A 57,671-nucleotide genomic window follows, 5' to 3' on the forward strand; every position below is an offset into this window, starting at 1 on the left:
CTGCTTCAGATCGCCGACCACCTCGTGAACGGCGCAGGATTCGTGGAGCGTCTGGCGGCTCAGGGGAGTGGTGGCCGACCGCTGGTCGCGGAGCTCGTCTCATCCATCGTTCGCGACGAAAGCCGGTACCCGCTTTCGGAGCTGTTGCGGAAGGACGCACACCAGAACCACCCGACCGAGTGCGATCAGGCCTGCTACCGCTGCCTGCAGCGGTACAGCAACCAGTCGTACCACGGTCTGTTGGACTGGCGGCTCGGCCTCGCCTTCCTGCAGCTGCTCGACGACCCGGAGTGGAGGTGCGGCCTCGATGGCGACTTCTCGAGCCCCGCACTGCGTGATTGGACCGCGCTCGCGCGCCGGTACGTCGAGGATCTCGCGCGGTTCTCCCCTGTGGAGCAGCGCGACGCTGCCGGGCTCGTCGCGTTCCGGATTCAGGGCGTGGGGGACTGGGCGGTGGTCGTGCACCCGCTCTGGGATACCGACGCGCTCGAGGGCATTGTCGGGAAGGCGGTCGACGAGATCGAACGCACCAGCGGGAGCGTGCCCGTGTTCGTCGACACCTTCGAACTCGCCCGCCGGCTGGTCTCGGTGCGCCAGGACCTGCTCAACCCCAGGCCGGCGTGACGCCTCTGCCCGAGCCGCTCGTACAGTGCCGAGTGCCTGCGACGTTCTCCCCATCGCAGCTCGCGTTCGGGGAGCAGTGTCTGCTGCGAGCCGTGCTAGGATCCACGCGCGACCTTCCGACTCTAACGGCACACCCGGCAGCCGCCCTCGGTAGCGTCTTTCACAAGCTGCTAGAATTGGCGGTGCGCGGAGAGATCCCGCGGACCGGGACGCCCGGCGAGGACGCCGAGCGCACTCTCGACCGCCTGCTCGATGCGGAGGACGCACGCCTCGCCGCCATGCGGCCGGGCGATCCACCGCGGCTCCGGGAGGTGTTTCCGCCGCTCATGTGGCGCCGGAAACGTCGCGTCGTGCTCGACCTCGCGGAGAAGTACCTCTCGGGGGCTGTGCCCAGAGCCGCCACCAGCTCCGGGGGCGGGGCTCGGAACGCGAGGGACCTTCACCAGAACGGCGGCTGGGCCGAGGTGCAGATCGAGGTGCCCGCGCTGCGGTTGTGGGGGAGGGCGGACATGATTCAGCGGACCGCCGGCGACGTCGTGATACGCGATCTGAAGACAGGGCGCGTGGTCACCAACGACGGGGACGTGCTGCCACACATCGAACGCCAGATGCGACTGTACGGTGCGATGGCGCACGCGGTCTGGCCCTCGGCACAGGTCTCGCTGCTCGTGGACCACGGTGTCGAGCGCGAGGTCGGGTTCGCGCGTGAGCACGAGGCGGACGTCCTGAAGTGGCTCAGCGATGTCCTCGCGCGGCTGCCCGCGGAGAGCGATGTCAATGCGGAGGATCTCGCGACACCCGGGGAGGCATGCGACGGATGCGCGCACCGCCACATCTGTCCCGCGTACAGGAAGTTGGCATTCGGCTTCTGGCGTGGTGAGGCGCCGATGCGCATGCCACTGGACACGTGGGGCGAGGTGATGGCGATTAACCCGCGTGGCGCACTCGCCGACCTCACCTTGCACGACGCTGCGGGCCGTACCGTGAAAGTATTCGGTTTGGCTGCGTTCCGCGTCTCGTCGATGCAGCCCGGCGATCCGGTCTGGCTCTTCGGGCTGCGCACCCGAGACAAACGTGGCGGCCCCGCGTCGTGGCGCCACCCGCACAACTTCTTCGAAGTGGCGGACGACGATCCATTCGCGCGGGCTTGGACACTGGAGGTCTTCGCGAGCAACTCCCCGATGTCCGCCACTCGATCACCCGGTTAGCGGCGCGAGCTACCGAGGCGCTCGCCTAGGGTAAATGGCGCATGCGCTGCGCCACAGTAGATGGACCGGTGGAGAAGCGATGCGAGTCGGCTTACACGACCAACACTACAGAGCATGAAGGCAACCGAAGCGAAGCTGCTCACATTCTTGAAGAAGTCACCGCAGTTCGTCATTCCCATTTACCAGCGTACGTACTCATGGACCATCACCGAGTGCCAGCAGCTCTGGGATGACATCGTGCGGGCCGGTGCTAGAGACGACGTGAGCGTGCACTTCATCGGCTCGATCGTCTATGTCGAGGAAGGGCTTTCGCAGGTCACCAGCCACGCCCCGCTGCTGGTAATCGATGGTCAGCAGCGCCTCACCACGCTCACCATCGTGTTGGCGAACCTCGCGAGAGCAGTTGGCGATGACGAGCCGGTCGACGGCTTCAGCGGTCGAAAGATCACCAACTACTACTTGCTCAATCCTGAAGAACGAGGCGACCGCAGGTACAAGCTGCTCCTGACGCAAACAGACCGCCCGTCGCTGATCGCGCTCGTGGACGGAGCGCCAGCACCGAGCGACGCGTCGCTTCGTGTGATGGAAAACAGTGAGTTCTTCAGAAAGCGCATCGAGGAGTGCGCGGGCGACTTCGGGCCTGTGTGCAAGGGCCTCGCGAAGCTCGTGATCGTTGACATCGCTCTGAGTCGAGATCACGACAATCCGCAACTGATCTTCGAAAGCATGAACTCGACTGGCAAAGAGCTCAGTCAAGCGGATCTGATTCGCAACTTCGTCCTCATGGGACTGGAGCCGCGGCTTCAGACCGAACTTTACGAACAGTACTGGCACCCGATGGAACGGGCGTTTGGCCAGCGAGCCTACAGTAGCATGTTCGACGGGTTCATGCGTCACTATCTCACGGTCAAGACAGGGGAGATTCCGAACCTCGGAGACGTGTATGCCGCATTCAAGGCGTATGCGATGTCGGCACCGGTTGCTCACGAGAAGGTCGAAGTACTCGTCGCGGATCTCAACAGATGGGCACTGCGGTTCTGCCGCATCGCTCTCGGGCAGGAGCCGGACCGCGATCTCCGTGAGGCGTTCCACGATCTGCGGGAACTCAAGGTGGATGTCGCCTATCCGTTTCTGCTAGAGCTGTACGCAGATTACGACGCAGGGCGTCTCACGCGTCACGACTTCTTGCAAGCAATCCGCCTACTCGAGGCGTACGTCTTCAGGCGTGCTATCTGTGCCATTCCCACCAACTCGCTGAACAAGACATTCGCCAACCTTGCGCGCGGAGTCCGTAAGGAGCGTTATCTGGAGAGTATCAAGGCGCACCTGCTGCTATTGCGCTCGTATCGGCGCTTTCCGGACGATGTCGAGTTCCGCCGCTGCTTCTTGACCCGAGAGCTCTATCTCCAGAAGGTGCGCAGCTACACGCTCCGAAAACTCGAGAACCACCAGAGGAAGGAGCGTGTCGGGCCGGAAGAGTACACCATAGAACATATCCTACCGCAAAACGAGAACCTGTCCGTGGCGTGGAGAGAGTCTTTGGGCCAGGACTGGCAGGTGATTCATCAGAAGTGGCTGCACACGATCGGCAATCTGACCCTCACAGGATACAACACCGAGTACAGCGACAGGCCCTTCCCGGAAAAGCGCGACATGCCCGGTGGTTTCCGAGAAAGCCCCCTGCGCCTGAATGCGGGCCTGGGACAGGTGGAGGTCTGGAACGAGGACGCGATCACCCATCGAGGGGAGCAACTCGTAGAGAAGGGGGTATTGGTATGGGCAGCACCGCACCTGAGTCCCGAGGTCCTCGAGGAGTATCGAGCCACGAGAACACGCGAGGTGACGTATACGATCGACGATCACCACTCGCTCGTAAGCGGTAAGGCGGCAGCCCTATTCGAAGCCTTCCGGCGCGAGGTGCTCGAGCTCGGCTCGTGCGTGTCCGAGGAGTTCCTGAAGTACTATGTCGCCTACAAGGCCGAAACGAACTTCGTCGATGTGTATCCTCAGGCGTCACGTCTACGACTGATTCTCAATCTTCCCTTTGAGGAACTCGATGACCCCGAGAATCGATGTGCAAACGTCGCCGGGTACCGGCTGAACGGAGAGGTCAAGGTACACATTGCCGAATTGAACGAATTGCCGTATGTGATGGGTCTGATTAGGCAGTCGTTCGAACGGCAGGTCGGTGGCATGGAAGCCTAGGGGCGGTTCGCTGCTGCCGATCTCACAGGGCTGCTCGATCCGCACGAAAGTATCGTGAAACGACAGATCCGGGCAGGTTCACCATGGGGCGCACCACCGCGCGCGGCGTGAAGTGCTCAACGGCCGTCTCGTTCGACAGTTCGACGAACTTCCGGATCAGCTCCTCGCCCCCCAACCGCGCGTTGCTGACCTTCTCCGGGTGCAGGTCGATGCCGACGATCTACTCGACGTGCTGTTCAATCAGGCGGGGCTGTTCGAGCCATTGCGGGCGCGGGCGGCGTCCTAGGTCGACCTCGGAGGTTCGCGGCGAGAGCTGATTCGGCCCGCAACGTCGATCTGCGTACGTGCTGAGGGTGCTTTCCCGTTACATCGGTCGCCTCCAGTCGTGTTTCGCATATCGGTACCTGGGATCTTCGGTGCGCACGCTAGCCACACGTTTTGTCGCGTCGACCACGACAGCGGCCCCGAGGATGTCGCGCAGATACCCAAGCCTGAGGAAGTTCGCGAGATCTGCATTGATGTCGCGGTAAAGCGCGCCTATCCCCTGTTGCCGCCACTCACCTAGGCCAACAGGCAGCCGAACGCGCTCACCAAGTTCAGGAATGTTCATACCGGTGATCGAATTGAACACCTTGAGCACTGTGGTGAGGCTGATCCCCGTTGTCGTGGGCAGTCCGAAACGCCGCTGAACGGTCTGGAGCGCAGCGTCGAGCTCGCCCTCCGACATTTTTTGCAGCGTCGGCAATCTCTCCTGTGTCGTGCAGCAAGCGGATCTCCTTGAGCTGCTCACGCGCCTGCACCACTGGGTGGATCATCTCGCACCTGAAGCGCCACGTCGAGGATGTGGCGCACATCGCCGGTTGCTGCACGAGCCACGCGCTGGCGCGAGTTGCATGGGCGGGGTGTGTCGAGGACGCGGTTGAACGATCCCTGCGATTGGCGTCACCGTAGCGGAGGTGCCGCGGCGTCACGACTGACACCAGCTGCTTCCGGCAGGGTGGGTTCAACCCCTATCGCTGTGTGGAGAAAGCGGGACTCGCCGACCGAGGTGTCGGCGAACGACCACACCTCGGTCGGGCTTTTTCGATCGACAAGAGGCGGCGGCAGGCGAATTCGCCGGGCTCACCGCTCGGGCCCTCAGAAGGTCATTTCCCCTCCTGGTCAGCGTGTCGCCGGCCTTTCCGGATGCAAGTCCCGATGCAAAACATGGCCGACCCACCGTTTGCGGTGGACCGGCCATGCATCCCAAGTGTCGCCTCCAGCGCGTCGAATCGTACGCGCTGAAGGGGGCTAACTAGTTGCGCACCAACTTCTTGTACTTGATCCGATGCGGCTGGTCCGCGTCCGGGCCCTTCCGGCGCTTGAGGTCCTCGATGTACGCGCCGTAGTTCCCCTCGAACCACACCGTTTCCGAATCGCCTTCGAACGCCAGAATGTGCGTGGCCACACGATCCAGGAACCAGCGATCGTGGGAAATGATCACCGCGCAGCCGGAGAAATCGAGCACGGCTTCTTCCAGCGCGCGCAACGTATCGACGTCGAGATCGTTCGTCGGTTCGTCGAGCAGCAGCAGGTTGCCACCCTGCATCACGGTCTTCGCGAGATGCAACCGGTTGCGCTCACCACCCGAGAGATTCGCCACCAGCTTCTGCTGGTCGGCGCCCTTGAAGTTGAAGCTCGCCGCGTACGCGCGTGAATTGAGCTCACGCTTGCCCACCGGAATGGTTTCGCGACCACCAGAGATCTCTTCCCACAACGTGCGCTTGCCTTCGAGCGTGCGATGCTGATCCTGATAGCTGATCTGCACCGTTTCACCAACCACGAGCTCGCCCGACTCCGGCTGTTCGAGCCCGTTGATCATGCGGAACAGCGTGGTCTTACCCGCACCGTTGGGGCCGATGATGCCCACGATGCCGGCACGCGGCAGATCGAAGTTGAGATTGTCGAACAGCAGCTTGTCACCGAACGACTTGCGCAGCCCCTTGGCGCGCACGACGTCGTTACCGAGACGCGGAGCCGGCGGAATCACGATTTCGTTCTGCATCACGCGGTCGTTCTGCGCTTCGCTGGCCAGATCCTCATAGGCCTGCAGACGGGCCTTGTTCTTGGCCTGACGCGCGCGCGGTGACATGCGTACCCACTCGAGTTCCTTCTGCAGCGTCTTCTGACGCGCACTGGCCTGCTTCTCTTCCTGCGACAGGCGCTGCTGCTTCTGCTCGAGCCAACCCGAGTAGTTGCCTTCGTACGGCACGCCCTTGCCACGATCGAGCTCGAGGATCCACTTGGCCACGTTGTCCAGGAAGTAGCGATCGTGGGTGATGGCCACGACCGTGCCCGGGAACCGCTCGAGGTGATGCTCCAGCCACGCGACGCTTTCCGCATCGAGGTGGTTGGTGGGTTCGTCGAGCAACAGCATGTCCGGCTCTTCCAGCAGGATCTTGCAGAGCGCCACACGGCGCTTCTCACCACCCGACAAGTGCGTCACCGCGGCATCACCCGGCGGCAGACGCAACGCGTCCATCGCCACGTCGATCTTGTTGTCGAGATTCCAGAGATCGTGCTGGTCGATGTACTCCTGCAGCTTGCCCTGCCGTTCCATGAGCTTGTCGAAGTCCGCATCGGGCTCGGCGAACTGCAACGAGATCGCATTGAACTCGTTGAGCGCATCGCGCTGCGCCTTCACGGCAAGCTCCACATTGCCGCGCACATCGAGCGACGCGTCGAGTTCGGGCTCCTGTGACAGATAGCCGATGCGCGTGCCCTTGTGCGCCCAGGCTTCACCCTGAAACTCGGTGTCCACGCCGGCCATGATGCGCAGCAACGACGACTTACCGGCGCCGTTCGGGCCGAGCACGCCGATCTTCGCGCCGGGATAGAAGGAGAGCCAGATATCGTCGAGGATGATGCGCGAAGGGGGAACCACCTTGCGCAGCGCCTTCATGACGTAGATGAACTGCGGAGCCATGGATTCTTGGAATGGTCGTCTAAGGCCCGGGCGCTGACAGAGGCGAACGTCCTCTTGCCCGGGCTCGGGAAGATACACCTTCCGTCAGGGCCTCAGCATTGCCATTACGGATGAGCTCGCTTGCACTGGGAGCCTGTATCGGAAGAATAGGCTTCACGTTCCGGTTTCCACCTTTTGCACGAGATCTTCAATGAGAAGACTGGCCTGTGCTTTGGCTCTCAGTGCGGGGCTGTCCGCGCCCACGAGCATGCTCGGCGCGCAGACGCTGACCTTCGAAGGGTTCGCCCAGGGCACCTTCTTTGCCGAGAATCAGTTCGAGGCCTCGCACGGAGTCCGGTTTTTTGCCGGCTCGAATGAGGCCTTCGCCACGGTGTCGGCCGAACGCGTGTGTGATGGAGACAGCATGTGGGCCAACGCCCCCTCGGGCTGTGGGGCATTGGCCTTCGCGACGGGGTCCGCCAACGGCTTCGATGTGCCCGCGGGATTCACCGACATGTTCTCCCTGCACTACCTCTCGCCGAACGGAGGCGGGTGGTTCGTGGTCATGGATGGCTTCGGGGGCTCCGGCAATGTGCTGGCGTCCGCCTCGCTCACCTCAACGGGTGCCTCGCCCTGCCAGGGCGGCCTGTTCTGTTCCTGGCGCGAAGTGGGCGTCACGTTCTCGGGAACGGCCAAATCGGTGCGCTTCTGGAGCGCGTATTCTCTGAGCACTGGAGAGGCGGTGTTCGACGACATCACCTTCGGACGGGCATCGCAGACGACCGTTCCGGAACCCTCCACCGGCGTGCTGATGTTGTCAGGGATTGCGCTGCTCGGCGGCTGGGCGTGCCGACGTCGGCGCCGGCCGGACACTCCCTGACCTCGCCAACCCGCGCGTTGGGACCATGACGGCATACACAAGAGCGGCCCGCTTTGCGACGGCCGCTCTTTGTGTCTCGGCCCGCGCCACCGAGCCCACAACGTCCGGGCCGGTCGGCCAGTAGATTGGAGACATGCAGATCGACGTGGCCGCCCAGCTCTCCGGCAATCCCGCCGCGGTGCTCCCGCTTCTCTTTGGCGCGGGGGTGCTGACCAGCCTGACCCCCTGTGTCTATCCGATGATCCCGATCACGGCGGCCATCGTGGGCGGGCAGTCATCATCAGAACTGTCAGGCGCCACAAAGGCGTCACGCTGGCGTCCACTTGGGCTTTCGCTAGCCTATGTGATGGGGCTAGCGTTGGTGTATGCGGGCCTCGGACTGATCGCCGGCCTCACCGGCACCATGTTCGGCACCATCTCGTCCAACCCGTGGGCGTTCTTCGTCATGGCCAACCTGCTGCTCATCGCGGCGCTGTCCATGCTGGATGTCATCCCGGTCCGAGTGCCCGCCGCGATCATGCAGCGGGCCGCAAACGCCGGAACTGGTGGCCGCGCGGCCGGGGCCTTTGTCATGGGCGCCGCGTCGGGGCTGGTAGCGGCTCCTTGCTCGGCGCCGGTCATGGCGGCGGTTCTCACCTGGGTCGCCACGACCAAATCGGCCGCCCTCGGCTTCACCTACCTCTTCACGTTCTCCCTGGGCATGTGCACGCTGCTGGTGATCGTCGGCCTGTCGGCCGGCACCCTCAGCCGCCTCCCCCGCGCCGGCGCGTGGATGCTCACCGTGAAGAAGGGCTTCGCGTTTGTCATGCTGGGGATGGCCGAGTACTACCTGGTCAAGATGGGTCAGGTGTACTTCTGAGGATGGTGTGATGGTCGTCGGCCAGACCACGTACCGGTGACTTGAGCAATCTGATGGACAGGGCGGGGACAGCCGGAGCATTCGGTCCCGCTCCGGTGTAACAGTTGTGTGCGCCAGCCGCGGCTGCGCGCGTTCCCTACCTGCGGTTCTCCCACCTCGCCTGACATGCCTGCCTTTTTTGCCGCCGCGCGCCGCGCGGCTGTAGCGACGACGCTCGCGTCCGCCGCGGCCTTGGCCGCCCTCGCCATTTCGCCGGTCCTTCCCATTGCCGCCCCACTCGCCGCCCAGGATCTGGGTATTGCCGTGGGCGAAAAGGCGCCCGGGGGTCCGCTCGAAACGATGGCCGGCCAGACCGTCGATCTGTCGTCGTACATGGGCAAGCAGCCGGTGGTGATCGAGTTCTGGGCCACCTGGTGTGGCAACTGCAAGCAGCTCGAGCCGGCCATGCGCGCCGCGATGACCAAACACGGGGCCAAGGTGAAGTTCGTCACGGTGGCCGTGTCGGTGAATCAATCGTACGACCGCGTGAAAGCCTGGCAGGCCGCCAACAAACTGCCCGGTGATCTGCTGTACGATCGCAAGGGCACCGTGAGTGGTGAGTACGATGTACCGGCCACCAGTTACGTGGTGGTGGTCGATCGCGCCGGTAAGATCGTGTACACGGGCGTGGGCGGCACGCAGGATCTCGAGGCGGCCATCAAGAAGGCGCTGTGATGTCCGATCCGACCGAACACAACGAACGCACCTCCACGGTCACCATCCGCGATGTTGCCCGCGCCGCGGGGGTATCCATCGCCACGGTATCGCGCGTGCTGAACGACGCCGCGCGTGTCACGGACGACACCCGTGATCGGGTGCGTACGGTGGTAGCGCGCATGGGTTATGCCCCGCACGGGGGCACCCGCACCCAGTTGCTGCGCCGCACCCGCACACTGGGTGTGTTGCTGCCCGATCTCTACGGCGAGTTCTTTTCGGAGTTCATCCGCGGCATCGATGAAACGGCCAAGAAACACGGCTTCCTGACACTGGTCACATCGGCGCGACGTGACGCACACGAAGTCTCGGCGGCAGTGAGCAACATGCGCGGACGTGTGGACGGCTTTCTGGCGCTGTCACCGACCGTGTCAGCTCGCGCGACGCTGGCCGAAGTCGCCGAACGGTATCCCACCGTTCTCGTGGGCGCGGGCAGCGACGCGGGCGATATCGCAGCGCTGTCGGTGAACAACTTTCAGGGCGCCGCCGCGATGATGAAGCACCTGCTCTCGCTCGGCCACCGGAAGATCGTGTTCCTGCGTGGCCCTTCAGGGCAGGCGGACGCCAGCGAGCGACTCCATGCGGTGCGTGAGGTGGCCAACTGGTACGAAGACTGTGAACTGCGTGAGCTGCACGGGGAGTTCCGCATGGACACCGCCTTCGACGTGGTCACGCAGTTGCTGCAAAGCGATGCACACCCCGACGCCATCTTTGCGGCCAACGACAGCATGGCCATCGGCGCGATCGCGGCCATCAAGGACGCCGACCTGCGCGTGCCGGAAGACATCGCGGTCACGGGATTCGATGACATTCCCATGACCCGCTATCTCTCGCCTTCACTGACGACCGTGCGCATGCCCATCTATGCCATGGGCGAACGGGCCGTGCTGCGGCTGATCGAAACGGTGCGCAGCGGTGAGACATCGGTACCGGTGAAACACGAAGTGTTGCCGGTGGAGCTGGTCATCCGGGCAAGCTGCGGCGCCGCCGAGCAGATGATCGCGCAATCGACGCGCTGATCGATCGGGCAACATCGGCCAACATCGGCCAACATCGACAAAAAGACGAGGGGCGCGACCATCACGGTCGCGCCCCTCGTGTGTGTTGGAACGTCCGCCTACTTCGAGAGGTTTTTTGTCACCTGGTCGAGGAACAGTTGATCGACAATGCCGGTGCTGCCACACGGCAAACGATCCGCACTGTGACCGCCACTCATATCGCGGGCCGAAGCCACGAAGGTCACACCGGCCTTCGACTTGCCGGCTCCGTCGGGCGCCACACTCACCATGAGTGACATGAAGATTCGGAACGTGGCCGCGTTGGGGCCGGTCATGCTGCTGCCGCAGGAGACCAGTTCGGTCATGTTCCGCCCCATGAACTGCCGCGTACGAAAGAAATCGGGATTGCCGATCTGTCGTGCGTCGGGCTTGTCCACGGTGACCGGAATGCTGTAGTCGGCAAACGTCTGCTTCACCGCAGCCCAGACCTTGGTCGGATCGGCCGCGAAGGCCCGCTCCGCAGCGCGCGGGGCGTCACCGTACATGGTGACGCGATCTGTGCCCTGGAAGATGGTCGCCGGCGTGGCGGCCGTTGACGTCGCGGTGGACGACTTCGGGGCGCTTGTGCCACCTGAACTCGCGCAGCCGCCCAAGGTGAGCGTCACACCGGCAATAGCCAGCAACCCAATACGTGTCGACATCGGTGGACGTCCTCGGTGATTCGTGACGGTGTTCGCGACATGCGGGAGTCGCATCCCGTTTTCAACAGGGGGTCATGCCGGGTGCTTCAGAACCTGCTGGGCTTCTGCTTCGAGTCCACGCACCAGCGCCTCGATGTGCATGACATCGGTGCGCGCATTCATCACCGTGATGCGCAATACCCGCCGCCCATTGAGCGTGGTGGCCGTGATCCAACCGCGACCCGACCTATTGTACCGCTCGCGCAGGCGATTGGTGAGATCGTCCCGGTCGGCATCGGCCACTCCATCCGGATACCACGCGAAACAGAGGATGTTCGATTCGGGTTCGTGCAAGGCACGAAAACTCGGATGGCCATCGAGTTGGTCGTACAATGCACGCGCCATGCGGCACAGTCGGTCATACAACGCCCCCAGGGCGTTCGCGCCGTACCGCTGGAACACCACCCAGAGTTTGAGTACATCAGACCGGCGTGAGCACTGGAACGAGCGCGGTCCCATGTCCCACCCTCGCGCGTCACCGGTCGGCGTGAACAGGTATGGCGCCTGCTGCGCGAAAGCCGTCTCGAGCACCCGTTCGTCCTTCACGAGCAGCATGCCTGCCGCGAGTGGCAGCAGGAGCGTCTTGTGCGGATCCCAGGCCAGTGATTGGGCACGGGCCAGCCCGTCGAGCCGGTGCCGATGCGTGGGCGACAGCAGTGCCCCGCCGCCGTGTGCCGCATCCACATGCAGCCATAGCGGCCCGCGTTCGTCGGCGAACTCGTCGCACAGATCGGCCACCGCGTTCAGGTCATCGAAAGCGCCGGTGGCGGTGCACCCGGCCGTCGCCACCACCGCCATGACGGAGATCCCGCGCTCGCGCAGCGACTGCAGTTGTTCGCGCAATGCGGGCACACTCATGCGAAACCCGTCACTCGGTATCGCCAACACACGCGACAGCCCCAGTCCCATTTCTCCGGCGGCCCGTGACACCGCATAGTGCGCGTGCTCGCCACACAACAGGACGGGCGGCGATGCACCAACACCATTGGTCCACACATCCGGGATCGCACGACTGCGCGCGGCCAGCAGCGCCGTCAACGTGGCCTCGGTACCCCCAGAGGTCATGGTGCCACCGGCACGGTCATCCCACCCCACGAGGTCCGTCATCCATTCGATGACCTGATGCTCGAGCGGTGTGAAAGACGGCGACATCTCGCGCACGGCCTGCGACTGATTCAGTGCACTGATCAGGGCGTCGGTCCAGACGGCGGCGGGCAGTGGCGCTGAAACCTGGTGCCCGATGTACATCGGATGGGCCAGACGATTCACATCCTGCAGCAACTGCGACGACAACCGGCGGGCCACATCGGCGAGCGGGCGCGAACGGCGCGGCAGTGGCTCGACCAGGCGATCGGCAATCACCTCGGCGCTGTGCCAGGTGCTCACGGGACCGTCGCCGGCGCGTGTGTCGGCGAAGTACTGCGCGACCAACGCCAGGATCGGCTCCGCGGCGGCCAGTGTGGTATCGGCTTCCAGCAGTGCCAGTGGATCCGGCGCTGTCTCTTCCGGCATCCCGGTGAGGTGCGTGGTTGACATGCGTCGACGTATGTTGTCGGAGTCGATGACGATGCGCCAGCCGAAGGGGCGGTCGTCTCACGGGATACGCCTGACTTCCACATCCTTCGTCCGCTCCTGATGTCCGAGCCACACGCGGCCAGCCCCCATCTCGTGCCGTCGGTCACCCCCGAAACGGCCGCCGTGATCGACGAGCCCGCGACGCCCGATGCCAGCACGCTCGAAGACTTCGAGCCGGAGCCGCTGCTCGATACACGCACGGCGATGTGGGCCGTGATCTTCGCCGGCGGCATCGGCACGCGTTTCTGGCCGCTCAGCACGCCACGCCGCCCAAAGCAGTTGCTGGCCCTGGTGAATGAGCGGCCGTTGATCGCCGATACCGTGGCCCGGCTCTCGCCGCTGGTGCCCGCCGAACGGGTGCTGGTGGTCACCAGTGCCGATATCGCGGACGCGCTGCACGAAGCCATTCCCGAGATTCCGCGCGCCAATATGCTGGTGGAGCCGCGTCCACTGGGCACAGCCGCCGCACTGGCGTGGGGCGCCCAGGAAGTCGCTCGTCGCGCGGGTCCGGATACGATTTTTGCGGCCCTGCACGCCGATCTCGCTGTGGGACACCCCGACGTCTTCCGCGACTCGCTGCGCCGGGCGGCCTCCATCGCCAGCAACGACGCACATCTCGTCGTGCTCGGCGCCACACCCACCCGCCCCGAAACTGGCTTTGGTTACCTGCAGCCGGGCAGCATGGTGGACCCGCTCGTCTCGCGGGCCGAGGGGGGCGCATGTCATGTGGAGCACTTCGTCGAGAAGCCGAGCGCTGCGCTGGCGGATGTCCTCATCGACAAGGGCGCGCTGTGGAACACGGGCATCTTCGTGTGGCGCGCCAAGGTGGTGCTGGACGAACTGGCGGCCCACACCCACGAACTGCAGCATGGTTTGCCACGGCTCGCGGCCGGCGAACTCGAAGCATTTGCCGAGTTGGTGACATCGGTGTCGATCGATCGCGGATTGCTGGAGCGCAGCCGTCGCGTGGTGGTCCTGCCGTCGGCTTTCGAGTGGGACGACGTCGGCACCTGGGCATCATTGCGTCGCGTGCGTGAACTCGATGACACGGGGAACGGTGTCATGGGATCGGTGCACTGCGTGGAAAGCTCCGGCAACGTCATTCACGCGGATGACTGCTGCGTGGTGGTGTACGGCGTTTCCGGAATGATCGTGGTGAGCATCCAGGGGCTGACGTTCGTGACCACGCAGGAGCGGGCAACGGAACTTGGACCGCTGTTGAATGCGTTGCCGGGAAGCCTGCGGTTCAATCCGGGGCGATCGTAGGCGAGATCACCCCGGCGAGGCGCGGGCGTTGTGTGATGGTCTGTCGAACCGCTGGATCAGGATCCGCGGAAGACCGGAGCCCGCTTCTCACGAAAGGCCTGCAACGCTTCCCGCACGTCGGCGCTGGCAAAACAGTGTTTGATGTGAACGAGTTCTTCGCGCAACTGTGCATCGAGTGACGCGTCGCTGCTGCCCAGCAGGAGGCGCTTGCTGAGCGCCAGCGCCACTGGCGGACCGGCGGCCAGTGCGGCGGCGTATTGCGCGACGGTCGCACTGAAGTCCGCATCGGGAATGACCGATGACACGAGGCCGATGCGTTCCGCCTCTTGGGACGTGATGTCACGGCCTGTGAGGACGATGTCCATGGCCCGCGCCTGGCCAATGAGCCGCGGCAGGAACCACGTCACCCCGGCATCCGGCGACAATCCCCGGCGCACGTATCCAGCGGTGCACGTGGCACTGGCGCTGAGCAGGCGCAGATCGCAGGCCAATGCGAGCCCAAATCCAGCGCCCGCTGCGGCCCCATTGATGGCGGCAATCACGGGCTTGTCGCACTGCGTGATGCTCTGCACCCACCGACCGACCCAGTAGTAGGCATCGAGCCGTTCGGCGCGTGTGTCGCCGAGACCGACCGGTTCGGACAGATCGAGGCCCGCGCAAAAGCCTCGACCGGCGCCGGTGATCACCACCACACGCACGGCATCATCCTGCGCCGCGTCGTGCATGGCACGCGGCAACGACTCGGCCAGCGCCGGATTCACGGCATTCAGCCGCTCCGGGCGATGCAACTGGATCGTGCGCACGCCGGCATCCGTCGTCGTGACCTGCAGATGGGAATAGCGCGTGTCGGCGGTGTCTGTCGCGTTGGTCATGTCGTCTGCTCGCAGCAAGAGGTTGGCCTGGACTCACGAACTTACTGCATGCCCCCCACTACCACCTGCGTGGGTCGTTCCGCTAGATCACTAGGACGGGACGTCGTCCGCGATGTTCCCGACGCGGTGTTCCTGCCTGTTCCCTGCCCGTTTCCGGTCTCATGGCTCCCTCGCGCTCCTCTGCAGCTGCCCGTACTGACGAACCGTCTGCCGCCGACCAGGGGCCGCTGGTATTCAGCGACACCCTCGCGCGCACGGCGGCCGAAACGTGCAGGCAGCACGAGCGGCTTTCAAAGCTGATGGCGCTGGCCGTGTCCACGAACGAATTGCAGGCGGCACATGCCATGGTCGACACGATCGATCTGGCACTGGCGGAAGCCGTGAAAGACTTCGAGAAGAAGTGCGCCAAGGTGCCGGTGGCTGAAGCCGGTGACGTGCGCACGACGGCCAATGCCATGTGGCTGGCCGCTCGCGAATACCTGCGCCGTCACAGCATCGCCGAACGTGCCTCGCGATTGATTACGCAGGGTGACGATACGCTCGGCGACCTGCACTTCGAATACGAGCTCGAGGCCTCGGCGTTGCTGGGGCTCAAGCAGGCGACCAACAACTACCAGAAATTGCGCCCCGATACTCGGAGCTGAAGGGACGGGGAAGGGAGTGAAGGGTTCCTGATGGCCGCTGCGCGGCGAATCAAGGGACAGAAGGGAAAGGGGCAGGTTTGTCGGACCAGCGATCGTTCACACATTCAGCCTGTGAACCGTTGCTGGTCTTTTTTGTGTGATCGTGGCGCCCTGCAGTTTTCCATTTCTCATGCGGCTTTCGCGTCGCGCAGCGACGCCGCTGTTCTCCCTTCCAATCCTTCCCAATTCCCTTCAGCCGAGCAACGGCAACTCGAACAACAACTTGCTGGGCTGAGGATCGCGGGTCAGGTACACCTGCAGGCGGTCGATGATGGCCGGTGCTGTGACACGCAGTGCCAGCAGCTCGCGCTCCCGCTGCGGCGTGAGCGTCGGATAGAAGCTCAGCGTGCAGTGCGGGGTGAACCGGAAGCGTGCCGCCTTGAAAGGCAGTCCGCTCTTGCCGATGCGTTCATGCATCGTGCGCAGGGGGCCGTGCGGATCGAGTGGCAATGACACGATGTCCGTCTGCATGAACCGATGCGGAGGCTCGAGACGCAATGACATCGGGGCCGTCGTCGCCGCAATCGGCGCGAGTGCGTCCCGAATGCGCTCCACTGGGGTATCGGTGGGTATGGAACCGAGCCCGGACGAACCCACCACCGTGATGTGCGGCGGCGTCAACCGTGCGAGCTTCGGATCGAACCGCTGCTGAATCTCACGTACGGCTGCGCCAGCTTCGCCGGCCAGTTCCGTGAGCACAAAGATGCCAAATGCCGCTGCCATGCTCGCAATGTAACAAACGAGCACTCACGGCGGTTCTGCTGACGCGCTATTTTCGCGCCATGGGAGAAGCTATGGTGGTCATTCGCGAATACGTGAACGAGATGGAAGCACTCGTTGCACGCAGTGTGCTCGAGGCACACGAGATCCCCGCGGTCGTGCTGCGTGACGATGCCGGCGGCATGCTCCCCTCCATGCACCTGCTGTATCCGGTGCGCCTCGCGGTACGCACTGTCGACAGCGCGCAGGCGCTGCGCATTCTCGACGCACCATTCGAGATGGACGCATCGGACGACTTCGTGCCGGGTGACGACGCCCCACGAGGCCTGTGAGCGGTCCGTTTGCCGGTCAGGTCGTCCTGATCACCGGCGCTTCGAGCGGTATCGGCGCCGAGTTGGCACGACAGTTTGCGGCAAGTGGTGCACGGGTGGCCTTGGCCGCGCGTGATGGTGCCCGTCTCGAGCAGGTGGCAGCGGCATGTCGGGCCCAGGGCGGTGACGCGCTGGTGGTGGTGGGCGACGTGAGTGTGGAAACCGACTGCGCGTCGATCATCGCGCGCACGGTGGCTGCATTCGGCCGTCTTGATGTCCTGGTGAACAATGCCGGTCTTGGCTCCAGCGCCCCATTCGAGAGCATCACCGACCTGTCCATCTTCGAAACGCTGATGCGGGTGAACTATCTCGGTAGTGTGTGGTGCACCGCCCATGCCTTGCCACACCTGCGCGCGACATCAGGACGCATCGTGGCCATCTCGAGCCTCACCGGGCTCACGGGTGTACCCAAACGCACGGCCTATGCCGCCACAAAACACGCGATGGCCGGCTTTTTCGATTCGCTGCGCATCGAACTCGATGGCAGTGGTGTGTCGGTGACGGTGATCTATCCCGGTTTTGTCTTCTCCGAAATCAATCAACGGGCGTTGTCGTCCGACGGGACGCCATACGGAGAGCGCGGTTACAAGCGTCAGCCCGGGGAGACGATGCCCACGGACGAATGCTGCCGTCTCATCCTGCAAGCCACGGCGCGCCGGGATCGTGATCTCGTCATGACCTGGCGTGGAAAGATCGGACGTCTGCTGAAGCTGATCTCGCCGCGCCTCGTCGACGGCATCGCCAAACGGGCCATCGAGACGCGGCAGTAGCGCTGGACGAGGCGGTCGGCACACCGCCCCCTGCACCGGCGCACGATTGTCGATAGAGTATCGGGATGCGTGTTGTTGCCGTGGACGCCGTCCACCCCGATCCCGATGTGCTGGCTGATGCCGCACAGATCCTTCGTGCTGGTGGGCTGGTGGCCTTTCCGACGGAGACGGTCTACGGGCTGGGGGCCAACGCGCTCGACCCCGATGCGGTGGCACGCATTTACGCCGCGAAGGGCCGGCCGGCGTGGAATCCCGTGATCATGCACGTGGCCAGCGCCGATATGGCGGCCGGATTTGCATCGCACTGGCCGATCAGTGCGGCACGACTGGCGGAGCGCTGCTGGCCCGGGCCGCTCACGCTGGTGGTACCTCGAGCGGATCATGTGCCGGACATCGTGTCCGCCGGCGGCGATACCGTGGCCCTGCGTGTGCCGTCGCATCCGGTGGCACTGGCGCTGATCACCGCCGCGGGGTGTCCTATCGCCGCTCCGAGTGCGAACCGGTTCACCCAGGTGAGCCCGACCACCGCGCAACATGTGGTGGCCTCGCTGGGGGATCGGGTGGGTTTGGTGCTCGATGGTGGCCCCAGTACCGTGGGCATTGAAAGCACCGTGGTGGATTGCACCGGTGACACGGTCACGATCCTGCGCCCCGGCATGCTGGGTCGGGAGACGCTCGAAGCGGCGCTCGACGGATTGGGCGTGGCCGTTCGCCATGCGGCGCCACGTGCCGTTCCACATGCCGCCTCACAGGCCTTGGCAGAGGCTTCCACGCATGCCGATGATGGCACACCAGCGGCCCCCCGTTCGCCTGGCATGGCAGACCGGCACTATGCCCCGCGTGCCGATGTGTGGTTGTTTGCGCCGGAGCAACAGGCCGAGGTGAGCACAGCGTTGATCGCGCGCCAGGAAGGGTCAGCGGACTCCGGGCCGACCATGGCGCTGCTCCGTGGCACGGTGTTCGGTCCTTCCTCGGGCAATGGGCCGGAGATGATGACGCTGACCATGCCGCAGGCGCCCGATGCGTACGCGCGAGCCCTCTACGCGGCGTTGCATGAGGTGGACGCGCGGCGTGCGTCGCTCGTGCTGATCGAGATGCCTCCCGACGAGCCGGGATGGGAAGGCGTGCGGGACCGGCTCACGAGGGCGTCCCGGTAGAGTATCTTTCGGGCATGCTACCTATCGATCTGACTGGAAAGCGCGCCCTCGTGGCGGGCGTTGCGGATGACAATGGTTTTGGCTGGGCCATTGCCAAAGCCTTCGCGGAAGCGGGTGCGAGTGTGTGTGTGGCCACATGGCCACCAGCGCTCAACATCTTTCTGAACCTGATCGAGCGCGGCAAGATCGACGAGTCGCGCCAGATGCCGGACGGTTCATTGCTCACCTTCGAGCGCATCTATCCGCTCGACGCGGTATATGACGCACTCGAGGATGCCCCCGCCGATGTGCGCGAAAACAAGCGTTACAAGGAACTCGGCGATTTCTCCATCGACGGCCTCGCACAGCGTCTCGTGGCCGACTTCGGCGAGCAGCCGCTCGACATCGTCTTCCATTCGCTGGCCAATGGCCCCGAAGTGAAGAAGCCGCTGCTCGAGGTCAGCCGCGCGGGTTACCTCGCTGCATCGAGCGCCAGTGCATACTCGCTCGTGTCGATGGTGCAGCGCTTCGGTCCGCTGATGCGTCCGGGCGGTTCGGTGTGCTCCCTCACGTACATGGCCAGTGAGCGCGCCATTCCGGGTTACGGCGGCGGCATGTCGTCGGCCAAGGCCCAGCTCGAAAGCGATACCCGTGTGCTGGCTTTCGAAGCCGGCCGGAAGTGGGGGCTGCGCGTCAATACCATCTCGGCCGGTCCGTATGCGTCCCGTGCGGCCAGTGCCATCGGCATCATTCAGACCATGGTCAAGTATTGCGCGGCCAATTCGCCGCTTCCGGAAGAACTGGAAGCCCGTGAAGTGGGCACCACCGCGGCCTTCCTGGCCAGCAAGTTGGCCAGCGGTATTTCGGGGTCCACCGTGTATGTCGACAAGGGCTATCACGCGATGGGCATGGCGGTGACCATGCCCGCTGGCACCGAGCAGATCAGCGGCTGATTTCCCCGGCGTTCTTCAGCGCGTTCCGCTGATCCACTTCTGACCCGTGACCGACCCGGCGCTACGCACCGTAGACTCTGGTCCCCCCACCGTGCATACGGTGCGGGGACTGGGACTGCGCGCACGGTTGCTGGTCATGTCGTTGGTGACGATGATGCCGCCGGTGCTGGTGGCCACCATGGTCGATCTGCGCAATGACGGGTGGCCCGGCGCGCTGTTGCTGGCCGGTGCGTTCGCCGCCGGCGGTGTCATTGCCTATGCCGCGGGCACGTACATCGTACGCCCGGTGGAAGCCCTCATTCAGGACGCCCATGTATTGTCGGCCGGCCTGTCTGGACATCGGTCCGTGATCCGCTCCAGCGATGAAGTGGGGCAACTCGCCGTAGCGCTGAACCAGATGGCGGAAACGATGGAGCGTCGCACCGCGGCGCTGGCCGACAATGAACGACGCTATCGATTTCTGTTCGACTCCAATCCGCTCCCGATGTGGGCATGGGATGCGGAAACGACCAACATTCTCGCGGTGAATCAGGCCGCGATCGACAAGTACGGCTACAATCGTGAGCATTTTCTCACGCTGCAGATCGTCGACCTGATCGATCCATCGGAGATGGAACGCTTCAGCGGCGCACGTCTCCCGTTTTCCGAAGCCCGTCAGAATGCGGGCAGTTGGATGCACCGCACGGCCACCGGCAAGCGGCTCGAGATGGAGGTCATCACCACCTCTTCGCGTCGCCTGGGTCGCGCCAGTTGGTTGTCGGTGGGCATGGATATCACCGCACGCCGTGAAGCCGAGCGGGCACTCGCGCGCAGCGAAGAACAGCTTCGCCAGGCGCAGAAGATGGAAGCCATCGGCACGTTTGCCGGCGGCATCTCGCACGACTTCAACAATCTGCTCACCGGCATGCTCGGCTACTGCGATCTGTTGTTGTCGCAGCTCAATCCGAGCACCGAAGCATTTGCCGATGTGAACGAGATCCGTGCGCTTGCGGTACGCGGCACCGAACTGTCTCGGCAAATCCTGGCGGTGAGTCGCAAGGCGGTGTTGCAGCCCGCCGTGCTCGACCCCAACGCCATCGTGTTGGGACTCGACCGCCTGCTGCGCCGCCTGGTGGGTGAACACATTGCGTTGCACACCCATCTCGACAGCGAAGTGGGTACGGTGCGCGCTGATGCGGGGCAGCTCGAACAGGCCCTGCTCAATCTGGTCAGCAATGCCCGTGATGCGATGCCGAGCGGTGGTCGCATCGACATCCGGGTCGGACCGATCTCGCCGGAGCAACGTCAGCGTTTCACGCTCGACGCTCAGACCGAGTGGACGTCGATCAGTGTCGCCGACAACGGTACGGGCATGAGCGACGATGTGAAGGCGCACATCTTCGAGCCGTTCTTTACGACCAAGGCCCGCGGCAAAGGCTCAGGACTTGGCTTGGCGCTGGCCTGCAGCATGGTGGAACGTGCCGGCGGTGAGATCCGGGTGGAATCCACACTGGGTGTGGGCACCACCATGCATCTGCTGCTGCCGCGTCTCGATGAAACCGTGGAACGCCCCAGCGACGCGGATCAGGAGTCGGGATCACTGGCCGGCACCGAAACCATTCTGCTGGCCGAAGACGAAGACGCCGTGCGCACCGTGGCCACGGCGGCGCTGGAGCGTCGTGGCTATCGTGTGCTGGCCGCCGCCAATGGTGATGCGGCGCTGGCCATCTCATTGGCATTTCCCGGGCGCATCGACCTGCTCGTCACCGATGTGGTGATGCCGGGAATGAATGGACGTGCCCTGGCCGATCGCCTCGTGATGCTGCGTCCTGGTTTGCCCGTGTTGTATGTGTCGGGGTACACCGACGACGAGGTCCTGCGAAAGGGAATCAGCGCCGATGAGCGCACGCTGTTGGCCAAGCCATTCACCTCGCTGGAACTGTCCCGTCGGGTGCGCACGATGATCGACGGCGCGGCCGTATGACTCTCTCTCACCGGACCGTGCCCTCATGATGAACTGGATTCTTGTCGTCATGGGTGTCATCGCATCGATCATCCTGGCGATGCTGATCGGCGGCCTGATGGCGCCGGCGCGTCTCGATATCACTCGCACCATTCGCATTGCCGCACGCCGCGATGAGGTGTGGCGCGTGGTGCGCGGCGTGCAACAGATCCCCGACTGGGCACCGCAACTGCCAGCGCTCGAAGTGACGCAGGAAGACATGCCATCGACACTCACGGTGCGTCTGCGCAATGACAGCCAGGAGCTCGTCGGTGAATGGCGGCTTCGGCTCGAGGTGGCAGGTGACGGTACCGACCTCTCGGTGTTCGAATCGAGTGTGACGAGCAACCCGATTGCGCGCTTCCTGCGGAGTTTCCGCAATCGCAATCTGCGCGTGGACGGCTTTCTGGGTGGTGTGGCAGAGCAGTTGGGCGACTATCGCGCGACGCCGCGAGATCAACAGCAGTAGGAACGCGTTCGCCCCCGCTGTCCCATCATGACCATGCGCGCTGACGACACGCATCCGGACCGCTGGCGCATGCTGGCGCTGATTTCGGTGGCGGAGCTGCTCGGCATGTCGGTGTGGTTCACGGGCAGTGCCGTTGCGCCCCAGCTCACAGAGCGTTGGGCGCTTTCGGCCACGGACGTGGGGTGGCTCTCCACGGTGGTGCAGCTCGGGTTCGTACTCGGTACGGCACTGTCGGCGGTGCTCAACCTGGCCGACGTGGTGCCAGCCCGTCGGCTGTTTGCGACTGCCGCGACACTGGGCGCGTTCAGCAATGCGTTGCTGTTGCTCGCCCCGAGCTATGGTTGGGCGTTGGTTGCACGCGCACTGTGCGGGTGCTGCATCGCGGGCGTGTACCCGCCAGCCATGAAAATGGCGTCCACCTGGTTCCGCGAACGGCGTGGGTTGGCGGTGGGCACAGTGGTGGGCGCACTCACGGTGGGCAAAGCCTCACCGTATCTCGCGCAGGCCATTCCCGATGTCACGGTGCGGGCAGTGGTGTTCGCGTCGAGTGGCGCAGCATTGGTGGCGGCTCTGCTCATCGGATGGCGCTATGTGGATGGCCCGTATGCGTTTCCGGCACGCCGCTTTTCATGGGGCCTGGTGGGCACGGTGTTTCGTGAGCGCCGTTGGCGGTTGGCAACCGGCGGCTATCTCGGACACATGGCCGAGCTGTATTCGTACTGGACGTGGATTCCCGCGTTTCTTGGCGCGAGTGCGGTGGCGCATGCGGCGGCGACCGGCTCGCCGGTGCCGACGCGACTGGTGGGTCTTTTGTCGTTCGGCGTGATCGCGGTGGGTGGCATCGGCTGTTTCTGGGGAGGGCTCGTCGCCGATCGCATCGGCCGCGCGCGCCTGGTGAATCGCGCGATGGCACTGAGCGGTGCATGTGCGCTGCTGATCGGCCTCACTTTTGGTCGCTCGTGGTGGCTGCTCGCGCCACTCGCTCTGGCGTGGGGATTCTTCGTGATCGCCGACAGCGCGCAGTTCTCGGTGCTGGTCACCGAAAGTGTTCCGCCGCACGCCGTGGGCACTGCGCTCACCGTGCAGGTGTCCATTGGTTTTCTACTGACCACCGTCACCATTCAGATCGTGCCGCTGCTGGTGCAGTGGATTGGGTGGCAGTGGGCATTTGCGGCATTGGCGCTCGGGCCGCTGTTGGGCATAGCGAGTATTCGGCGATTGCAGCGGCTGACTTGAGGTTGATCTACTTTTTGCCGCGGATGACACGGAAATGCGCGGCAAAGCAGTAAAAAGCTGCCGACCGATCACGAGACCGGCCGGCAGCTCTTCAACTCACAGCAACATCGAGACGACTACTGCAGGCGATAGTCGCCCGTCTCGTCTTCTTCTGCGCTGGTCTGACGCGCCCCCGGAGTATCGGCCGCCTTCACTTCAATGGCCGGATGTCCGTGCTTCTTGCGGATCTCGTCGATGGCGGGGATCAGATCCTTGTACGCCTTGCGCAGTTCCACGAGATAGCCTTCCAGCTCCTTCGTGAGCAGATCGAAGACCTGCTGTGACTGCCGCGTGGGACGTGCTTCGGTGCTGGCCACCACACCCGACAACGCCGCGATCTGGTTGTTCACCTTGATCGGGTAGTTGAGCGGATCCTGACCCGATTGGTTCTTGACCTGATAGATCTCCGCTTCCATCGCGCTGATCTTCTGATCGAGATCCTTCACCAGCGTCGCGTAACGCGCCGAGTCGCTGCCGACCGCGTTCATCTTCTCGACCGCCTGCTGACGGACGTAGCGCACCGTGCGCACGGCGTCATTGGCATCGGTGGTCCGATCGCGGATCTGCATGAGCAGCTTGTACTGCGCCAGGAGATCGGCGCCCGTCGCGTTGCTACGCGGATCCTTCTTCACCACCAGGCGTGCATCACCCAACGACTGGCCGTCCACGAGCAGACGCACCGTGAAATTGCCGGGCGGAATGAGCGGACCATTGGTGGCGCCGGCCCACATGATCATGCCCGGGAACGTGGTCGCATCGCCTTCGCGGAGATTCCACGAGAACGTGTTCATGCCGACGTTGTTCGAAGGCGGACGATCCGCCGCCACCGAGCGACGGCCACCAGCGGCAGGCGTCGGCGCGACAGCGTCGCTGGCAAAGCTGCGAATGGTGCGGCCGGTGGAGTCGCGGAACTCGATGGTCACGCGCTTCGCCGGCTCCTTGAGCCAGTAGTACACGATCGTGCCGGCCGGCGGGTTCTGACCCACCGGTGAGGCTGCGCTGCCGCCGCCACCAAAACCACCGCCCCAGTTGAGACGGTACGCCGCGCTCGGCGTGAACAGGTGCGCCCGCTTGGCCAGCAGCGTGGTGTTCACCTGACGCAGCAGGCTGATGTCGTCCATCACGTAGAACGACCGACCGTGCGTACCGGCAATGACATCGCCCTCCTTGATCGCGATATCGTGCACCGGCACCATCGGCATGTTGCGGCGCAGCGAGAACCAGGTGCCACCGTCATCGAGCGACGCCCAGAGGCCACGTTCGGTGCCGGCGAACAGCAGCCCCGGACGCACCTCATCTTCGCGAATCACACGCGTGAATTCGTGGGCCGGAATGCCGTTCGGCTTGCCGCTGCCGTCGATGCGCGTCCACGTCTTGCCGAAATCCGTCGTCTTGAAGAGATACGGCTCGTTGTCGTCCATCTGGAAGCGGTTGGCCGCGACATACGCCGTACCGGCGTTGAAGTGGCTGGCTTCGATGATGGAGACACGCGCCCATTCCCGTTCCTTCAGGATGGCCGGCGTCACGTTGGTCCACGACACGCCGCCATTGCGGGTGACGTGCACCAGGCCGTCGTCGGTGCCGGCCCAGATCGTGCCCTTGGCGATCGGTGATTCGGCGATCGCGAACACCGTGCCGTAGTACTCGACGCTGGTCTGGTCCTTCGTGATCGGACCACCCGACGGACCGAGCGTGCGCGGATCGTTGCGTGAAAGGTCGGGCGAGATGGCGGTGTAGCTGTCGCCTTCGTTCACCGTCTTGAACAGCACGCTCGAGCCGACGTACAACGTCTTCGGATCGTGTGGGCTCACCAGCAGCGGGAACGTCCACTGCATGCGGTACTTCGCGTCCTTCGCATCATGGCCCATCGGATTGAGCGGCCACGGATTGATGTCACGCGTGAGTCCCGTGCGCATGTCCTTGCGCGTGAGGTAGCCGCCGTAGCTGCCCGCAAACACGATGTCCGGGTTGTTCGGCAGCGGCGCAATGAAGCCCGACTCACCACCACCAGCGTCCTTCCACATGTCGATCGTGATGCCACCCGGCGCACGCGACGGACCACACAGCGTGCTGTTGTCCTGCTGCGCGCCGCAGATCTGATACGGGAAGTGGTTGGTCGTGGTGACGTGATAGAACTGCGCCGTGGCGTAGTCCTCGTCCGTCCAGCTCTTGCCGCCGTCGGTGGACACGTTGGCGCCGCCGTCGTTGGCCTCGATCATGCGGTTCGGGTCTTCCGGCGCGACCCAGAAGTCGTGCGAGTCGCTGTGCTTGACGCCCTGCACGTTGCTCCACGTCTTGCCACCATCACGCGAGACCTGGAACGACACGTTGCTGGCGTACACCACATCCGGATTCTTCGAATCGGCGTAGATCTTCATGTAGTACCACGCCCGCTGACGCAGCTTGCGCTCGTCATTCACACGCTGCCACGTGGCGCCCGCATCATCGGAGCGGAACACGCCGCCTTCTTCGGCTTCGATGATGGCATAGAGACGCTTCGAGTCACCACCGCTGACGGTGACGCCGATATTGCCCCAGAGACCCTTCGGCAGACCGGGGTTCCGGGTGATCTCGGTCCAGGTGTCGCCACCATCGGTGGTCTTGAACATGCCCGAACCCTTGCCGCCTGAGACCAGCGTCCAGGGCTTGCGATGCGCCTGCCAGAAGCCGGCATACAACACGTTCGGGTTGGCCGGATCCATCACCAGATCGGCCGCGCCCGTGGAATCATCGCGGAAGAGCACCTTCTGCCAGTTCTTGCCGCCGTCCTTGCTGCGGAAGATGCCGCGCTCGGCGTTCGGGCCCCACACATGCCCCTGCACCGCCGCGTACACAAGCTCGGGGTTCGTGGGGTGCACGCGCACCTTGGCGATCTGACGCGAATCATTCAGACCGATGTTGACCCACGTCTTGCCACCGTCGGTGGTCTTCCACATGCCATCGCCATGGGAGACGTTGCCGCGGATCGCAAACTCGCCACCGCCGACATACACGACATCGGGATTGCTCGGCGCCACTGCGACCGCACCCGTGGTGCCGCCGAAGTAGCCATCCGTCATCGGCAACCAAGTGTCACCACCATCGGTGGTCTTGTAGACACCACCGCCGGTGGTGCCCATCCAATACTCCTTCGGGCGGGCAACCGAACCGGCCACCGCGACGGAGCGACCGCCACGGTACGGACCGATCTCGCGCCACTTGAGCGAGGAGATGGCACCGGTATCGAACGGCGCCGACAGCAACCCAGGACCCGCGGGACGAACAGCAGCGGGACGCGCCGCCGGTCGTGCCGTTTGAGCACCTAGGGGCAAAACAGGAGTTAGCGCCGTGGCCAGCAGGGCCAGGCGCGGAACGAGGTACTTCACGGGGCGGGACCTCCGTATATGTGAATGACGCATTGCGACTATTGCGAAGGCATTTCCTCACCGCAAGGCTTTTTCCCTGACGTGCCTCCGGAGCGGTCCACAGAACCCGCCCACGGCGGCGCGCCGTACGCCTCGTCTCGTTCCCTGAAACCGTTCGGCCCACCTTGCGTAGAGAGATACTGAAGTGATATCACTTTAATACCAACCCCCTCCAGAGGTTTACATGCTTCGCGAAAACGAGGTTCGTCCGGTGCCTGGGCTCCTCGTGGCGATCCTGCTGATCGCCGCGATCCCCGCCTCCGTTGCCCTGATCATTTGGGGCTCCCGGTACTCCGCACCGGTGTCCATCATCGCCGGCGGTATCGGCATCACGGTGGCGTCGTTGAGCTTCAAGGGGCTCTTTACCGTGGACCCCAACGAAGGGCAGGTACTGACCCTGTTTGGCAACTACGCGGGCACCGTGCGCCGCTCGGGCCTGTGGTTCGTCAACCCGTTCATCCATCGGACGGCGGTGTCGCTGCGGGTGCGCAACTTCGAGACGAACAAGCTCAAGGTGAACGACGCGCAGTCGAACCCCGTGGAAATCGGCGCCATCGTGGTGTGGCGCGTGACGGATACGGCCGAAGCCATCTTCGAAGTGAACGACTACGTGCAGTACGTCGCCGTGCAGAGCGAGTCGGCGCTGCGGGCATTGGCGTCCACGCACCCGTACGATTCACACGGCACGGGTGAGATTTCGCTCAGCACACACCAGACCGAGGTCAACAAGGGCCTGCTCGAGGCGCTGCATGAGCGCCTGGCCAAGGCGGGTGTGGAAGTGATCGAAGCCCGAATCAGCCACCTGGCCTATTCGCCGGAGATCGCGGCGGCCATGCTGCAGCGTCAGCAGGCCAGCGCGATCGTGGCGGCGCGTCAGACCATCGTGGAAGGTGCCGTGGGCATGGTGGAGATGGCCCTCGAAGCGCTCAAGGCGCGTGACATCGTGGAACTCGATGGGGAACGCAAAGCGGCCATGGTGAGCAACCTGCTGGTGGTGCTCTGCTCGGAACGTTCGGCGCAACCGGTGGTGAACACCGGCTCGCTGTACACCTGATTCAGCACGTGACAACCGTGTGCCCGGTACTGCACCATGGCTGAACGCAAGTCGTTCCTCCTTCGGGTGGATCGTGACGTGCTCGACGCGGTGCAGCGCTGGGCGAACGACGATCTGCGCAGCCTGAACGGACAGATCGAGTTTCTGCTGCGGCATGCACTCCGCGATGCGGGGCGTATGCCAAACACGAAGACCGACCGGGCCACCGGCCGGCACACCGATTCTCCAGCGGATTCTTCATCGGATCCACAAGCCGATCGACGCGATGTCGACCAGCCAGATGCCCTCTCCTCCGACGAATGAGTGTGTGACATGTTGCATCTCATCTTCCGACGCGGTCGACGCGTCGGTCTCGCGACCGTCGTCCTTGTGCTGTGTGGCGTGATTGCCGGCCTGGTGCTCGCGCGTTCGGCAGGCGCGCAGGCTGCGCCATCGGCCGGCATCATCCCGCCCACCTTGTTCGTCTACCTGCGCGGGAATGACACGGTCGCCACCGAGACGTTCAGTGCGGACGCGGGTGCGTTGCGCGGGGCATTGGTGCTGCGTGGACAGCCGTCCCTCATGTGGACACAACAACGCAGCGGCACCACGCTCACGGCGCTCGATGTGACCGTGCGCGCGGCCGGAGCATTGTCGGATGCTGCGCCGCTGCAGGAAGTGACTCTCACGCCGCGCAGCGACAGTGTGGTGATCGTCTCGCGATCGGGCGGCCGCTCACGCACGCAGGCCGTGGCCAGTCGTGATGGTGCCCTGCCATTGGTAGGGCAGTCGGTCATGCACGCCGCTGTTGTCTCCCGTGCGGCCAGACAGATGAATCGGCGCGTGGTGCCGGTGTTCATGGCCTCCGGCCTGCAAACCCTCGACGGCACCGTGGTGACCGTGGGTGACACCACCACGCTCTCCATCTCGGGACTCGCCGTGCGCACCGTGTGGAGGGGTGACCTGCCCGTGGAAGTCACGGTACCGGCGCAGGGACTGCGGGCGGTGCGCGCCACGGGTCCGATCACGCTCGCACCGGCTGACGCGATCAGCTACAACGCGCCGGTGAACGCACCGTATGGTGCCGAGCAAGTGACCATTCCCACCTCGCGGGGCTATACACTCGCCGGAACACTCACCAAGCCGACGGGCGCTGCGGGCAAGGTGCCTGTGGTCATCACCATCAGCGGCAGTGGCCCGCAGGAACGCGATTCCCGGCTGCCCGGCATTCGTGGCTATCAGCCGTTCCGCGAGATCGCCGACACACTCGGCCGCCGCGGCATCGCCGTCCTGCGTTATGACGATCGTGGCGTCGGCGCGAGCGGCGGTGCCTCGTCGCGCGGCAGTGCCACCAGTACGGACTTTGCCGACGATGTGCAGTCGGTGATTGCGTGGCTCAAGACCCGCTCCGATATCGACCCGGCCCGCATTGCACTGGCCGGTCACAGTGAAGGTGGACTCATTGCGCCCATCGTGGCGGTGCGTGAGCCATCGCTGCGTGCCATCGCGTTGCTGGCCGGACCGGCGTACGATGGCCGCCGCATTCTGGTCTCCCAGAACGAGACGGTCATCAAGGAGCTTTCCGGCGTCACGGACGCACAGCGGGATTCGCTGCGTCGTCGTGTTCCGGCGTCGCTCGATTCCGTTGAGCGCACCAATCCGTGGTTCGGCCAGTTCATGCGCACCGATCCGCGTGTGATGCTGCGGCAGGTGAAGCAGCCCGTGCTGGTGCTGCAGGGTGACACCGATCTGCAGGTCACGCGTGAACAGGCAGATTCCATCGCCACCACGCTGCGGGCCGCCGGCAATCGTCGCGTGACCCTGCGTCATTTCCCGGCTACCAATCACCTCATGCTGGCCGATTCAACGGGCGCGCTCAATGGCTACGCCCTGCTGCCCAACACGCAGGTGCGCCGAGAAGTTCTCGGCGCCCTCGCGGATTGGATGGTGCAGACACTCAGATAGGCGCCCGTACCCCACGCAACGATCCCTGCCACTCGACGATCCAGCCGCGCGCCCGCCAGCGCGCGAGCAGGGCGTCGTATTCCGGTTTGTAGTTGGGAACACCCAGCATGGGTGAGTAGACCCAACGATGCGTGGGCGAGTACGCCGTGAGCACACCCGGCGCATCAGGCAGATCGATTGCCTCGAGCCACAGCGAGTCGTTGCCCACGCGCACCCATCGTGGTGTGGTGGGCACGACCATGGCTGTTCGTGGAGCGGTCTTGCCAACGGCTTTTGCCGATCCGGCGATGGAGGTCGGATCGGTAGCCAGCAGTGACTGCACGACGGCGCGCGTGCCCGGTGCGACATAGAGTGCGCGGTTGCTGCGTGCAAACCATCGCGCGCCCCCGTTGCCCATACCAGGGCGCGCCACGACGCCGGCTGCGAGACCGACGCCCGTTGCTCGTGTGAGCCAGGCGTCGATCGTGGGCAGCGATCCTTCGGATTGTGCGGTCTCGAAGAGCACCCATCCACCGCCGATGCGCACGGCGCCGGCACTGCCCACCAACTGCGGAAACACCACAAAATGGTCGGCCGTCACGCGCACCGAATCGAACGGCAACTGCCACATGGGCCGGCGTTCGGTGGCGAGATAGCGTGCCGCCATCTCGTCACTGATGGCAAACGAATCCGCCGGCGCTGGCGCATTCACGGTGATGGCGAGTGCCGTGATCCGCTTGTATGGGCGGCCAACACGCCGGATATCACGTTGCCGCGGCAGGAAAACACCCGGTGGTACTCGCGTCCAGTTGGAGAACCAGATCTCCACCGACATGACCCCCCACGACGCGAGGCCAAAATCGTTTGTTTCGTCGGCGACGAACCGCACGAGTGCCGGCAGGCCATCGGTACGACGCAGGAACCAGGTGGACGGAAAGCCATCAACCGTGGCGAACACACGGGCATGTATCACACCGTCGATGGACGTATCGCGTTGCGCGTGCAGATCGCCAGCCTTGCGCGCCAGCAGCAACATCTGCTCCGGCGCAAAAGCAAACTGCTCTCGGCGCTCGGTGATATACGCGATGTTGAGGGGCATGACGGTGGGTGTACCGCCCGGCCCATTGAACGAGCGGGCGGCGACCGTATCACGCACGATGTCGACGAATGTGCCACCGGTCAGCGGCATCCGCACATTGCGCCATCCTTTGAGCGCATAGTTGCGCAGATCGCTGTTACGCTCGAAGGACGGCTGGTCCGGATACGGATGTTCTGCAAACGTCGTGCGCTGCCACTGCGTGAGCAGATCCATGCGCATGGTCGTGATCGCCCGGAGTGCGGAATCACCGCCCATGCGCGCGATGGCTCGATCGAGCAGGGCGGATGCCACACGATCTGCCGGAGGTGCCGACGCTGCTGCCGGGGCTCGTGCTGATGCTGATGCGGGCGTTTCAGCACCAGCGGGTGGAGCCGGCACGCGCAGCATCGGCGTCGTGATGGTATCCGAAGCGACGGTCTCTCCGTTGAGGAACCGGGCCAGCACCTCCGCTATACGAGGTGATGCGACCCACAGGTCGTCATCATGGCCGGCTCCATCGAGCAGCAACGTGGTGGCGCGCCGGAATCCGCGTCTGACCTCATCGGCATTACTCGGCGGTGTTCGCCCGTCCATGCTGCCGCTGATGAACAGAGTCGGCGTTGCTGACCGAAGGGGCGCACGGAAGGCGTCTCCCAGATCGGGCACACCAAAATCTGCGGCCTCGAGTGTGGTCCACGGAAAATTGAGTGCGCTGCCCAACACGCTCCGTCGCTCGCCGTTCTGCACCAGTGATCGACGTGCCCGACTGGCACCACTCGCCAGATCCATGGCCAGTGGCATGGCCGCAGGGCGCAACACCGCGTCGCGCAATCCACTGACCAACTGCGCCACCAGAGAAGCATCGCCTTGCTGCACCTGACTGAGCATCACTGGAACGAGCGACGCAGTCTGTGTGCGCCCCAACGCAGCCGCCACGGCGAGTTGCAAATCGAAGGCGCCGATCACCATCGGTCCGCCCACACCTGGCGGTCCCTGCACCGTGCCCGTGAGCGGGCGCTTGGCCAGTGATTGCACCGCGTCTCGCAGCGACCGCTGCAGATCCGGCGTCATGGTGCGGGCCACCGGATCCTTGGCCGACCACGCCGACAGTCGACCCAATATTGCATCCGCATCGCGGGGATCTTTCCAGGTGTGATCCGGTCCTTCGGTACCCATCAACACCACACGCTGCACGACGGTGGGGTGCAGCCGCAGTGTGGCCAGTGCGAGATGCGTGCCATAGCTCATCCCCCAGAGACTCACCTGCTCCACGCCCAGCGCACGGCGCAGCGCATCGATGTCATGCGCGCTCTCGACCGTCGTGTATGCGGCCAGATCGACACCCTGGCCCCGCCACCACGCCACACAACGCGATGTTTCCTGCTGCACCGTCGCCACGTAGCGTGCTTCGGTGATCAGCGAATCATTGTGCAACGGCGCCGCCGCAGGGCGTGGGCATGACGGCGGAGGGTCAGAACGACCGGTTCCGCGTTGATCGAGCAGAATGACATCGGCATGTTGCCGCACGGCATCGAAGACGGGCCAGCGACCACCTCGGGCCGCTTCGATACCCGACCCGCCGGGGCCACCCGCCAGGTAGATCACCGGTGCGATGCCCGGTGTCGCACGAATGGCACGCAGTCGTACCACACGCAGTGTCTGCGCGGGGCCGTTGGGCACGGCATGACGACGTGGCACATCGAGCACCCCCAATTCGGCGTCGATGCTCCCGTGCGCGCGTGTGACGAGTGTGTAGGGTTCGAAGCGGATCTGCGATGAAGCACCGGATTGGGCGCTTGCCGCTCTAAGCGTGGCAAGGGAGGCCAGCACCAAAGACGCGGTGAATCCGACCCGTCGAACGATCCGTGATCGCCGGTACGCGATCCGCTGTGTGGAGCACATTGATGTGAGCATGGATGCACAGTGCGGCCTCCTGACACGCTTCGGTGCACACAATCGCCGAACGACACCAACAGCCCGCTGAACGACACCGGCCGATCAGCGGTGCCGTACTACCTTCCATCATGGTTGCCTCGCGCCTGCGTCTGGTCCTCATCCCCTTCCTGCTGTTCTCGTTGCTCATCGTCGGCTTCATGCTTGGCGACGCACCAGCGGGTGCGCACATCGAAGCAATGGGCATGCGGCTCGACACCGATCCGGTGGCGCAATGGCGTCCACTCGACGGTCGGCTACTGCGGGGCTGGGCCGGTCCCTACACACTGCGCTATCGCGTGGTGCTCACGGATTCACACACCGCCCGCCCGCTGGGCATTCTCATGGGACTGCGCGCGGCGAGCGTAGCGACCTGGGATGATGTGGCGCTGGCGCCGAATGGTGTGGTAGGGAACAGTCGGTCGTCGGAAGTACCAGGACGGATTGACTGGATTGTGCCGGTGCCAACCACGCGCGCTGCACCCGGTCCGCACACGCTCACGATTCGTGCATCAAGTCAGCGAGTGATGCCCGGTTTCTCGCGCGCGGATCTGCAGGTGCGTGTGCAGGCGCTCGACGAGCTCTATGGCATGCGCTACCGCGGATGGCTGCTGCCGGCATTGGCGGTGGGATGCATGCTCGTGGCTGCACTGTATGTCGGTGCGGTGATTGCGCGCACCGGAGCGCGACAGGGTGCCTGGCCACTACTCGGGCTGTGTGTGGTGGGCATCGTGCTTCCCGCCCTCGAGGCGTGGCGGCCTCTCGTGGGATATCCCTACGATCTGCATCTGGCTCGATTGCTCGCCATTCGTATCCTCACCGCGATATCGGCGCTGCTGCTGCCCGCCTACTTCGCGTTGCGGTTTGGCCGGCATCCACTCTCTCGTCGCCGATCCATCGCCTATGGACTCTATGCGCTGCTCGTGCTGGGAGTGGCGCTCTTCGCGGCCCCCTTCGATCTGGCGGGATGGATTCTGCATGTGAGTGGACTGGGCATGTCCATACTCATCACCCGGCGCGCCATCAACGGTGGCTGGCATAGCACCGCTGGAATGCTCACAGTGCTGCTGGCCACCACTCTCGTGGCTGCGTTGCTCGCACCAGGCATCTACATCGATGGTCTATACGTCATTGCCTTTGCCGCGATTCTGGTGACCGTACTGCTCGCCCACGCGGGATACTTGCGTGCAAGCGCCGAGCAGAGCGCGGCGCTCGAGGCAGCCCGAGCACGTCTGAGCACGGCATTGCTGCGCGGTAGCATTCATCCGCATTGGCTCATGAATACGCTGACGTCGCTCCAGGAGCTCATCGAGCGCTCACCAGCGGATGCCAGTCGCATGGTGGAGCTGCTGGCCGAAGAATTTCGCATGGTGCGTGCGGCCAGCGAAGAGGGGTGGATTCCTGTGGACGAAGAGGTCACACTCTGTCGAACACATCTGGCGATTGTCTCGATTGGTCGGCCTGAGCCACTCACGTTGCGGGTTGAAGGAGCCACGCTGTGGCGAGAGCATGCCCTGCCACCCGGTGTGTTGCACACGCTGATCGAGAATGGTCTCACACACGGGGCCAACGCCGCGTACCACGGTGATGGTGCCTCATCGGCATCCGCAGTCTCGGATTTTGTGCTGCAGGCGCACGCGCAGGATGCGACATACCTCACCCTTGTCATGTCCGTGCCTGGCGTCCCCCGTACGGGCAAGTCGATTGTTCCGGGCACGGGCACCCGTTTCATCGAGGCCAGCTTGCGCACGGCCTTCGACAACGACTGGCAGTTTGCGCAGGCGGCGCACGGTGGCCGATGGGTGAGCACACTGCGGCTCCCGCGGGCGGCGATGCGACATGGATGGCGGGAGCGTGGGGCATGCTGAGGGTGCTGATTGTCGAAGATGAGCCGTTGGTACAGCAGCGCATCGCGCGACTGTGTCGCGAGCTGCTTGGCCCATCGGCACAGATCGACTGCGCCGCGTCGCTGGACGATGCCGACGACGCGCTGCGTCAACGCGCCATCGATGTCTTGCTGCTCGATCTCAACCTGCAAGGCGACGATGGCTTCACGCTGCTGCATCGGGCGATCGCGTCCACGTTCCACACGATCGTCATCTCGGCGCATGCGGATCGAGCACTCGACGCCTTCGCGCTCGGCGTACTCGACTTCCTCGCCAAGCCGTTTGCAACAGCGCGACTGGCACAGGCGCTGGAACGCGCGCAGGTCGCGTCCCGCACCTCCGGGCGCGCAACCCAGCAGCTCGGCGTGTGGCGCGCACGGGGTGTGGCGCTGGTGCCGGTGGAGGAAATCGCGTGGATCCAGGCGGATGGTGACTACAGCGCGTTGCAGCTCGTGAACGGTCGTCGTGAACTGCACGACAAGAGTCTGGATCGTCTGCAGCAATTGCTGCCCGCGGCCTTCGTGCGTATCCACCGTTCCTATCTCGTGAACATGCAGCAGGCCGACGCCCTGCATGTCGAAGGGGGTGGTCGTTATCGCCTCCGCATGCAGGGAGGCACCGAACTACCCGTGGGGCGGTCGCGGGCGCAATCGGTGCGGGAGCGATTGCTGTAGCAATCCTGCCTCAAAAGTTGGCAACGATTTGAGCGGCACTTGGGCATCAGCACCCTCCCCAACAATTCAAACGCGCTACCCTTCATTCCCTTTCCATCCTGCGGCTTTCGCGCGCAGCGCCGGCGGGTAGCCCTTTCCATCCATGGCCTTTCCTTTCCGTGCCGAGCATGTCGTGTCGCGGGACGGCAAAGGGACTCAAGGGTTACCTGCCGGCGCTGCGCGCGAAAACGGCAGGATGGGAAGGGAATGAAGGGAGTGATTTATTGCGTGATTGGTATTGGAGTTCATTTTTGACAACATCGAGTCGGGACACCCCGTAGCTTTCGAGGGACCGGCATCGTGCTCACAGCACGCAGGATCATGCCGCCCGAACGGGTTTTGGCCCTCCCTCGATCCCACCAATGCGCTATAGCCCATCTCCACTTGCCTCGGTCGGTCTGGCGACCGCAGGCCTCTTGCTCGGTGCCTGCGCGCCGAAACCCACGCCGGCACCTGCGCCCGCTCCGGCGGCGAGCCGTCCTGCGGGAGCAACAACCCCTGCCCCGGGTGGCGCGCCCAGCGCACAGCCTGCTGGTGGTGCAGCCGGCGGCGGACAGGATCCGCAGCCTCGCGCCTACAACGCCGTCATCACATCGCGCGCGGTGACCAAGAGCGGCGTGTTCAAGGTGCACCAGGTGGGCTCGCGTCTGTACTTCGAGATTCCCCGCGCCGAGCTGGGCAAGGACTATGTAGTGGTCACCACGCTGGCCGGTACGCCCGATGAAATCGGCCTTCGCGGCACCCAGGGTGGCAACAACGTGGTGCGCTTCGAACGCCGCGATCATCGCATCTATGTGCGCGAAGCCTCGTTCCGGGACATGATTGCCGATACGGCCGCTTCGCAGCGGCTGGCAGCGGAACTGATCGGCGTGACCAAAATCCTCGCCGCGCTCAACGTCGAAGCCTATGGCCCCGACAGTGCCGCGGTGGTGGAGGTGACGCGCATGTTCACGGGCGGCGTACCCGAATACTCGGCGCTCGGACGTCGTGCACAGGTGGATGCCGCCCGATCATACATCGAACGGTTCGCCGCCTACTCGCGCAATGTGAACGTGACGGCCGTGCAGTCCTTCACGCCGCAGGGTGCGGCGCCGGCAGGTGGCGGTGGCCCGCCGGGCGCGGCCAACCCCAATGCGCCCAGTACGGAGAAGTACACCTTCTCCATCGCCAAGCTGCCGGAACAACCGATGATGCCGCGCATGCACGACGAACGCGTGGGCTACGGCACCGTGGTGCAGCGGGATTTCTCCGGGGCCACCCAGCGCGTGGAAACGCGGCGCTACATCTCGCGGTGGCGCCTCGAGTGCAGTGATCGCAAGGTGGGCAACCTGTGTGTGCCCAAGAAGCCCATCACGTATTACCTCGACCCGGCCACACCGGCCTGGATCAAGCCGTGGATCCGCAAGGGCATCGAAGCCTGGGTGCCGGCGTTCGAGGCGGCCGGTTTTCATCAGGGTATCGTCGCGGCCGAAGCACCCGCCAACGATCCCGATTTCTCGGGTGAAGATGCCACGGTGAGCATGGTGCGCTGGTTGCCGTCGGCCACCGAAAATGCCGTGGGTCCATCGCTCAAGGATCCGCGCACCGGTGAAATTCTCGACGCCGATGTGCAGACGTATCTCAACGTCATGAACCTGACGCGGGCCTGGTACTTCACGCAGGTCGCACCGCTCGATCCGCGCGCGCAGAAGCTGCCGTTCCCTGACACACTGGCCGGGCGTTTGCTCGAGTACGTGACCGCGCACGAAGTGGGACACACACTGGGCTTCCCGCACAACTTCAAGGCCAGCTCGATGTATCCGCTGGACTCGGTGCGCTCGAAGACGTGGGTGGCCAAGATGGGCCACACGCCCACGCTGATGGACTATTCGCGCTACAACTATGTCGCGCAACCCGAAGATGGTATCGCGCTGGACGACCTGATCCCCAAGGTCGGTCCGTATGACATCTATGCCGTGAAGTGGGGCTACAGCCCCATCGCCGGAGCCCGCACGCCAGACGACGAGCGTCGTCAGCTCGACCAGTGGGCACGCATGCAGGACACCATTCCGTGGTATCGCTTCAGCGGTGATGCCGGCGGTGTGGACCCCGCAGAACAGTCGGAAGCCGTTGGTGATGCCGACGCCGTGCGCGCCACCGCACTGGGCATCAAGAATCTCAAGCGCGTGATGGGGTTCCTGGAGAGCGCCACGGCGTGGAAGGAAGGCGACACGTACGACAATCTCGAGGAACTGTACGGCCGCACCGTGAATCAGTGGGCCACCGAGCTCGGTCACGTGGCGCGCATCGTCGGTTCCGAATACCGACACGAGAAGGTGGTGGGTCAGGTCGGTCCGATCTGGCGCAACGTGGAGCCGGCACGCCAGAAGGAAGCCGTGCAATTCCTGCTCGACAACGCCTACGTCACGCCCACCTGGTTGCTCGACGAAAATATCCTGCGCAAAGTGGAGCCGAGCGGCTCCCTGAATCGTGTGGGCGCCGCGCAGGCCCGCTCACTCACCGCCATGCTGGCCAACGACCGGCTCGTGCGCATGGTCGAACTGGAAGCCCGGGCGAGCACACGGCGGGATGTGTATCCGGTGGCCGAGCTGCTCACCGATCTGCGCCGTGGGCTGTGGAAGGAGACGGCAACGGGCGCGCCGATCGACGCGTTCCGTCGCCGTTTGCAGCGCGTGTATCTCGAGCAGATGGCGGCGAAGATCAATCCGCCGACACCGGCCGCTGGTGGTCAGGGCGGCCAGGGTGGTGGGTTCGGCGGACAGGCACCGGTGAGCCCGGCCGACATCCGTCCCATCATCAAGAGCGAAATGCGAGCGCTCGACGCGCAGCTCGCGGCGGCGATTGGCCGGACCAGTGACCGCATGAGCAAGGCGCACCTCGAAGATGCGCGCGACCAGATCAAGACGATGCTGGATCCCAAGAACTGATTCAGCGCCGCGAAGCAAAACGGGCTGCCGGAGAGGTCTCCGGCAGCCCGTTCGTTTTTCACACCGTCCAGCAGGAAACAACCGCGCTCAGACCGTCCGACGGCGCGCCACTACCGCCAGGCCCGCCAGGCCGGCCGCCATCAACACCCAGGTGGACGGCTCCGGCACCACCGTACTGGCCGCCGTGAACTCGGTCACCAGACCATAGTGCTCAGCCCCGAGGCCAAAATCGTGCATACGGCTGGTCACGGTATTGGCCGCGTCATGACGCCCCTGATAGTACGCAAAACCACCGGTCGGATGCGTGAGGCCACTCACGCGAATGTCGAGCAGCAGGTTGCCGTTCGCAGGATTGTACTGAAAGGGCGCGCCGCTGAAGGAGAGCACCGACGGCGCAGCGCCACCCGTCAACTGGAAGACGCCGAACAGTGCCGCATCGGCGCCGACGTTGTTGTCCATCGTCGTGCTGAGGCCATTCACCGGGGCCGTCGTGGTGGACAGGTAGAACGAGTAGGTGCCACTGTTCAGCGAACCCGCCGAACTGGCGCCCAGAAAGAAGGAGATCGACCCGATGTTGATGGGCGCAAAGGCCGAGGCGCTGTAGACCTGCTGATACCGGGTCGATGGGTTGCCAGCATACAAGCACCCAAAGGGGAAGCAGTTCTCGTCGGTTGCAGGGCCGCCCACCACCTGCGCCTGCAGGGGAGACACGAGGAGGGTCGTGGCGACGGCGAGACGCGTCAAAAATCGAACAGACTTCACGTGGTTTTCCAGGGATAAAAAAGACTTTTGCGGGGAGGAAAGTGCTCCTCCTTGCAGATGTCGCATCCTGACCGGCGCGGTCTCATTCGACAATGGGACCTACAGCCCCCTGCCGGGGCGACAGATGCCTCTTCCGTCCAGAGACGGGACTGACGACCGCGCCGACTCGGCCCTAGACTCCAGCCACACACGGGTCGGACCAGGTCGCCTCGGCGAGCCTCCGGCCGGTGGCCTTTCTCTCTCCTGTCAGGTCCAATGCACAACCGTCGTTTCATGCCGCTTCTGGCGGCGGGCCTCGTGCTCGCCGCCTGCCGCCCGGCCAGCAAGCCGGCGCCTGCTGCGACTCCTGCCGCAACGCCCGCAGGTGCCAACAATCGACCGGCCGGTCAGACACCTGCCGGTCCAACCGCTGGCCAGCCGCCCGCCGGCACTCCCAATCTGTCGGCGCTTGCCGGCGCACTGGGTGGTCAGGGTGAACCGACGCCGCGTCCGTACGCCACCGTGATCACCTCACGCGCCAGGTCGAAGCAGGGCGTGTTTGCGGTGCACCAGGTCGGCGCGCGCCTCTATTTCGAAGTCCCCGCCGCGCAGTTGGGCAAAGACTTCATGGTCACCACCGTGCTGGCCGGCACCAACGCCGCGATCACGGGCAGCACCAACGGCCCCACGCGCCTCGTGCGTTTCGAGCGCCGCGACAACCGCATCCTGCTGCGGGACGTCAACTACAACAACGTCGCCTCCGACACCACGCTGCAGACCGCGCGCGCGATGTCGCTGATCGAGTTCTTCCCGATTCTCGCGTCGTTCAACGTGGATGCGTACGGCAAGGACAGCGCCGCCGTCATTGAAGTGACGCGCCTGTTCACCGGCGGCGTGCAGGAGTTCACCGCCAACGGCCGACGCGCCGCCGTCGATGCCTCACGCTCGTTCATCGACAAGTTCTCGGCGTTCTCACGCAATGTGAACGTGACGGCCGTACAGACCTTCACGCCGCAGGCCACGCCGGGCGCAGCACCGTTGCCGATTTTTGGCGGCGGTGGTGGTGCCGTCACGACCACCACGGAAGCGTACACCTTCTCGATCGTGCGGCTGCCGGACGATCCGATGATGCCGCGTCTCGCTGACGAACGCGTCGGATTTTTCTCCCGGGCCCGCACCGATTTTGGGTCACGCGAACAGCGGGTGCTGCCACGTCGCTACATCAGCCGCTGGCGCCTCGAGTGCTCCGATCGCAAGCAGGGTAACCTCTGCGTGCCGAAGAAGCCGATCACGTACTACGTCGATCCGGCCACACCCACCTGGCTCGTACCCTGGGTGAAGGCGGGCATCGAAGAGTGGCAGCCGGCGTTCGAAGCGGCGGGCTTTGCCAAGGGCATCATCGCCGGCGATGCGCCGAACGATCCCGAGTTCTCGGGTGAAGATGCCAGTGTGGCCATGATCCGCTGGTTGCCGTCGCCGGTGGCCAATGCGCAGGGCCCGAGTCTGGTCGATCCGCGCACCGGCGAGATCATCGACGCCGATGTGCAGATGTATCACAACATTCTGGACCTGCAGCGTGAGTGGTACTTCTCGCAGGTTGGACATCTCGACAAGCGCGCGCAGACGTTCCCGTTCCCCGATTCGCTGATGGGACGGCTCATTCAGTTTGTCGTGGCACACGAAGTGGGACACACGCTGGGCTTCCCGCACAACTTCAAGGGCAGCTCGATGTACCCGCTGGATTCGGTGCGCTCGAAAACGTGGGTGGCGAAGATGGGCCACTCGCCGTCGATCATGGACTACGCGCGTTTCAATTACGTGGCGCAGCCGGAAGACAACATCCCGCTGGCCGATCTCGTGCCGCGGGTGGGCGTGTACGACACCTACGCCGTGAAGTGGGGATACTCGCCCATCGCCGGTGCCACGTCTCCGGAAGGCGAACTGCGTCAGCTCGATGCGTGGGCGCGCATGCAGGACACCATTCCGTGGTATCGCTTTGCCAGTGATGCCGGTGCCGGCGGTGCCGATCCGGGTGAACAGTCGGAAGCCATCGGTGATGCCGACGCCGTCGCGGCCACGGCGCTGGGCTTCAAGAACATCGCCCGCGTCATGAAGCTGGTGGACGGCGCAGCGAGCGGTGACAAGACCGCCGATTTCTCGCTGCTGCGGGCCACCTACAACGGCGTGATCAATCAGTGGGCACTCGAAGCCAACCACGTCACGAAGATCGTGGGTGGTCTCGACAAGCAGGAAAAGCGCCAGAGCCAGAGTGGCCCGGTGTGGACGCCGGTATCACGCACCCGGCAGAAGGCGGCGGTGAAGTTCCTGAACGAGCAGGTGTTCGCCACGCCCGCCTATCTGATCGACGTGCCCACGCTGCGCCGGCTCGAATCGGAAGGAAACATCAACCGCGTCGTGAACGCGCAGGCCCGCGCACTGGGCAGCTTGCTCAACAACACCAAGCTGCAGCGCCTCGTGGAAATCGAAGCCACGTCCAGCAGCCAGGCCACCGTATACCCGGTGGGCGAGATGCTGACCGACGTGCGCCGGGGCTTGTGGAGTGAAGTGGCGAGCGGCAAGGCCATCACGGCCTACCGTCGTCGCCTGCAGAACGTGTACCTCGAGCAGATGGCCACCAAGATCAAGCCGCCGGCCACGTCGGCCGCCGAGGTGCAGATCTCCCAGTTGCTGGGCATTCCGCTGTCCCAGCCGCGCGATTTCCGCGCCATCGTGAAGGATGAGGTGCGCACCCTCGATCGTGAGCTGGCCAACGCGATCGGCCGGACCAGCGACCGCGCGTCACGGGCGCACCTGCAGGACGCCCGCGACCAGATCAAGGCCATGCTGGACACGGACAAGTAGCCCTGGACCGCCCAGGCAAGCGACGACTTGCCTGGGCAACAGGCCGGATTTCAGGGGGTGGTCGTGCAATCGCGCGGCCACCCCGCATTTTTCCCCCGTCCCCGGAGCGTATTCGGGGCATGCCACGTAGAACCACTGTGCCGGGCGAGTCAGAAGCGCCCGCGGTACCGGCGTCTCCCGCTCCTCAGCCATGTGGATTGTACAACTCGCCCTTCGGCGCCCCTACACCTTCATCGTCGGCGCGCTGTTGGTGGTGCTTTTCGGTGTCCTCTCGGCCATCCGGATGCCCACGGACATCCTGCCGGAGCTCGACATTCCGGTGGTCTCGGTCATCTGGTCGTACAACGGCCTCCCGCCCGAGGAAATGGAGCGCCGGTTTGGGACGCCCTATGAGCGCGCGGTCACAACCACCGTCAACGACGTCGAGCATATCGAGTCGCAGTCGCTGGCTGGCGTCACCGTCATCAAGGTGTTTTTCCAGCCGGGCGCACGCATCGAGTCGGCGGTGGCGCAGCTCGCCGCCGTGTCCCAGTCCATTCTGCGCATCATGCCGCCGGGTGCGGCCGCGCCGTTCATCGTGCGGTACAACGCCGCCAATGTGCCGGTGCTGCAGCTCGCGCTGGGCGGCGACTCGCTGTCCGAGCAGCAACTGTCAGACCTTGGCACCAACGGCATCCGCACCCGCCTCGCCACCGTGCGCGGCGCCAGTGTGCCACAGCCCTATGGCGGCCGATCACGACTGATCAACGTGGATCTGGACCCGGTCCAGCTCTTCGCGCGCGGCCTCTCGCCCACCGACGTCAGCGACGCCATCACGGCGCAGAACCTCGTGCTGCCGGGCGGTACGGCCAAGATCGGCGAACGCGAGTATGTGGTGCGCCTCAACGGCAGTCCGGACATGGTCGAGGCCATGAACGACCTGCCCATCCGGGTGGTCAACGGCGCGCTGGTGCGCATTCGTGATGTCGCCTATGTGCGCGACGGCTATTCGGTACAGACCAACATCGTGCACCGTGATGGTGTGCGTGGCGCGCTGATTCAGGTGCTCAAGTCGGGTGGCGCCTCCACCATCGACGTGGTGAACCGTGTGCGCGAGGCGCTTCCGGGCATCCTCGCCACGCTGCCACCGGCCCTCAAGGTCGACATTCTCGCCGACCAGTCGCTGTTCGTGAAGGCGGCGCTCAAGGGCGTGGTCATCGAAGCCCTCATCGCGGCCTGCCTCACGGCGGCCATGATTCTGATCTTTCTGGGTAGCTGGCGCTCCACGCTCATCGTTGCGCTGTCCATTCCGCTGTCGATTCTGTGCTCGGTCACCGTGCTGTCCATGCTGGGACAGACGCTCAACGTGATGACGCTGGGTGGCCTCGCGCTCGCCGTGGGTGTACTGGTCGACGATGCCACGGTGGGCATCGAGAACATCCACCGTGTGCAGGAACACGAACCCGATATCGAGAAGGCCATTCTCGATGGCGCCGGTCAGATTGCCATCCCGACGCTGGTGTCGACGCTCGCGATCTGCATCGTGTTCGTGCCGATCTTCTTCCTGAGCGGCGCAGCAGGCTCGCTGTTCCGTCCCTTGGCGATGGCGGTGGTGTTTGCGATGATGGCGTCGTACGTCATCTCCCGCACCCTGGTGCCCACCCTGGTGCGGTACGCCATGGAGCGCGAGCGTGCGCTCGAAGCCAAGCGTGCCGGCATGCCGAAGCGCCCCGGCTTCTTCGCGCAATTCCACCACAGCTTCGAGCACCGCTTCGAACAGTGGCGCGTGAATTACCGGGAGACGATCACCACCATGCTGGCACGCCCCGCGCGCCTGATGACGGTGGCGGGGCTCGTCGTGCTCTCGGCCGCCGCACTCTCGCCGTGGCTGGGTCGCGACTTCTTCCCGCAGATCGATGCCGGCCAGATCCGCCTGCACCTGCGCGCACCGGTGGGCACCCGCCTCGAAGAAACCGCGCGCATCGTGGCCGCCGTGGAAGCCCGCATTCGCGACATCATTCCGCCGGGTGATCTCGCCACGATGATCGACAACATCGGACTCGCGACGACCAGCTCCACCAATCTGGCGTACAGCGACAATCCGACCATCGGCATGACCGACGCCGATCTGCTCATCTCACTCACCGAACATCGGGTCGGCAAGACGGCGGACTATGCGCGGCGCATTCGCCGCATGGTGCGTGACGAATTCCCCGATGTGCTGGTGTTCTTCCAGTCGGCCGACATCGTCGGGCAGATTCTCAACGCCGGCCTGCCGGCACCGGTGAACGTGCAGGTGGTGGGTGCCAACCGGGCCGAGAACATCAAGGTGGCGCGTGTGCTGGAGGAGCGGATCAAGAAGATCCCCGGTGCCGTGGATGTGTACCTGCAGCAGCGTCTCGAAGCGCCGCAGCTCAACGTGACGGTGGACCGTGCCCGCGCCGCGTCGATGTCGCTCACACAGCGTGATGTGGCGAACGATCTGCTGGTGTCGCTGGCGTCCAGCGGCCAGGCGCAGCCGAATGTGTGGCTCAATCCGCAGAACGGCGTGCAGTACAGTGTGAGCGTGCAAACGCCGCAGTATCGCATCGCGTCCATCGAAGACATCGGCCGCACGCCGGTGCTCAGTGCGGCGGGTGTCAACAGCGGTGCGATGCCACAGCTCTTCCAGAACATCGCCACCGTGCAGCGTGGCACGAGCGTGGGTGTCATCAGCCACTACGATGTGGCACCGGTCTACGATGTGTATGCCAACGTGCTCGATCGTGATCTGGGGGCCGTGGCCGGTGACATCGATGTGGTGCTCGATTCCCTCAAGGAATCGCTGCCGCGTGGTACCACCCTGGTGATGCGCGGACAGGTGGCCAGCATGCGCACCTCGTACACCGGCCTGGCGACGGGCCTCGTGTTCGCGATTGTGCTGGTGTACCTGATCATGGTCATCAACTTCCAGTCGTGGCTCGACCCGCTCATCATCGCTTGCGCGCTGCCGTTGGCCCTGGCCGGCGTGATCTGGGCACTGTATGCCTGCGGCAACACGATCAGTGTGCCGGCCTTCATGGGCGCCATCATGAGTATGGGTGTGGCCACCGCCAACGGCATTCTCGTGGTGTCCTTCGCCAATGAACGCATGGACGCAGGGCTCACCGCGCTCGAGGCTGCCATTGAAGCGGCGGCCACGCGTCTGCGCCCAGTGATCATGACGGCGCTGGCCATGATCGTGGGTATGGTGCCGATGGCGCTGGGACTCGGTGAAGGTGGCGAGCAGAACGCGCCGCTCGGCCGCGCCGTGATCGGCGGCTTGCTCTTTGCGACATTTGCGACGCTGACCCTGCTTCCCTTTGTTTACAGCCGCCTGCGTGCTCACCGGCACGGGGTGGTTCTCCCGCTGGAATTGACCTCGTGATGCGCTCTGCCATGCGAACCCCTGCCTCATCATCCCTTCGCGCCGGTCTCCGCACCAGCACCCGTGCGCGCCACGGCCGGATGATGCCGATCGTCTTTGTGCTGATCTTCGCGGGACTGTTGGCTGCCGGGTTGCTGCCTCGACTCGCGCAATCACGGGCCCGCGCCGACGAGAGCGCACGATCCACCGCCGTGCCCACCGTGTTCACCGAGCCGGTGAAGCGCGATACCACCACCACACCGTTTGAGCTGCCGGCCACACTCACGGGTGTGCACGAAGCCAGCATATTCGCACGCACCAACGGCTTCGTGCGGCAACTGCGCGTCGACATCGGATCGCCGGTGCGGGCGGGGGATACGCTCGTCGTGCTCGACATGCCGGAGTTGCGCGAGCAGGAACGCCAGGCCACCGCGGTGCTCGAACAGACCGAAGCCAGCGCCAAGTTGGCCAAGACCTCGCTCGACCGGTGGAAGCAGCTCGCGACGCAGGGTGTGGTGACGCCTCAGGAATTCGATGAGCGTACGGCCACCGCCAATGTGACCGACGCCAACGCGCGCGCAGCCCGCGCCAACCTTGCCAACCTGCGTGAACTGCAGCGCTTCGGCGTGCTCGTCGCGCCGTTCCACGGTGTGGTCACCGCACGATCCATCGATATCGGCTCGCTGGTGGTGGCCGGTGCTGCCGCTGGTGCGCGACCGCTGCTGTCGCTGGTGCAGACCGACACGGTGCGCGTGATGTTGCAGGTGCCACAGAGCGCCGCGCCGCGAGTGCGGGTGGGCATGCGGACGGCCGTGGTGGTGAGTGACCTGGGCAACGAAGAGATCATGGGCACGGTGGTGCGCACCGCCGGCGCCATCGATCCGGTCACGCGCACGCTGCTCACCGAGGTACACGTGCCCAATGCCCAGCGCCGTCTGCTGCCAGGCATGTTCGCCACGGTGCGCCTCAAGGTGCCGTCGTCGCCGTCGCTGCGTGTGCCGGCCATTGCGCTCATCGTGCGCGGCGACGGCACGCAGGTGGCGCGAGTGGAAAAGGACACGGTGCGACTCGTGCCCATCACCATTGGGCGCGACTACGGGACCTCGCTCGAAGTGCTCGGCGGTCTCCAGCCCGGTGATCAGGTGGTCGTGAACCCGCCCGAATCCATGGCTTCGGGCCAGCCCGTGAAAGCCATCGCCCGGGGCGGGGTCAAGTAGCGCCCCAGAGCGTTCGCGGCAGCCGTTCATTGCGCTGCCGCGGCGGCCCCTGAGACCCGGCCCTATTCCGTTCACCACGGGCCGGACACGGGCCACCAGCAGTTTCCGTACACCGCCCCTGCAACTCGCGGGTGACCTCGTCGTAGGTTTACGGAAGCATGTCGAATCTATCTGAGACGCCGCCCACGGAACTGGCGGCCCTGCGCGTTGCCCTGCGTGGGCAGTACGCCATCCAGCGTGAATTGGGCCGCGGCGGCATGGGCATCGTACTGCTCGCCCGTGACGAACGCCTTGACCGTGCCGTAGCGCTCAAGGTGCTGCCGCCCGCCCTCGCTGAAGCGGGAGAAACCCGCGAGCGCTTCCTGCGCGAAGCCCGCATGGCCGCGCAACTGTCGCATCCGAACATCGTGCCCGTGTACCGCGCCGATGAACTGGGCGGCTACGCGTTTTTTGCGATGGGATTCGTGGAAGGGGAATCGCTGGGAGATCGCATCCGCGACCGGGGATCACTACCGGCAGCGGAAGTCGTGCGTGTCTTGCGCGAGGTCGCCTGGGCGCTCGCGTATGCACACGCCCGCGGCATCGTCCACCGCGACGTGAAGCCGGACAACATCCTGCTCGAACGTGCCAGCAATCGCGCCATCGTCACCGATTTTGGCATCGCGCGCGCCGACTTCAATCCGGCGTTGACGCAGGATGGCTATGTGCTCGGCACAATTCACTACATGAGCCCTGAACAGGCCAGTGGTGACGTGCTCGATGGCCGCAGCGATCTCTATGCCCTCGGGTGCATCGGCTTCTATGCCTTGAGCGGACGCTTGCCGTTCGAGGGCGCGTCGCCGCAAGCCATTCTGGTGGCACATGCCACGAAAGAACCACCCACGCTGCGCAGCATTGCACCGGACGTGCCGGCCGCACTCGCGGCGGTGATCGATCGCTGCCTGCGCAAACGCCCCGACGATCGGTTTGCGACAGGCGAAGAACTCGCCGATGCACTCGCCAAAGCGCTGGAGCATATCGAGCACGACGTGCGTGATGCCGGCGGCAAGGATACGCTGAACAGTGACGACGCGATGGCCGTGTGGCGTCGCGCCGCCGAGTTGCAGGCGGAAGCGGCGGCCCGCCTCGAAACGCGCATGCGGGCCAATGACACGCGCGCGCTTGCCGCACCGCATGAGACCGCGGCCGATCACGGTGCCGGTACCGAAAGCGCCACACCCACCGACGCCTATCGCCTGCGCGATGTGGAGGCAGCGGCGATCGAGGCAGGCATTTCGCAGCGCTTCGTGGCGTTGGCGCTCGACGAACTGCGCGCCAAGCCATCAGGCCAGGCGCTCACGCCGAGCCTCTCGCCGCGCCGCGAACGACTCACCACGCGTCTGCTCGGCACGGCGCAGCGCACTCTGTCGGTCTCGCGCACCTTTCGCGCACCGGCGCGCACCGTACTGCAATCTCTCGGGCGTACGCTGCAAGGCAGCCCATGGTCGCTCGCATTGCGCGACACACTGGGTGGTCACCCGCTGGATGGGGGTGTGCTGGTGTTCGACCTGCCCGCGATGTCCGACTCCAACTACAAGTGGACGTATACGCGATACGGCGTCTATGTCCCGCAGGTACGTGTGTCACTGAGCGCCACCCCGGGTGATCCGCGCAGTTGCGAAGTCACGATGACCATCGATCTGCGTCGCGGGTTGATGGCGAACATCGCCAGTTGGCTGGCCGTATCCAGCGCCAGTTCGGTGGGCGGCGGCGTGGTCGGGCTGGCCGTGGGCAAGAAGATGCTGGCCCTGGCCGGCGCCGCACTGGTAGGGCCCATGCTTGGTGGAGCCATTGTGCTTGGTGGCGTCGCGATCGCCAGTGTGGCCCCCATCTATCGCTGGGGGCTGCGCAAAGCGGAAGACGAGCTCTCCACAGCACTCGCCGCGGTCGACGTGACCATGCGGGCTTTCGACATTTTTGGGGAGACCCCACCGCCCCCACCACTGCCGCGCTCCCAGAATCCGCCGCTCATCGTGCCCTGAGCGGGTGGCAACGGTGCATGGCGATGGGAAATGAAGGTGCCAGGCGTGGTGACGTGAGGCTGTCCTTGCATATCTCTCAGAACTGAGATATATTCAGCTATACCTCAATACGGAGCTGTTTATGTCCATTCGTCCTGTCAAAAGCATCGTCTCGGCCCAGCCTACCATGGAGGGCGCGGGGGTGCATCTGCACCGCGCCTTCGGGTTCGGCAACACCAGCGAGACCGATCCGTTTTTGCTGTTCGACGATTTCCGGAATGACGTGCCGCGGCAGTACCAGGCCGGGTTCCCCTGGCATCCGCATCGTGGCATCGAGACCATCACCTACGTGCTGACTGGCAACGTCGAACACGCTGACTCGCTCGGCAACCGCGGCTTGCTGGGCTCCGGCGACGTGCAATGGATGACGGCCGGCAGCGGCATCCTGCACCACGAGATGCCGATGGGCGATCCGCAGGGGCGTATGCATGGTTTCCAGCTATGGGCCAACCTGCCCTCGTCACTCAAGATGACGGCGCCACGCTATCAGGACGTCAAATCGAAAGACATCGTCGAGATCACGGACGATGACGGCACCATCGTGCGCGTGATTTCCGGTGAGTTCTGGGGCAAGCGCGGCCCCGTGGACGGTATCGCGGCCGATCCGAGTTATCTCGATGTCTCGGTTCCCGCGGGTGTGAAAAAGTCACTGCCCGTGGACGCATATCGCAGCACGTTTGCCTACATTTTCGAGGGCAGCGGAACGTTCCGGCACGCATCGGCCAACATCGGTGTACTGACCGAACGCACAGCGGGCGATGACGATGACCTCGTGCGCGATATGTCGGGGAATCGCTCGCTCATCCTGTTCGACACTGGCGACGAAGTAGTGGTGCGTGCCGGCGAGAACGGAATCCGTTTCCTGCTGGTCAGCGGCGCGCCCATCAAGGAGCCGGTGGCATGGCATGGTCCGATCGTGATGAACACCCAGGCCGAACTGCAGACGGCTATGCGCGAACTGCGTGAAGGGACGTTCATCAAGTAACGTTCGCTCACGATGTGATGACGCTTCGACCTGGTCTTGCAGCAACTACATATGTCTCGTTGGGGCTGGCCCTGCTGCTGGCCCCACGATTCGTGGCTTCTCAGGGCACGTCGAGTGTGAGCTCGGGCAGCCCCACCACGGCCAATGCACCGAAGGACAGCGCCGGGGCGAAGACCGCCGCCAAGGCTCCCCGCAAGCGTAAGGCTCTCGATTTCACCGGTTCGCTCGGGTACACACAAACCGGTGGCAACTCGACGGCGCGCAATTTCAATGTGGGCAACTCGCTCACGTATCGTCTGGCCGGCTGGACCATCAAACAGGACCTCACGTTTGTGTACGGTGAGGCCAATGACCGGGTCAACGCGAACTTCTGGAACGGCGGCCTGCGTGGCGATCGCAATGTGGCCGAGCGTGTCGACTTCTTTCTGGCGTCGCGGTACGACCGCAACGTGCGGCAGGGCGTGACCAATCGTTTCCAGCAGGGCTTCGGCCTCAATATGCTGGCCTTCGAAGACAGTCGAAACAAAGTGCACGTGGCTCTTGGTGGTTCACTGTTTTCGCAGCAGCTCGAGCCTGGCGCGGTCGCCAAGGTGTCACGCGCATTTCCTGCCGCGCGGGCGGCGTTGGACTACCGCTATCGGTTCACGCCGGTGGCGTATCTCCAGCAAACGGCTGAGTACCTGCCCGCCGTTGGTGACACGGCAACGTCGTATTTCGTGAATACGGAAAGCGCGATCGTGGCACCGATTTCCCGCAATGTGGGCCTCAAGATCGGGTATGTGATCCGGTACAACTCCGAGCCACCGGTTCGCGACAATATCCCGCTGCGCACCACCGACATGTTTTTTTCCTCGGGGCTCACCCTTACGTTCTGATCATGCGCACACATCTCTTTGTCACCGCTGCGGCATTGGTTGCCGCTGGCGCGCTCGCTCCGGCCATCGTCAGCGCGCAGGATGCTCCGCCGCCACCGAAGAAGAATCTCGAAGTCACCGGCACGGCCGGCTTTGCGCAGACCAGCGGCAACGCCAACGCCACCACGACCAACTTCGGCAACAAGGTGAAGTACACGGCTCGTGGTTGGACGCTGGGCGAGGATCTTGCGTTTTTCTATGGTGAGGCCGAAAACAAGGTCAACGCCAACTTCTGGAACGGCGGCCTGCGTGCCGAGCGTCGCATCATGGAACGCATCGGCCTGTTCGTGGCCACGCGCTATGATCGCAACGTGCTGCAGGGCATTGCACACCGGTTCGAAGAAGGGTTCGGTGTCGACGTGAAGGCGATTGCGACGCCGCGCGATCAGTTGTCGTTCCAGGTTGGTGGTTCGCTGTTTCAACAGCGCCTCACGGCCGGATCCACCGCCACCGCCAAGCGGAATTTCCCTGCGGCGCGTCTCGGTCTCGACTACAAGCACAGCTTCACGGAGTTGGCCTACTTCCAGCAGACGGGCGAGTACCTGCCCAACCTGTCGGACAGTGAAGCCTATCTCATGAACACGGAATCGGCGCTGGTCGCGCCCCTGTCACGCCGACTGGGCCTCAAGCTCTCGTACGTGGTGCGCTACAACAACGCGCCGCCAGTGCGCGAGAATGTGCGCCTCAAGACCACGGACACCTTCTTCTCGAGCGGCATCACCGTCTCGTTCTGATCACGCGGTTCGTAGCGCCGTAGTGGAAACAACAAAGGCGCGGCCGATCAACTGATCGTGCCGCGCCTTCTTACGTCTATTCGCGCTCAGGCTGGTTTTGCAGTCGGGCGCAGCTTCTTCACCAAGACCGAGATACCGACCAACACGGCGCCAGCCACCACGCCCAGCAGCGCATCGAGCAGCATCTTGCTCACCGCGGCGACCGGTCCCGTGGCGCTGGCCCATCCCTGCAGCACCACGTCGATAGCATGCACGCCGTGCGCGATGATGCCACCGCCCACTGTGAACATGGCGGCAGTGCCGAGCACCGACAGGCTCTTCATGAGCCACGGTGCCGTCTTGAGAATGACGCCGCCGATGGCGCGGCCACGCTGATGCAGCGCCAGCCCGAGATCGTCGAGTTTCACGATGCCGGCAACGAGGCCATACACAAACACCGTGGCGGCCAGGCTCACGAGGGTAAGTGCGCCGATCTGCTGCGCGATGGGCGCCGCACTCATCGTGCCCAATGAGATGACGATGATCTCGGCCGAGAGCACGAAATCGGTGCGAATGGCACCCTTGATCTTGCCCTGCTCGATTTCGAGCCGCTGTTCATCGGTCAGCTCGGGCTGCGCGACCACCGAGTGCACGGCCGGCGCGGGATCGTGCTTGTGCAACGCCTTGTGCAGCAGCTTCTCCACGCCTTCGTAACACAGGAACAGGCCACCGATCAGCATCAACGGCATCACCGCACCAGGGGCAAACGCGCTGATGAGCAGCGCCACCGGCACCAGGATCACCTTGTTGACCAGCGATCCCTTGGCCACCGCCCACACCACCGGCAGTTCGCGGTCGACCCGCACGCCTGACGCTTGTTCTGCGTTGAGCGCGAGATCGTCGCCCATGACGCCGGAGGTTTTTTTCGCAGCCACCTTGGTGAGCAAGGCGACATCGTCGAGCATCGACGTGATATCGTCGAGAAGTACGAGCAGGCTGGACGCCATGGCGTGAAGCGGAAGTCAGGAGATGGCTCGGCGCGTCAGCGCACGAGCGAAGCGTGATTGAGCACCGCGAAATAGTGGCAGACGCTGCCGCCCAGCACGAACAGGTGCCACACCGGGTGCGTCCAAGCGCGACGCTTGTCGACGTAGAAGATCACACCGACCGTGTACAGCAGTCCGCCGGCCGCGAGCAACACCAGTCCCGCAGTATCGATGGCCAGCACCAACGGCTTGATGGCCACGATGACCAGCCAGCCCATCGCGATGTAGAGGAGTGTCGACAGTTTTGCGAAGCGACCACTGCCCACGATCACTTTGAACAACACCCCGATCGCGGCCAACGTCCAGACAATGCCAAACAGCGTCCATCCCCACGTGCCACGCAGCACCCCCAGAGTGAACGGCGTGTACGTGCCGGCAATGAGCAGGTAGATCGCGGCGTGATCGAGCACCCGCAGCCGCTGTTTGATGGTCGGTGTGGACACGGCATGGTAGGCCGTGCTCGCGGCATACAGCGCGATCAGCGTGGCACCAAACACACACGCGCCGATGAGAGCCACGCGTTCCCCGCGAGCAGCGGCGGCGATCACGAGAAAAGGCAATCCGATCAGGCTGGCCACCAGCCCCGCGCCATGCGTGAGCGCATTGGCCAGCTCTTCACGGGGGCCGGCCTGTCGCGTCAACGCGCGCGATCCAGCGTTCACCGGCTCACCTGGGCCGCGAGCAACTTCTCGACGAACTGGTTGAGACTGCCCGCCGTGTCCATCCAGCGAATGACGGCCACGATATCATTGACCGGATCGACGTAGATGAAGTTGTTGCCAGCGCCCACATGCACAAACGCCTGCGGCGGTGCCGCCGCGAGATACGACCGGTCGGGGTTCACGAACCAGTTCATGTAGCCGTAGGTCTTCTGCGCCGGCGTGGACGTGAGCGACTGGGTCACCCAGGCGTCGCTGAGCAACTGGCGTTCGCCCCACTTTCCACGGCGCAGCGTGAGCAGACCGAAGCGGGCCATGTCCCACGCATTGATGATCATGCCACCACCCCAGTGACCGCCGCCGCTCACGCTCTGCACTTCGCGGCCATCGAGCACGATCCACGAATTGTCGTAGCCATACCAGCGCCACGTGTCCGACGCGCCGATGGGATCCATCACGCGCTCCTTGAGCACTTCGGGCAGCGGCTTGCGCCACACCTGCAGGGCGGCCAGCGCGAGCACGTTCACACGCGTGTCGTTGTACTCGTACGTCTTGCCGGGCTCTTCACGCGGACGCGTGGTCCAGGTGGCCGCATTCTGCGCCGGACGATCGGCCCACTCGGGCTTGCCCCACAGTGTGCCTTCCCAGTCGCTCACCTGACGCAGCAAGTGATCCCATGTGAGGCGCCGATTGTGCGGTGAATCGAACGGCATGAGAATGCGATCATTGCCGGGCCAATCGCGCTCATACCCACGCCCGTTGGGGCGCGCCCGCACGATGGGCGGCATGTACGACGCCACGGTGTCATGCACGCTGCGGATCTTGCCGGCATCCACCGCCAGTCCCACCACCGTGCTCACGAAGCTCTTGGTGACACTGTTGGTGGTCTCTTCGGCGTCCGGGTTGCCCCAGGTGGCCACCACATAGCCGCCTTTCACGATCACGCCGGTCGCATCGCCTCGCGGCGGCAGCGGCCCAATAGGGTCGCCCAACGGTTCACGACCAAACGTGGCATAGTGATTGAGCTCGAGATCGCGCGGTGAGCGGCTCTCCTTGCTCACCGCAAAGGCCACCGCCTCGGCCAGCTTGGCCGAGTCCATACCGGCGACCGAGGGCGTACGACGCTCCCAGCTTCCAGCGGGTGGTACGTAGGGCTGAGTGGCCCTGGATGGTGTCCGAGCCGCAGTGCCGGTGCGCTGCGCAACCAGCGGCTGGGAGACCAGCGCCATGAGGGCGAGAGACGCCGGCAGGGCGAATGTCGCAGGAAGAGCGGCGGGTCGTGTCACGCGTCGGGGTGTTGCGGGGGCAAAATCGATGGATCGGCCTGCCTTTCCATCGCATGAAAAGCACACGGGAAAAGCTAGCACGCGTCGATACTCTTCCGCACATGTCCCGTCACCTCTCATCGCAGACTTCGGCGTTCCGTTTCCGGCGCGCGGCCGATTTCACCGCACTCCGGCTCGGACGGGCGGTGCTGGGCTACCTGGCGCTGATGATTGGCATCATCACCTTGGCCCCGTTCCGCTTTCAGCTCACGCCCGCACACGGGCTGACCGACATCTGGAACTGGACCGATCTGGTCATGAACGTGCTGATGTTCGTGCCGTTCGGTTACGTATACCAGCTCACCCGCCCCAGAGGCGCACCGCCCGACTGGCCTCGTGTCGTCGTGCTCGGCGCGGCGATCAGCGGCACCATCGAGCTGCTGCAACTGTTTTCCCCGACCCGCTACACGTCGTTGTTCGACCTGGCCACGAATACCGCGGGAGCAGCGTTGGGGGCATGGCTCTTTGCGCGGGTGGCCACCCGGGTGCGCGATGAGGATGCCGTGCAGAGTTTTGCACTCGAACTACCGTTGATGGGACTCGTGTACCTGCTCATTCCGCTCTGCTGGTTGGTGGGACTGGGCAGCGAGGGCGAACTCCGTCGGTGGCTGGTGTTGCCTATCGCTGCGGTGGCAGGTGGTATCATCGGCACGGTGCACGCGGCATACATGACACCGCGCCGCATCAACAATCGTGTATGGCTGATCGGTGTGGTGATCGGCTGGGTACTGGTGGCGCTGGTGCCGGGCACCCGTGGTGACCTGCCACTCATGGCTGCCGGCGGTACCCTCACACTGGGTATCGCTTTGTTGCGCAGCATCGCGACCGGACGGGCCGTCGCGCGTGACGGTGCGCAGCGTTTCGAATTGCCTACGCTGCGTCTGTTGTTGCCTCTCTTTGCGATATATCTCGCGCTCTCGTCGCTGTGGCCGATCACTGAAGTCGGGGCCGACTGGCAATGGACGCTGGCGCTCACGCCACCGGGGGTGGAGCTATCCCAGCCGCTGGTATACCGCGCCCTCGAACATGTCGCGGCTTTCACGCTGGTGGGCTACATCAGCGCCGAGTTCTACGGACGCGACGCACGCTCGTTCACGAGTTCGTTGCCGCGTCTGCTGGCCTGGACAGCGAGCGTGAGTTTTCTGCTCCAACTGGGCCGCGGTTTGCACCACGACATGGGGACGAGCCTGGCCCTGTTCGTACTCACGCAACTCGCGGCCGTGTACGGCAGTTGGATGTACGTGCTGCAACGCGCGCACGTGCAGGCACTGGTGGAACGCCGCGCCTTGCTTCGTCAGCTCACGTTGCGCGGTTGAACAGTCGTAACGTCGGGGGCTCTGAAACAGCGGGGGAACACAGAGCACGCGGAAACGGAGCAGATAGCACCGATACCACAAAAATGTCGCGTCCTGAATAACGTCTACACATCCTCTCACCTGTGGAGATGTGCTAACGTATGGAACGCAGCCGTCGCCAGTTTAGTCCCGAGTTGAAGCAACGGATTGTCGAAGAGCTCGAAGCCGGGCACCTGTCGGTGCGGGAAGCGGCCCGGACCGTGCAGACCAGCGCGGCGATGGTGCATCACTGGCTGGAGGAGTTCGGGCGGTATCGACCGAAACGGGATGTCGTGGAGGTGGTGATGAAGAGTGAACAGGAGCGCATTGCCGCGCTCGAGAAGGCGTTGGCCGAGGCGCATCTGACCCTCCAGGTCTACGACGAGCTCATCACCCAAGCGAACCGCGTGTACAAGACCGATCTAAAAAAAAGCTTTGGTACAACACCGCGCGGGCCTGTTGCGACGAGCGGGCCCTCCCCGTCCGGGCCGTCTGCGCGCGCCTCGGACGCACCCGCGACGCGTACTACAAACGTGCGGCCCGCGTCGGGGGCGGGGAGCGCGGGGCGTCGAAAGCGGTAGTGCTCGCGCAGGTGGCCGTGGTGCGCGCGGCACAGCCCCGCGTCGGGACGCGGAAACTGCACACCCATTTGGCCGCCGCCGGCGTGGCCGTCGGTCGTGATCGGCTCTTCACGTGGCTGCGGGCGGCGGCGGCGCTCGTGCCGCGCAAGCGGCGGCGGACGTTTACCACGTATTCGAAGCACGGGTATGTCGTGGCGCCGAATCGCTTGAAGGACGCGGAGATCACGGGACCGCGTCAGGCGGTCGTGAGCGACAGTACGTATCTGCGCCTCGCGCCCGATCGCTTCGCGTATTTGTTTCTCGTCACCGACGTGTATGCCCGCCGCATCGTCGGCTGGCATCTGAGCCAGGATCTCTCGCACCACAGTGCGCTGCAGGCGCTCCACCACGCGATCCAGACGATCGGCGCGGCCGATGGCGTGCTGCATCATTCGGACCGCGGGAGTCAGTACTGCTGTCACGCGTATCGCCGGGCTCTCGCCGCCGCGCGCTTGCTACCCAGCATGACCGATGCGAATCACTGCTATCAGAACGCCATCGCCGAACGCGTCAATGGGATCTTGAAAGACGAATTTGATCTCGACGCGATCTTCCCGTCTCTCCCAGCGGCTCAGCGGGCCGTCGCCGACGCCATTCACCGCTACAACACCGTCCGCCTCCACGGGAGTCTCCAGCTGCAGACCCCCGCACACGTATTCACGCACGCAGCCTGAGTCCGACCAAGTCCCTCATCTCGTGTAGACAAATTCTAGGACTAGACATCATGCTGTAATGTTTTTTTGAGTGTTGTATCGGTGTCATCTGCTCCGTTTCCGCGTGCTCTGTGTTCCCCCCGCTTGTTTGCCGTTGCCGTTGCCGTTCAGCTCTTCGGCACCTGATAGGTGAGTTGCACGAACTCCGGCCCCACCTGGCGGACGGCCTTGAGCGCGAGCGCCGGCGTCGCCACACGCCGCGGAAAGAGCGGCGCACCCTGACCCAGTGTCACCGACGTGATGGTCACGATCATTTCGTCGAGCAGGCCCGCATCATGGACCTGACCCGCCAGATCGCCGCCACCTACGATCCAGATGTTGGGCGCCGTCTGGCCGGCCGCGTGCCGCTCGCGCAAGGTCTCCTGCATGGCGTCGAACACCGGTCGTACATCGCCGCGCACGAATCGGACATCGGCGCCTTCGACCACCGGCAGCGTACGGCTGCTGAACACCCAACACGGCTGCGCATAAAACCACGGCATGGGAGCGGGAGCATCCGGCGCGAGATGATGGCGCCACAACCACTCGTAGGTACTGGAACCCATGGCGATGACACCCACATCACGGATGAACTCCGGGTAGGACGGATCTTCGGTGCCGAACTGCAGCAGCCACTCGAGCGAATGATTCGGATCGGCGATGAAGCCATCGAGGCTCGTCGCCGTGAAGTACTGCACGGCCATGATCGGGAAGGTCTGGGGTAGGCATACACATTGACCCTTACCCGAATATATACCGGCAGAACACGCTGGCCGTCACCGACCAACAGTGACTTCACGGCAGCGATGACATCACTTCGCGGCAGTGACCAGACCGAGCGCCTGCAGGGCCTGATTCACCTTGGCCGTGGTGGCAGCGAGTGGCTTTCCATCCTTTCGGATCTCCGGATTGATGTACTCCACGCCGCGCACCTTCCCGT

Annotated in this window: 46 protein-coding genes (2 of these 46 cut by a window edge); 32 read left to right on the forward strand and 14 right to left on the reverse strand. The window is 64.4% G+C overall.

Going from position 1 to position 57,671, the window contains the following annotated elements:
- The 4 genes from GAU_RS18245 to GAU_RS22670 all read left to right on the forward strand — a co-directional run.
- On the forward strand, positions 1-624 hold the end of the coding sequence (locus tag GAU_RS18245; protein WP_015895383.1) for a DEAD/DEAH box helicase. The gene continues 5,406 nt to the left of window position 1, outside the view; 624 of the gene's 6,030 nt are visible here — the last part of the coding sequence; the start codon falls outside the window, past its left edge; the stop codon is at positions 622-624.
- Between the two features lie 32 nt (positions 625-656).
- A complete protein-coding gene (locus GAU_RS18250; RefSeq protein ID WP_169307731.1) occupies positions 657-1,832 on the forward strand; it encodes a PD-(D/E)XK nuclease family protein in 1,176 nt (391 codons plus the stop codon).
- A 114-nt stretch (positions 1,833-1,946) separates the two neighbouring features.
- Positions 1,947-4,037, forward strand: a complete 2,091-nt coding sequence (locus GAU_RS18255) for a DUF262 and DUF1524 domain-containing protein (protein WP_015895385.1) — start codon at positions 1,947-1,949, stop codon at positions 4,035-4,037.
- Between the two features lie 112 nt (positions 4,038-4,149).
- A complete protein-coding gene (locus tag GAU_RS22670; RefSeq protein WP_015895386.1) occupies positions 4,150-4,323 on the forward strand; it encodes a hypothetical protein in 174 nt (57 codons plus the stop codon).
- Between the two features lie 78 nt (positions 4,324-4,401).
- Here GAU_RS22670 and GAU_RS18260 read toward each other — a convergent pair whose 3' ends face one another.
- Together GAU_RS18260 and ettA are read right to left on the reverse strand one after the other, a co-directional pair.
- On the reverse strand, positions 4,402-4,782 hold the full coding sequence (locus GAU_RS18260) for a hypothetical protein (RefSeq protein WP_156799127.1): 381 nt from the start codon (positions 4,780-4,782) through the stop codon (positions 4,402-4,404).
- A 549-nt stretch (positions 4,783-5,331) separates the two neighbouring features.
- A complete protein-coding gene (ettA, locus tag GAU_RS18265) occupies positions 5,332-7,002 on the reverse strand; it encodes an energy-dependent translational throttle protein EttA (RefSeq protein WP_015895388.1) in 1,671 nt (556 codons plus the stop codon).
- 190 nt (positions 7,003-7,192) lie between these two features.
- Between ettA and GAU_RS18270 the strand changes: the two genes are divergently transcribed.
- The 4 genes from GAU_RS18270 to GAU_RS18285 all read left to right on the forward strand — a co-directional run bounded on the left by GAU_RS18270 (position 7,193) and on the right by GAU_RS18285 (position 10,492).
- Positions 7,193-7,861, forward strand: a complete 669-nt coding sequence (locus GAU_RS18270; RefSeq protein WP_083765763.1) for a PEP-CTERM sorting domain-containing protein — start codon at positions 7,193-7,195, stop codon at positions 7,859-7,861.
- A 133-nt stretch (positions 7,862-7,994) separates the two neighbouring features.
- Positions 7,995-8,720: a cytochrome c biogenesis protein CcdA gene (locus tag GAU_RS18275; RefSeq protein WP_015895390.1), complete on the forward strand. Its 726-nt coding sequence runs from the start codon at positions 7,995-7,997 to the stop codon at positions 8,718-8,720.
- 165 nt (positions 8,721-8,885) lie between these two features.
- Positions 8,886-9,434 (forward strand): TlpA family protein disulfide reductase, encoded by a 549-nt coding sequence (locus GAU_RS18280; RefSeq protein WP_041265688.1) that lies wholly within the window; start codon positions 8,886-8,888, stop codon positions 9,432-9,434.
- Positions 9,434-10,492, forward strand: coding sequence for a LacI family DNA-binding transcriptional regulator (locus tag GAU_RS18285; RefSeq protein ID WP_015895392.1), 1,059 nt, complete (start codon positions 9,434-9,436; stop codon positions 10,490-10,492). The genes GAU_RS18280 and GAU_RS18285 overlap by 1 nt, the downstream gene beginning before the upstream one ends.
- A 98-nt stretch (positions 10,493-10,590) precedes the next feature.
- Here GAU_RS18285 and GAU_RS18290 read toward each other — a convergent pair whose 3' ends face one another.
- Both GAU_RS18290 and GAU_RS18295 read right to left on the reverse strand, forming a co-directional pair.
- Positions 10,591-11,172 carry a hypothetical protein gene (locus GAU_RS18290; protein ID WP_015895393.1) on the reverse strand — a complete coding sequence of 194 codons (582 nt, stop codon included), beginning with the start codon at positions 11,170-11,172 and terminating at the stop codon, positions 10,591-10,593.
- Between the two features lie 72 nt (positions 11,173-11,244).
- Positions 11,245-12,747 carry a pyridoxal phosphate-dependent decarboxylase family protein gene (locus GAU_RS18295; protein ID WP_052574538.1) on the reverse strand — a complete coding sequence of 501 codons (1,503 nt, stop codon included), beginning with the start codon at positions 12,745-12,747 and terminating at the stop codon, positions 11,245-11,247.
- 99 nt (positions 12,748-12,846) lie between these two features.
- On the opposite strand from GAU_RS18295, the gene GAU_RS18300 reads away from it, so the two are divergent.
- The gene (locus tag GAU_RS18300) at positions 12,847-14,052 is read left to right on the forward strand and encodes a mannose-1-phosphate guanylyltransferase (protein ID WP_015895395.1); all 1,206 of its coding nucleotides are present in this window, start codon (positions 12,847-12,849) and stop codon (positions 14,050-14,052) included.
- A 56-nt stretch (positions 14,053-14,108) separates the two neighbouring features.
- Here the strand turns inward: GAU_RS18300 and GAU_RS18305 are convergent, their stop codons facing one another.
- Positions 14,109-14,924 (reverse strand): enoyl-CoA hydratase/isomerase family protein, encoded by an 816-nt coding sequence (locus GAU_RS18305; RefSeq protein ID WP_015895396.1) that lies wholly within the window; start codon positions 14,922-14,924, stop codon positions 14,109-14,111.
- 161 nt (positions 14,925-15,085) lie between these two features.
- On the opposite strand from GAU_RS18305, the gene GAU_RS18310 reads away from it, so the two are divergent.
- Entirely contained in the window at positions 15,086-15,568 is a 483-nt protein-coding gene (locus GAU_RS18310; RefSeq protein WP_015895397.1) for a hypothetical protein, read from the forward strand.
- Positions 15,569-15,799: 231 nt separating this feature from the next.
- Here the strand turns inward: GAU_RS18310 and GAU_RS18315 are convergent, their stop codons facing one another.
- A complete protein-coding gene (locus tag GAU_RS18315) occupies positions 15,800-16,330 on the reverse strand; it encodes a 2'-5' RNA ligase family protein (protein WP_015895398.1) in 531 nt (176 codons plus the stop codon).
- Positions 16,331-16,389: 59 nt separating this feature from the next.
- Here GAU_RS18315 and GAU_RS18320 point away from each other — a divergent pair, with 59 nt between their 5' ends.
- From GAU_RS18320 to GAU_RS18350, 7 genes are all read left to right on the forward strand, one after another.
- Complete coding sequence (locus tag GAU_RS18320) at positions 16,390-16,659, forward strand: putative signal transducing protein (RefSeq protein ID WP_169307732.1); 270 nt, start codon at positions 16,390-16,392, stop codon at positions 16,657-16,659.
- On the forward strand, positions 16,656-17,468 hold the full coding sequence (locus GAU_RS18325; RefSeq protein ID WP_015895400.1) for an SDR family oxidoreductase: 813 nt from the start codon (positions 16,656-16,658) through the stop codon (positions 17,466-17,468). Before GAU_RS18320 ends, GAU_RS18325 begins: the two co-directional genes overlap by 4 nt.
- A 65-nt stretch (positions 17,469-17,533) precedes the next feature.
- The gene (locus GAU_RS18330; protein WP_015895401.1) at positions 17,534-18,625 is read left to right on the forward strand and encodes an L-threonylcarbamoyladenylate synthase; all 1,092 of its coding nucleotides are present in this window, start codon (positions 17,534-17,536) and stop codon (positions 18,623-18,625) included.
- Between the two features lie 14 nt (positions 18,626-18,639).
- Entirely contained in the window at positions 18,640-19,557 is a 918-nt protein-coding gene (locus GAU_RS18335; RefSeq protein WP_015895402.1) for an enoyl-[acyl-carrier-protein] reductase, read from the forward strand.
- A 46-nt stretch (positions 19,558-19,603) separates the two neighbouring features.
- The gene (locus tag GAU_RS21425; RefSeq protein WP_052574539.1) at positions 19,604-21,520 is read left to right on the forward strand and encodes an ATP-binding protein; all 1,917 of its coding nucleotides are present in this window, start codon (positions 19,604-19,606) and stop codon (positions 21,518-21,520) included.
- A gap of 25 nt (positions 21,521-21,545) precedes the next feature.
- Positions 21,546-22,007, forward strand: a complete 462-nt coding sequence (locus GAU_RS18345) for an SRPBCC family protein (RefSeq protein ID WP_015895404.1) — start codon at positions 21,546-21,548, stop codon at positions 22,005-22,007.
- A gap of 27 nt (positions 22,008-22,034) precedes the next feature.
- Positions 22,035-23,243, forward strand: coding sequence for an MFS transporter (locus GAU_RS18350; RefSeq protein WP_015895405.1), 1,209 nt, complete (start codon positions 22,035-22,037; stop codon positions 23,241-23,243).
- A 116-nt stretch (positions 23,244-23,359) separates the two neighbouring features.
- On the opposite strand, the gene GAU_RS18355 is transcribed toward GAU_RS18350, so the two are convergent.
- On the reverse strand, positions 23,360-26,647 hold the full coding sequence (locus GAU_RS18355; RefSeq protein ID WP_197526013.1) for a WD40/YVTN/BNR-like repeat-containing protein: 3,288 nt from the start codon (positions 26,645-26,647) through the stop codon (positions 23,360-23,362).
- Positions 26,648-26,870: 223 nt separating this feature from the next.
- Between GAU_RS18355 and GAU_RS18360 the strand changes: the two genes are divergently transcribed.
- From GAU_RS18360 to GAU_RS21430, 3 genes are read left to right on the forward strand one after another with little or no spacing between them, the layout of a single operon-like run.
- Positions 26,871-27,740, forward strand: a complete 870-nt coding sequence (locus GAU_RS18360; RefSeq protein ID WP_015895407.1) for an SPFH domain-containing protein — start codon at positions 26,871-26,873, stop codon at positions 27,738-27,740.
- 36 nt (positions 27,741-27,776) lie between these two features.
- On the forward strand, positions 27,777-28,043 hold the full coding sequence (locus GAU_RS18365) for a hypothetical protein (RefSeq protein ID WP_015895408.1): 267 nt from the start codon (positions 27,777-27,779) through the stop codon (positions 28,041-28,043).
- A gap of 9 nt (positions 28,044-28,052) precedes the next feature.
- Positions 28,053-29,684, forward strand: coding sequence for an alpha/beta hydrolase family protein (locus GAU_RS21430; RefSeq protein WP_052574540.1), 1,632 nt, complete (start codon positions 28,053-28,055; stop codon positions 29,682-29,684).
- Here the strand turns inward: GAU_RS21430 and GAU_RS21435 are convergent.
- On the reverse strand, positions 29,677-32,571 hold the full coding sequence (locus GAU_RS21435; protein WP_169307733.1) for an alpha/beta hydrolase: 2,895 nt from the start codon (positions 32,569-32,571) through the stop codon (positions 29,677-29,679). The genes GAU_RS21430 and GAU_RS21435 overlap by 8 nt on opposite strands.
- A gap of 194 nt (positions 32,572-32,765) precedes the next feature.
- Here GAU_RS21435 and GAU_RS18380 point away from each other — a divergent pair, with 194 nt between their 5' ends.
- The 3 genes from GAU_RS18380 to GAU_RS18390 all read left to right on the forward strand — a co-directional run bounded on the left by GAU_RS18380 (position 32,766) and on the right by GAU_RS18390 (position 38,199).
- Complete coding sequence (locus tag GAU_RS18380) at positions 32,766-34,541, forward strand: histidine kinase (protein WP_015895411.1); 1,776 nt, start codon at positions 32,766-32,768, stop codon at positions 34,539-34,541.
- Positions 34,535-35,233 carry a LytR/AlgR family response regulator transcription factor gene (locus GAU_RS18385; RefSeq protein WP_015895412.1) on the forward strand — a complete coding sequence of 233 codons (699 nt, stop codon included), beginning with the start codon at positions 34,535-34,537 and terminating at the stop codon, positions 35,231-35,233. The genes GAU_RS18380 and GAU_RS18385 overlap by 7 nt, the downstream gene beginning before the upstream one ends.
- Before the next feature lie 401 nt (positions 35,234-35,634).
- Positions 35,635-38,199 (forward strand): zinc-dependent metalloprotease, encoded by a 2,565-nt coding sequence (locus tag GAU_RS18390; protein WP_015895413.1) that lies wholly within the window; start codon positions 35,635-35,637, stop codon positions 38,197-38,199.
- Positions 38,200-38,286: 87 nt separating this feature from the next.
- On the opposite strand, the gene GAU_RS18395 is transcribed toward GAU_RS18390, so the two are convergent.
- On the reverse strand, positions 38,287-38,961 hold the full coding sequence (locus GAU_RS18395) for a PEP-CTERM sorting domain-containing protein (protein WP_015895414.1): 675 nt from the start codon (positions 38,959-38,961) through the stop codon (positions 38,287-38,289).
- 255 nt (positions 38,962-39,216) lie between these two features.
- On the opposite strand from GAU_RS18395, the gene GAU_RS18400 reads away from it, so the two are divergent.
- From GAU_RS18400 to GAU_RS18430, 7 genes are all read left to right on the forward strand, one after another.
- Entirely contained in the window at positions 39,217-41,802 is a 2,586-nt protein-coding gene (locus GAU_RS18400) for a zinc-dependent metalloprotease (protein ID WP_052574542.1), read from the forward strand.
- A 190-nt stretch (positions 41,803-41,992) separates the two neighbouring features.
- The gene (locus GAU_RS18405) at positions 41,993-45,187 is read left to right on the forward strand and encodes an efflux RND transporter permease subunit (protein ID WP_015895416.1); all 3,195 of its coding nucleotides are present in this window, start codon (positions 41,993-41,995) and stop codon (positions 45,185-45,187) included.
- 80 nt (positions 45,188-45,267) lie between these two features.
- Positions 45,268-46,383 carry an efflux RND transporter periplasmic adaptor subunit gene (locus GAU_RS18410; RefSeq protein ID WP_041265689.1) on the forward strand — a complete coding sequence of 372 codons (1,116 nt, stop codon included), beginning with the start codon at positions 45,268-45,270 and terminating at the stop codon, positions 46,381-46,383.
- A 158-nt stretch (positions 46,384-46,541) separates the two neighbouring features.
- The gene (locus tag GAU_RS21440) at positions 46,542-48,404 is read left to right on the forward strand and encodes a serine/threonine-protein kinase (RefSeq protein WP_015895418.1); all 1,863 of its coding nucleotides are present in this window, start codon (positions 46,542-46,544) and stop codon (positions 48,402-48,404) included.
- A gap of 121 nt (positions 48,405-48,525) precedes the next feature.
- Complete coding sequence (locus tag GAU_RS18420) at positions 48,526-49,428, forward strand: pirin family protein (protein WP_015895419.1); 903 nt, start codon at positions 48,526-48,528, stop codon at positions 49,426-49,428.
- A 17-nt stretch (positions 49,429-49,445) separates the two neighbouring features.
- Positions 49,446-50,303 carry a DUF481 domain-containing protein gene (locus tag GAU_RS18425; protein ID WP_015895420.1) on the forward strand — a complete coding sequence of 286 codons (858 nt, stop codon included), beginning with the start codon at positions 49,446-49,448 and terminating at the stop codon, positions 50,301-50,303.
- 2 nt (positions 50,304-50,305) lie between these two features.
- Positions 50,306-51,076 carry a DUF481 domain-containing protein gene (locus tag GAU_RS18430; RefSeq protein ID WP_015895421.1) on the forward strand — a complete coding sequence of 257 codons (771 nt, stop codon included), beginning with the start codon at positions 50,306-50,308 and terminating at the stop codon, positions 51,074-51,076.
- 86 nt (positions 51,077-51,162) lie between these two features.
- Here the strand turns inward: GAU_RS18430 and GAU_RS18435 are convergent, their stop codons facing one another.
- The 3 genes from GAU_RS18435 to GAU_RS18445 are packed head-to-tail and all read right to left on the reverse strand — an operon-like array spanning position 51,163 to position 54,046.
- The gene (locus GAU_RS18435) at positions 51,163-52,062 is read right to left on the reverse strand and encodes a DUF808 domain-containing protein (RefSeq protein ID WP_015895422.1); all 900 of its coding nucleotides are present in this window, start codon (positions 52,060-52,062) and stop codon (positions 51,163-51,165) included.
- 35 nt (positions 52,063-52,097) lie between these two features.
- Positions 52,098-52,763 carry a PAQR family membrane homeostasis protein TrhA gene (trhA, locus tag GAU_RS18440; protein WP_015895423.1) on the reverse strand — a complete coding sequence of 222 codons (666 nt, stop codon included), beginning with the start codon at positions 52,761-52,763 and terminating at the stop codon, positions 52,098-52,100.
- On the reverse strand, positions 52,760-54,046 hold the full coding sequence (locus tag GAU_RS18445; RefSeq protein WP_015895424.1) for a serine hydrolase domain-containing protein: 1,287 nt from the start codon (positions 54,044-54,046) through the stop codon (positions 52,760-52,762). Before GAU_RS18445 ends, trhA begins: the two co-directional genes overlap by 4 nt.
- 101 nt (positions 54,047-54,147) lie before the next feature.
- Here GAU_RS18445 and GAU_RS21445 point away from each other — a divergent pair, with 101 nt between their 5' ends.
- On the forward strand, positions 54,148-55,401 hold the full coding sequence (locus GAU_RS21445; RefSeq protein ID WP_015895425.1) for a VanZ family protein: 1,254 nt from the start codon (positions 54,148-54,150) through the stop codon (positions 55,399-55,401).
- A gap of 140 nt (positions 55,402-55,541) precedes the next feature.
- A protein-coding gene (locus tag GAU_RS22015; protein WP_156798837.1) for an IS3-like element ISGau1 family transposase occupies positions 55,542-56,713 on the forward strand; the annotation gives its coding sequence in 2 pieces (ribosomal slippage) (positions 55,542-55,842 and positions 55,842-56,713; 1,173 coding nt in all).
- Between the two features lie 146 nt (positions 56,714-56,859).
- Here GAU_RS22015 and GAU_RS18465 read toward each other — a convergent pair.
- A complete protein-coding gene (locus tag GAU_RS18465) occupies positions 56,860-57,435 on the reverse strand; it encodes a dihydrofolate reductase family protein (RefSeq protein ID WP_015895426.1) in 576 nt (191 codons plus the stop codon).
- A 108-nt stretch (positions 57,436-57,543) separates the two neighbouring features.
- On the reverse strand, positions 57,544-57,671 hold the 3' end of the coding sequence (locus tag GAU_RS18470; RefSeq protein ID WP_015895427.1) for a hypothetical protein. Its footprint extends 346 nt past the window's final position; 128 of the gene's 474 nt are visible here — the last part of the coding sequence; its start codon lies beyond the right edge, outside the window; it ends in the stop codon at positions 57,544-57,546.

This window comes from Gemmatimonas aurantiaca T-27 (assembly GCF_000010305.1).
GTDB classification, from domain to species: Bacteria; Gemmatimonadota; Gemmatimonadetes; order Gemmatimonadales; family Gemmatimonadaceae; genus Gemmatimonas; species Gemmatimonas aurantiaca.

Bases quoted from the DNA above. Each gene is read 5' to 3' on its own strand.
- GAU_RS18255 (WP_015895385.1), top strand. From the start codon at position 1,947: ATGAAGGCAACCGAAGCGAAGCTGCTCACATTCTTGAAGAAGTCACCG.
- ettA (WP_015895388.1), bottom strand. From the start codon at position 7,002: ATGGCTCCGCAGTTCATCTACGTCATGAAGGCGCTGCGCAAGGTGGTT.
- GAU_RS18270 (WP_083765763.1), top strand. From the start codon at position 7,193: ATGAGAAGACTGGCCTGTGCTTTGGCTCTCAGTGCGGGGCTGTCCGCG.
- GAU_RS18275 (WP_015895390.1), top strand. From the start codon at position 7,995: ATGCAGATCGACGTGGCCGCCCAGCTCTCCGGCAATCCCGCCGCGGTG.
- GAU_RS18280 (WP_041265688.1), top strand. From the start codon at position 8,886: ATGCCTGCCTTTTTTGCCGCCGCGCGCCGCGCGGCTGTAGCGACGACG.
- GAU_RS18285 (WP_015895392.1), top strand. From the start codon at position 9,434: ATGTCCGATCCGACCGAACACAACGAACGCACCTCCACGGTCACCATC.
- GAU_RS18290 (WP_015895393.1), bottom strand. From the start codon at position 11,172: ATGTCGACACGTATTGGGTTGCTGGCTATTGCCGGTGTGACGCTCACC.
- GAU_RS18295 (WP_052574538.1), bottom strand. From the start codon at position 12,747: ATGTCAACCACGCACCTCACCGGGATGCCGGAAGAGACAGCGCCGGAT.
- GAU_RS18300 (WP_015895395.1), top strand. From the start codon at position 12,847: ATGTCCGAGCCACACGCGGCCAGCCCCCATCTCGTGCCGTCGGTCACC.
- GAU_RS18305 (WP_015895396.1), bottom strand. From the start codon at position 14,924: ATGACCAACGCGACAGACACCGCCGACACGCGCTATTCCCATCTGCAG.
- GAU_RS18310 (WP_015895397.1), top strand. From the start codon at position 15,086: ATGGCTCCCTCGCGCTCCTCTGCAGCTGCCCGTACTGACGAACCGTCT.
- GAU_RS18315 (WP_015895398.1), bottom strand. From the start codon at position 16,330: ATGGCAGCGGCATTTGGCATCTTTGTGCTCACGGAACTGGCCGGCGAA.
- GAU_RS18320 (WP_169307732.1), top strand. From the start codon at position 16,390: ATGGGAGAAGCTATGGTGGTCATTCGCGAATACGTGAACGAGATGGAA.
- GAU_RS18330 (WP_015895401.1), top strand. From the start codon at position 17,534: ATGCGTGTTGTTGCCGTGGACGCCGTCCACCCCGATCCCGATGTGCTG.
- GAU_RS18335 (WP_015895402.1), top strand. From the start codon at position 18,640: ATGCTACCTATCGATCTGACTGGAAAGCGCGCCCTCGTGGCGGGCGTT.
- GAU_RS18345 (WP_015895404.1), top strand. From the start codon at position 21,546: ATGATGAACTGGATTCTTGTCGTCATGGGTGTCATCGCATCGATCATC.
- GAU_RS18350 (WP_015895405.1), top strand. From the start codon at position 22,035: ATGACCATGCGCGCTGACGACACGCATCCGGACCGCTGGCGCATGCTG.
- GAU_RS18360 (WP_015895407.1), top strand. From the start codon at position 26,871: ATGCTTCGCGAAAACGAGGTTCGTCCGGTGCCTGGGCTCCTCGTGGCG.
- GAU_RS18365 (WP_015895408.1), top strand. From the start codon at position 27,777: ATGGCTGAACGCAAGTCGTTCCTCCTTCGGGTGGATCGTGACGTGCTC.
- GAU_RS21430 (WP_052574540.1), top strand. From the start codon at position 28,053: ATGTTGCATCTCATCTTCCGACGCGGTCGACGCGTCGGTCTCGCGACC.
- GAU_RS18380 (WP_015895411.1), top strand. From the start codon at position 32,766: ATGGTTGCCTCGCGCCTGCGTCTGGTCCTCATCCCCTTCCTGCTGTTC.
- GAU_RS18385 (WP_015895412.1), top strand. From the start codon at position 34,535: ATGCTGAGGGTGCTGATTGTCGAAGATGAGCCGTTGGTACAGCAGCGC.
- GAU_RS18390 (WP_015895413.1), top strand. From the start codon at position 35,635: ATGCGCTATAGCCCATCTCCACTTGCCTCGGTCGGTCTGGCGACCGCA.
- GAU_RS18400 (WP_052574542.1), top strand. From the start codon at position 39,217: ATGCACAACCGTCGTTTCATGCCGCTTCTGGCGGCGGGCCTCGTGCTC.
- GAU_RS18405 (WP_015895416.1), top strand. From the start codon at position 41,993: ATGTGGATTGTACAACTCGCCCTTCGGCGCCCCTACACCTTCATCGTC.
- GAU_RS18410 (WP_041265689.1), top strand. From the start codon at position 45,268: ATGATGCCGATCGTCTTTGTGCTGATCTTCGCGGGACTGTTGGCTGCC.
- GAU_RS21440 (WP_015895418.1), top strand. From the start codon at position 46,542: ATGTCGAATCTATCTGAGACGCCGCCCACGGAACTGGCGGCCCTGCGC.
- GAU_RS18420 (WP_015895419.1), top strand. From the start codon at position 48,526: ATGTCCATTCGTCCTGTCAAAAGCATCGTCTCGGCCCAGCCTACCATG.
- GAU_RS18425 (WP_015895420.1), top strand. From the start codon at position 49,446: ATGACGCTTCGACCTGGTCTTGCAGCAACTACATATGTCTCGTTGGGG.
- GAU_RS18430 (WP_015895421.1), top strand. From the start codon at position 50,306: ATGCGCACACATCTCTTTGTCACCGCTGCGGCATTGGTTGCCGCTGGC.
- GAU_RS18435 (WP_015895422.1), bottom strand. From the start codon at position 52,062: ATGGCGTCCAGCCTGCTCGTACTTCTCGACGATATCACGTCGATGCTC.
- GAU_RS21445 (WP_015895425.1), top strand. From the start codon at position 54,148: ATGTCCCGTCACCTCTCATCGCAGACTTCGGCGTTCCGTTTCCGGCGC.
- GAU_RS18465 (WP_015895426.1), bottom strand. From the start codon at position 57,435: ATGGCCGTGCAGTACTTCACGGCGACGAGCCTCGATGGCTTCATCGCC.